The following is a 57,671-nucleotide window of genomic DNA, read 5'->3' on the forward strand; positions in this document are numbered from 1 at the left end:
CATAGTCTCTCCTTCGAGTGTTCAGACAAAGGGCCAGAGCAATAGGGTCAAGATAAACCCCAGGGAGCCCAGCAGTGTGGTCAGTACGGTCCAGGTCCGCAGGCCGTCGCCCACGTTCAGTCCAGCCAGTTTAGTGAAGATCCAGTAGCCCGCATCGTTGATGTGAGACATGGCGAGCCCGCCGCCGCCCATGGCCAGGCAGAGAAGTGCCATCTGGTTGGCAGAGAGATCCAGCGTTGCGATGAGCGGGCCGAGAATACCTGCCGTGGTGACGAGGGCGACGGTAGTCGAGCCCTGAACGGCGCGCAGCAGCAGCGTCAGGATAAAGCCTAGCGCGAGGACCGGAAGGCCGGTAGAGCGAAGCATTTCCGAAACAATGGCACCGATGCCGGTGTCGACCAGAACCTTGCCGAATACACCCCCCGCGCCTGCAATCAGGATCACCATTGCAACACCCGGCAGGGCAGAGCCGATGACTTCTGAAATCTGACTGGCCGACCAGCCGCGGCGAGCCCCCAGCACATAGGCGCATAGCAGTGTATCCAGCAGCAAGGCCACGAAGGGCGCTCCGAGAACGGTGAGTACATCATGTAGCAGTGAGCCGGCCGGAACGAGCGAGTTTGCCAGCGTACCCATGAGAATCAGAACGATAGGCAGCAGAATCAATGCCGCAATCAAGCCAAACCCTGGAGCAGGCGCAGCAGGCAGCGTAGCCGCAATGCCGCTAGGCGTTTCGTCGACTTTGACGGCCGCCGCGCCAAGCGTAGGAAGACCAGGTGCCATATCACGACCGGCTGCCCATTGCTCCAAGTGTGCATCAGTGACCTGTGGACCATAAACGTCCAGTCGAACATCATCGGTTATCGGATAGTGACGTCGTGTCATTCTGGCCGAGACCAGGTAGCCTACCAGGCATAGCACCGCTGTAATCGGGAGCCCAAACAGCAGGATACGGCCCAGATCAGCACCCAGCTGACCCGCTGCGGCTACGGCGCCCGGGTGGGGCGGAAGAAAGGCATGTACCGTGAGCATGGCGGCGCACATAGGGAGGGCCAATGCCAGTAATGGTTTGCTGGAGGCGCGCGCCACGCCATAGGCCAGCGGCATGAGGATGATGACGCCCACCTCGAAAAAGACCGGTATTCCAACCAGAAACCCTGCCACTGTCAGGGCAAGCGGTGTGCGACGATTGCCGAAGCGGCGAATGAGGGTTTGCGCCAGGGATTCCGCACCGCCAGACAGTTCGATGATTCGCCCGATCATGGCACCCAGAGCAATGATGATAGCGATATGTCCGAGCGTCTTGCCCATTCCGCCTTCAATCGTCGCAACCAGCTTGGAGGGCTCTACACCGGCAGCCAAGGCGACCAAAATACTGACCAGCATGAGCGCCACAAACGGCTGGAGTTTGTAGCGGAGAACGAGAAACAGCAACAAGGCGATGCCCGCACCGGCAATCGCAACCAGCAGGGTAGGAGTCATGGATGAACCTCCCATAGAGAAGAGGTGACAAGGTTCAGATAGGGCATGGCGGTTTCCTTTTGTTGTTCTTGGATAAGCCGCGTCCGTGGCGGCTCATATGAGCCACCCGACAGAGAAGGTGTGTATGGGTATTCAGCTACCAGACGGCGCTGAATACCTCTCGCAGTTCCTGCAACACTTCATCGCTGAGTGATGCTGGGCGCGGCTGGGTTAGTAGCCATAGGCGGGCGGTTTCTTCCAGTTCTTCAAGGGCGTAACTGGCTTGACTCACCGAGCGTTCCCAGATCACCGGTCCCAATCGCTCGAGCATGACGCCTCGTACACGATTGGCCAGCTCAGCCACTCGTTCGGCTACCCTGGGCGAGCCGGGTCGTTCATAACCGATCAAGGGAATGCGGCCGACCTTCATCACCTGATAAGGCGTAATCGGCGGAAGAATCTCGTCCTGACTAAAGACGCCTGCCAATGTAAGCGCAACCAGATGGGTCGAGTGGGTATGTACAACTGCCTGCATGGCAGGGTTACGATCGTAGACCTGCCTATGCAAAGCCAGTGTTTTAGAGGGCTTGTCGCCTGACACCCATTCTCCCGCAAGATCAACCTTGGCAATGGCAGCAGGCTCGAGTCGTCCCAGACAGGCATCGGTAGGTGTGATTAGCCAGCCATCCTCCAGACGGGCGCTGATATTGCCTGCGCTCCCTACGGTGTAGCCACGGGCATAGAGGCTTCTTCCCACATCGCAGATTTCCTCTCGCAACCGGCGCTCTTTACTCATTGCGTACCTCCGGCCAGGCGATCCAGGGCTTTGGCGAAGAAATCGGGTGATCCAAAGTTGCCGGACTTAAGGGCAAGAAGCATCGGTTCTGTATCAATACTGGCGGTGGCAGGCACGCCTGGATCGATCTGCGGGCCGATTTGCAATGCGCGGATATTGAGCGCCTTTACTACCGCGCCCGATGTTTCACCACCTGCCACGACAAAACGGCGTACGCCTTGCTCATGTAAACCCGCTGCGATACTGCCCAGTGCATGCTCGACCAATTGCCCCGCACGCTCGACACCTAATTCGGCCTGAACGGCTTTGACGTCTATGGGTGAAGAGGTAGCGTAGATGAGTACAGGTTCGTCGGATGCCAGTGCAAATGCCAGCGCCTCTTCCACGACAGGCTCGCCGCGCGCCAGGGCCAGTGGGTCAATCCGCAGGGATGGGCGATTGGCCTCCCGCCATACCGCAACCTGGCCATTGGTAGCTTGCGATGCGCTACCAGCCAAGACAATTCCACGCCCTGATACTGCAGGTAAGGCATCCGCCTGCCTGTTTTGCAGCTGGCCGGCACGGCGGAAATTATCGGGCAACCCTTGAGCAACTCCTGAACCGCCGGTGATCAGCGGCAGTTCTTTGCAGGATTCGCCCAGGGTCAGCAGGTCTGCATTAGAGAGCGCATCGGCAATGGCAATGCGGATGCCCTCGGCACGTAGCCGGGCGATCTCTGACTGGACTGCCTGGGGCCCTTGCGCGATATGGTCATAGCGCAGCAAACCAACGGGTAATTCAGTTTGGGTCTGTAGCATACGAACCAGGTTGGCATCGGTCATGGGGGTTAGTGGGTGATGTTGCATGCCCGATTCGCTGAGCAGGGCATCCTGGACGAAAAGGTGTCCGCGGAAAACCGTCCTGCCGGTTTCAGGAAAAGCCGGGCAGGCCAAGGTGAAATCGGTGCCTAACGCCGCCATGAGGGCTTCGGTTACTTGCCCGATGTTACCCGCCGGGGTTGAGTCGAAGGTCGAGCAGTACTTGAAGAAGAACTGCTCGCAGCCTTGCTCACGGAGCCAGTGCAAGGCTGTCAGGGATTCCGCTACCGCTTCCGCGGCAGGTGTGGTGCGAGATTTCAATGCCAACACAATCGCGTCGGCATTTGCTGTTGGTAAGGTATCGTCGGCGGGTATGCCAATCGTCTGTATCGTTCGCATACCGCCGCGAACGAGCATATTGGCCAGGTCCGTGGCGCCTGTGAAATCATCGGCAATACAGCCAAGCAGCGGGCGATGGGTTGATGCGTTCATCGGCGTCACCCCTTGGCCTTAGGCAATTCGATGCCCGGGAAAATCTTGATCACGGCAGAGTCGTCTTCTCGACCGTGACCGGCGGTGGAGGCCTGCATGAACATCTGGTGAGCCGTGGCCGAAAGGGGCAACGGAAACTTGCTGGTACGGGCAGTATCGAGTACTAGGCCCAGGTCTTTCACAAAGATGTCCACCGCAGACAGGGGCGTATAGTCCGCATTCAGAATGTGCGGCATGCGGTTCTCGAACATCCACGAGTTGCCGGCACTGTGGGTGATCACGTCGTAAAGGGCATCAGGGTCGACACCTTCCCGCAGCCCCAGCGCCATGGCCTCAGCGGCAGCTGCAATATGCACACCCGCGAGCAGCTGGTTGATGATCTTAACCTTGGAGCCTTGTCCGTGAGCCTCGCCCAGGCGATACACCTTGCCGGCCATCGCTGCCAGTACCGCTTCCGCCAGGGTATAGGCCGCAGCGGGGCCGGAAGTCATCATGGTCATTTCACCCGCGGCGGCCTTGGTCGCTCCGCCGGAAATAGGCGCATCCAATAGCAGTAGCTGATGCTCCGCCAGGCGCTTCCCCAATTCAGCTGCAAAGGTGGGCGCTACGGTTGCGCAGGCAATGATGAGCCCGCCCGGACGCATTTCAGAGACTGCTCCGCTCTCGCCGAAGAGTACCGTTTCGGTCTGCTCAGCATTTACGACCACTGTTATGACAATCTCGCAGGACTTGGCCAGCGCAGCAGGCGTTACACAGGCCACGCCGCCTTCGGTTGCAAATTGCTCCAGGACAGCAGCACGTACGTCACAGGCGTATACGTTAAAGCCGGCGCGCAACAGCGAGCGGGCGATACCCAATCCCATGGCGCCCAGGCCAATCACACCAACGTTTTTATTCATTGTTATCTCCTGTCGAAGGGTTGCAGGCTATTCCACGCCAGCCTGACGCAAGCGGCGGGCTGCGTTGTAGATGTGCGCGCGGGCCGCGTTTCCGGCTGCAAGTGGATCGCGCAGGCGAATGGCAGCCACAATGGCTTGATGTTCTTCATGAACCTGCCGGGAAAAGTCCTCACGCCGCGCTTCATTGGTGCGGGTGATACGTGTGGCGGCCTCCAAATACTGGCTGACGAACTCAAGCGTTTTGAGGAAATAGGGATTGCCCGTAGCCAGGGCGATTGCACGGTGGAACGCTACGTCGGCCTTTACCCCGTCACGTCCTTCGGCCACTTCTTCATCAATGGCTGCGAGGGCATCATCAATGGCAACGAGATCGTCTTCGGTGCGATTCAACGCCGCCTCGGAGGCAATCTCCGCCTCAATGGCTCGGCGCAAGGCCAGTAAATGGAAAACGCTGCCAGGAAGATGCGCTTCTTCATAGTCGATGCGCAGCGGGCGAATCGTGGCGTTCTCCGTGACGAAGACACCACGACCCTGTTGGGACTGCAAAACGCCTTCGTTCTTGAGGCGTGACAGGGCTTCACGCACGACTGTTCGGCTCACACCGAAGGCTTCCGAAAGTAGAGCCTCGCTGGGAAGCTTGCTGCCTGGGGTAAAAACTCCTGTGCTGATCTTGTGCAGGAGTTGTTGCGCCACGTTGTCGCTCAGCGCATGGGAAGAGACCTTCTCGAACATGATCATCTACTTGTTGTCGTGTTGTATGCTTGTCATACAAGTCGGGCGTTCATCATCCATTAAGTGAATCGCTTTGTGTAGTGCCTTTTCTGCACTCCTACATGATTGAGATCACAATTTAGTGGCTTATAGCGGGCAGCCGCTATGCAGGCCGTTATCCAAATCCATTTCGTAACGCTTGAACCATAAAGCCCTAAATAGGGCTTTCTACACTCGGCTTCGCTCCTGAGGTCTTGCTCTGGCAACCAAGCCCTAAGTGCCAGGCTCAGCCATCGCCAAGCCCTTTAGCCCAGACCCCGCATATAGGCGAGGCTGCCAGGAACCCACATGATAAGGCCTGCCAATTGCTGGTCAGGCAGGTCGCTTAACTCGGGGTATAGCGGTTGGATACTGAAGATGCGTCTCCATCCTATCTGGAGCGCGAATGGGATGCCCGGATAGTCGGGTGCACTCGGCTAGCCCAGTGGCGCTGGGCAGCGTAGTGAAGGCAGTCGGGAAAGCCCAGGGGTTTAGTGCTCGCCTACACGTTCAAGGTCGTCGGCGATCAGGGAGATAAGTGCATTCTGCTGTCGACCGGAAAGCTGGCGGAAGCGCTGGAGTAGTTCACGTTCGTGCAGGCTCAGGGTCGGGCTGTCCATGCGCATGTCGGGATCAGCTTTAAGAAGGCCGTCCTGCACTAGACTATGCTCCAGGTACGAGATGATTTCGGAGTTCATGCTGCGGTGGTGGTTGCGAGCAACCTCTGCAATACGCTCACGCATGCCTTCAGGCAGCCGGAGGACGAATTTTTCGGCGGTACGGGTCGAGTAGGATCGAATGGCTTGTGGCATAGTCTATTCAGCTCCGTGCTGGGGTAGGGACAAACAGCTGTGCAGTGAACCGCTCCAGCCAGGTTTCGACACGGCCCGGCAGCTTGTGGCTATCGAGCCGTGAAACACTTAGATGATCGACAGCAACAACCGGCCGGCGAAGAACACCAGCACTAGCCCCATCGTGCGTTCGAACCAGTGCCCCATGCGCAGGAACAGTTGTCGCACACGAGGGCTCGAAAATAGAAAGCTGACGATCATGAACCAGGTTGCGTTCACACAGCACATCCACAAGCCATACAGCGCCTGGATTTTCATTGGGGTTTGTGCGCTCACCACGGTAGTAAAGATCGCCAGAAAAAACAGGGTTGCCTTGGGATTGGTAGCATTGGTGAGGAACCCAATACGGAATGCCTTGCCAATGGTTTGCTCATCGACAGCCACCGTGCCGCCTTGCACTTCATCCAATGCTTGGGTCGGCTTGCTTTTGAGCAGGCTGATGCCTAGATAAAGGATGTAGGCGCCCCCAACCACTTTTGCAACACTAAGCAGCCAGGGAGTAGCGTGCATCAGGGCACCGATGCCCAGCAGCGTATAGAGCACATGTACCGAAATGCCTGCTCCGATGCCCAACGCCGTAAACAGCCCGACCAGACGTCCGTAGCGAACGCTCTGGCGTACCGTGATGGCAAAATCGGGCCCTGGTGCGACCACCGCCAGAAAATGGATGATGGCAAGGCTTAAAAATTCGGTGAAGTAAGAGGACGTCAATTTCAACTCCAGAAGGTCAACGGACTGCCAGCGCCTCGGTATCCAACAAAACACGACAGGCTGAGGCGTAAATGGTCCGAACCGGGAGTGACCGCATGCATCTTTCTTGAATTGAAGAGAATGAGGTCACCCGGCTCCGGTCGGATTTCAACATCGGGTGGTCCCAGCAGGGTGGGGTCTATTCCATAGCTTGTGCCACGCAGGGCGTCGAACTGATCGGGCGTAAGTTCGGTTCGCCAGAGCTGCAGGGCGCCGCCCTCGCTTGGCATGTTCAGGTAAACGTTGCAGGCCATCTGGGCCTCAAGGCTCATGGCCTCGGTGCTCTGCGGAGCATCCTTGGCAAAGATGTCGTGATGGGCGAGGAAGCGAACGCCCGGTTTGACGACGCGGGAAAGGCCTACATACATCTTGCGTCCATACAGGGTTTGCAGCCGGGCGCCGGCAGGCCAGACTTCATCGAGCGTGCAGCGCAGCAGATCGATAGGGGACAGATACGGCTGGCAACGCCGTCGCAGTTCTTCGATGTTTTCGTAGACGCTTTCAAAATAGTCCGCCAGCCGGGGCGGCTGATTTTCAGCCTCGTAAAAGGCCATGCCGATACGGCCGATACTGGGTGCGTTAAGGTAGCTTTCGAAACCCTGTCCGAGAATTTGCTGGGCTATCTTCGACGCCAGTTCCTGAGGAATGAACTGCCTGACGTGGATCGCCATGACCTCTTCGTTAGCGAGAGCGTTGATGGACGACGTCTCGAGACGCTGCTTTTCAAGCATCATGAGCAGGTTCCTTGGGTGATAGGGTGACTTCCTGGTGTGCTCGTATGGTCGTTACACGTCGCAGACCCTGACCATCGTGTGATCACGTCATGGGGAAGTCACATCGTAATGAACGGAGAGTTTTCCTTTCTTTTCCTTGAGCAGGAGATCCTTCAGTCCGTTAAGCTCCCGCGAGGAGCGAACATGCGTGCCGCCACAGCCGTAAGGCGTAAAATCGCCAAAGCCAACCCTGCGCTGGCCTTCGTCATCGAGGGTGATGCTGACCGGCAGATCCTGCCGCACGTACTGGTCGAAATAGGATTCCAGCTGCTCCGCATCCAGAGGCCGAGCCTCCTGACCGGGCATGAATTCAATACGGCCTTCTCCTGGCCAATGGTGTGCCTTGACGGGTCGCCAGCCAAACGCCTCTCCGATATGACCGATCAGATGACCGGCCGAATGCAAGTGTGTATGTAGTCGACGTCGGTTCTCATCGACCCGAGCTTGCATGGAACCCGGTGTTACAGGCTCTCGTGTGTAGTGGACGATACGCTCGCCGTCCTGTTTGACCATGACGACCTCTGTGTCGCCCAGCCAGCCGGTATCGCTGGGTTGCCCACCGCCCTGGGGATGGAAGGGCGTGGCGGCCAACTCCACCGCATAGAGATCTTCCCAAGGGGCACAGGCGGTAACTTCAACCTCCATGACCAGAATGTCACTCGAATAATACAGACGCTGAGTCATGTCTAAAGCCCTTTGCAAAGCAGATGCCTGCCCCATTCTAGGGAAGGGGTGATATTGTGATAATCCGCCTGCATTCCAAAGGACTTTTGCGCGGTGAGCACAAATCTATCAATCATGCTAATGGGCGAGATGGTTGTTTTCGTCAAGGTCGTCGAGACCGGAAGCTTTTCCGAGGCCGCCCGTCAGCTGGGCACGACACCGTCTTCCACCAGCCGAAGCGTGGCCCGGCTTGAAAAGGCCCTGGCGACACGCCTGCTCAACCGGACAACACGCAAGCTGCGTTTGAGCGAAAGCGGGGAAGAGGTCTATCGGCGCTGTGTCGACATGGTGAACGCTGCGCGCGCCGTCATGGAGGTTAGCGGGCAGTTCAGTCAGACGCCGGAAGGCGTCATCCGCCTGAGCGTGCCGAAGGCAGTCGGGCGGTTTCTGATTCATCCGCACCTGCCCGAATTCCTGCGGCTCTACCCGCATGTGGATGTGCAGATGAATCTGAGCGACCACTATGTTGATCTTATCGATGGCGATGTGGACCTGGCTATCCGCATTACCGATCAGCCACCGCCCGGTCTGATGGGGCGAGAACTGGTGCAGATCGACCATCTACTGGCGGCGACACCCCATTATCTGGCAGAGCATGGCACGCCGGAGCATCCTCGGGAGCTGACAACGCACAGCTGCATTTACCTGGGGCAGGAGCCGGCCGATTCACGTTGGCGGTTTAGAAAAGGTAACAAGACCGTAAGCGTCAACGTTCGCGGCCGTTATGCCGCCAATCATACCGGCGCGCGATTGGACGCTGTGCTGCACCATATCGGTATCGGCAGTCTTCCCTATTTCACCGCGCGCTACGCCTTACGCAAGGGCCTGATTGTTCAAGTGCTGCCTGAGTGGTCATTCCAGACGCAATACTGCGGAGGAGCCTGGCTGCTCTATCCAGCAACCAGGCACCTGCAACCCAAGCTCAAGGTGTTTATCGACTTTCTGGTCGAACGACTGAGTCAGGAGCCAACACTCCATGACGATCCAGAGATCGGCATGGCAGTGACCCAGTACCGGGAATACGAGATGCCGGAGGCAGGCGGCGACTGGTAGCGCCGCCTGGAGGGTTCAATAGCCGATTGCGGCGCCTGCGGGACGGCGTACGTCGTTGGAGCCGTAAAGAAAGCCTTCCCGCACCCGCCCGGATACTGCCGAGTCGTTGCCGGAGTCATCTGCCGTGACGCCAGGCGCACCCGGCAGGCCCACCATGATCAGTTCGGCTGCGCCCCATGGCGTTTGCTGCACCATGGTATAGCCCATGTCCTGCAGGAGCTTGAGGCTGTCGGCTGATACGCCGCGTTGCTCGTAATACACCTCATCGGGCATCCACTGGTGGTGGATCCGCGGTGCATCGACCGCTTCCTGCGGTGGCATGCCATGGTCTATCACGTTAAGGGCGGTTTGCAGTGTAATGGAGATGATACGTGAGCCACCCGGTGAGCCCAGTACCATAAAGGTTTTGCCGTCTTTGTTGACCAACGTGGGGGTCATGGAAGAAAGCGGGCGCTTGCCTGGGGCTATGGCGTTGGCAGTACCCTGAACAAGACCATACAGGTTCTGCTCACCCACCTTCACGGTAAAATCATCCATCTCATTATTCAAAAAGAACCCGGTTCCGGGCGCAATAACGACTGATCCGAATCGGCCATTGATGGTATAGGTCGTGGAAACGGCATTTCCGTGTTCATCCATGATGGAGTAGTGCGTGGTCTCTGGCTTTTCTCGTGTTTCCATGCCTGGAATAACCTGCGCCGACGGGGTGGCCTTGTTGGGAATAATCCGGTTGCGTACCTGGGCGGCGTAATCTTTGCTGGTGAGCTGCTCGATGGGATTATCGACAAAGGCCGGATCGCCCAGAGAGGTGTTGCGGTCCATGTAGGCCTGCCGCATGGCTTCGGTCAGGGTATGGATATAATCCGCCGAGTTGAAGCCCATGCTTTTCAGGTCATAACCTTCAAGAATATTGAGGGTTTCGCACAAGGTCACACCTCCCGAGCTGGGCGGTGGGGCAGACACAAAGGTGTAGCCTCGGTAGGTACAGGTAAGCGGTGCGGTTTCGTTGATGGTGTAACGCGCAAAATCCTCTGCCGTCAGGATGCCGCCCCCTGCCTTGGCCGCCTTTTCGACAGCCTGGGGAATGCGTCCCTGGTAGAAGGCGTTCGGTCCCTCTTTGGCGATGGCAGCGAGGGTGTTGGCAAGGTCGGTCTGTATCAGACGGTCACCTGGCTGAAGTGGAGAGCCGTCCTTGCGCAGGAAAAGTCGTGCGGCTTCCGGATCATGCTTGAAGCGTTCAACGGTAGTGTCGAGGATATCGGTATCCGCCCGGGTCAATACAAAGCCTTCCCTTGCCAGCCGGATCGCTGGAGCCATGACCTGCTCTCGGGTCAGCTTGCCGTACCGCTGGTGAGCGGTGTCCAGGCCCAATACCGTACCGGGCACGCCAGCGGCCAGATAGCCATATAGGCTGGCGTCTTTACGGACCTTGCCGTTGCTATCGAGATACATATCTGCACTGGCGGCAGCAGGCGCCTTTTCGCGAAAGTCGATGAAGGTATCTTTGCCATCCGCCAAGTGGATTGTCATGAAGCCACCGCCACCGATATTGCCGCAACAGGGATTGACCACGGCCTGCGCATAACCGACGGCAACGGCAGCGTCGATGGCGTTACCCCCTTTCTTGAGAATATCCACGCCCACCTGTGAAGCCAGCTGTTGCGACGAGACGACCATTCCATGCCTGGCCTCCACGGCAGGATTGGAGGCCGCAACCGTAAGTGCAGGGGACAGAAGCATGGAGGTGGAAAGCGATACCGCTGCAGCAAATGGCAATGTCCATCGGACGAACATCAAGGTCTCCTTGTTGGGATTGTTATAAGGCGTAGCACATTGAACCGGTGGAACCGCGCGTCCACATCGCTAGGGATACTAAAGGCTGCTGGGTTGCATTGAAATGCCGGTTGTAAAAAGGCCGGACGAGGTCCGGCCTTTCATGCACAGCTATCAACGAGGCTGAAGCAGCAGCGCGACCAGTGCGCTCCAGCCGGTCTGGTGGGAAGCTCCAAGACCGCGCCCGTTCTCACCATGGAAGTACTCATGGAAAAGCACAAGGTCCGCACAGTCCGGATCATTCTGAAGCTGTGGATAGGCCATCATGCTGGGGCGGTGGCCGTTTTCATCCTTGAGGAACATGCGTGTCAAGCGCTCGCTCAGGCCGCTGGCGACCTCTTCCAGGGAGGCGAGGTAGCCGGAGCCGGTCGGATACTCCACCGAGAAGTTGTCCGAGTAATACAGATAGAACTCATGCAGCGATTCGATCAACATATAGTTGATCGGCATCCACAGCGGCCCCCGCCAATTGGAGTTACCGCCATACAACCGGGAGTCAGATTCGGCGGGTTGATAACGTGCGCTAAGCATGGAGCCGTCTTCCTGCCGCATCTCGAAGGGGGCTTCGGCATGCACCTTGGATAGCGAGCGGATGCCGAATGGCGATAGAAACTCTTTCTCGTCTAACATCCGTGCCAGGAGACTCTTGGTCCGCTGGCCACGCAGCAGCGCCAGCAGGAATCGGTTGCCCTGACCGGGCTCGGTCCAACGGGAAACCAGTCGTGCCAAATCAGGACGTTGCCGTACGAACTCCTTCAGACGATCCCGCACGCCAGGCAGGCCTTCATATTCCTTGGACTCTAATACCTGTACGGCGAACAGCGGGATGAGTCCTACGATCGAGCGCAGCCGCATGGGTTCGCAGGTACCATCGGCGCGGTGCAGCACGTCATAGAAAAACTCGTCCTGCTCATCCCAAAGCCCATCATGGCGCTCTTCACCCGCATTAATCGCGCCGGCGATATGTAGGAAGTGCTCGAAGAACTTGACGCCAATGTCCACATATACCGGATTTTCCTTGGCCAGCTCTAGCGCAATGCGCATCAGGTCGAGCGCATAAGCAGCCATCCAGGCAGTTCCGTCGGCCTGGTCCAGATGACAGCCGGGCGGCAAGACGGCGGAACGGTCGAAAATGCCAATGTTATCCAGGCCTAGAAAGCCACCCTGGAAGAGATTACGGCCTTCGGCGTCCTTGCGATTGACCCACCAGGAAAAGTTGAGCAACAGCTTATGGAAAACGCGCTCTAGAAACTCACGATCACCGTGTCCCATCAGTGCTTTTTCTTGCTGGTAAACATGCCAGCAGGCCCAGGCGTGCACAGGAGGATTGGCATCCTCAAAGTTCCATTCGTAGGCCGGCAGTTGTCCATTTGGGTGCATGAAGCGGTCTTTTACCAACAGCAGAAGTTGCTGCTTGGCAAAGCCCGGATCGATCATGGCATAGGCCACTGCCTGAAACGCAAGGTCCCATGAGGCATACCACGGGTATTCCCACTTGTCTGGCATCGATACGATGTCGAAATTGACGAGATGCCGCCACTGAGTATTGCGACCGCTCTTGCGCTCCTGAGGCGGGGCGGGACGATTAGGATCACCATTGATCCAACGGTTGACTTCAAAATAGTAGAGCTGCTTGGACCAGAGCAGGCCGGCGATGGCCTGTCGCTGCACGTTACGGGCGTCCTCGTCGACAATATTATGCTGCAGTTCGGCGTAGAAGGCGTCTGCTTCAGCGCGACGCTTGGCGAAGACCGCTTTTACATCAAGATGAGGATCAGCGGTTTCCGGTGCGAATCGCAGGTAGACAACCGAGCGGCCATTTCCCTGGATATCCAGTACGAACCGTGCAGTGACCTTGCTGCCGGAGTCTCGGCGGATCGCTTGCTCATCGCCACTCACCACATAATCATTAATGCCATCCTTGAAGGGACCAGTCGCTTCGACGCCTTCCAGTTTCGGCTTGTTAGTTTCGTTGTTGCAAAAGATCCATTCGGGCGCAACATTACCCCATGCAGTAGCGACGTAATTCTCCCAGTTGTAGTTGGTTGCCTTGACTCTCCCACCGTCCATCATGGATAGCAGCGGCCGCTGGGGGGCACCGGTCCACACCCACGTGTTGCGCGTCCACAGGTGGGGCATGACATGCAGGCGGGCGGCCTCGGTCGAGCGGTTCACCACCGTGACACGCATCAGCACATCGTCCGGTGTGTTCTTAGCGTATTCGACCGTCACATCGAAATAGCGGTTGTCGTTAAAGACACCGGTATCCAAAATCTCGTACTCCGCATCCTCAAGGCCACGGCGAGCGTTTTCCTCGACAAGATCGGCGTAGGGAAACTCGGCATGGGGATACTTGTAGAGCATGCGCATGTAGGAGTGGCTTGGAACGCCATCCAGATAGAAATACAGTTCCTTGACGTCTTCGCCATGGTTGCCTTCGGCGTTCGTCAGGCCGAACAAACGTTCCTTGATAAAAGGGTCGCGCTCATTCCAGAGCCCTAGCGCCAGACACCACTGCTGGGCTACGTCGGAGAAACCGGCTAGCCCGTCCTCACCCCAGCGATAGGCACGGCTGCGTGCATGTTCGTGTGGGAAATAGCTCCAGGCGTTGCCATCGGCACTATAGTCCTCACGCACCGTTGCCCATTGGCGTTCACTCAGGTAGGGACCCCATTTTCGCCAGTGCTCGGCATCTACGCCGGAAAGCCGCTGGCCTTCTATTGTGTTGAGGATGCCCGGTGCTGGATGTGCCGTCATCGTATCTCCCGTGATAATCAGATTGCCTAACTCCAAGCGCGAACAGGCGCCCTTGATGAGGTATAGACATCTTTTGGCTCAGGAGGATTCACATTCCACGCTTGCAGCCCTAACCGACACGTTTATACGGCTTGATATGGCCGGTCCAAACGCGTCGGCAAGCACGCTTGGTGTTGGCGTTAACCTGAAACCTATTCATGTTCGGCAACCTTTTCTTACAGTTACATAACCCCCTGATATGGCAGTACAATGGTCCATCGCTTTGCGATCACCAGTAGAGAAGAACAGGCACCTGTTTTCTTGCGGGTGCGAGGTGGCTGCTCTCGTACATACCCTTTCACGAGAGAGCTCATGATTTGCCAAGCCTTATGAGGCTTTTGGAACGCTCGCGTAGGCTTACCCGCCGAGGCGACACCCAACCGGTAAGCCCATGAGCATTCCTGTCATTCACGTGTGCGGGAATCCTTCCAGTCCGTCAGGAAAGACCTATAGAAACAAGCCTGATCGTCACACCGTATTAGTCAGAAAGGAACAGCAGTAGATGTTAAACAAACGGATTACCTTGATTGCTTGTGGCGTATTGAGTGCTACCCAGGCATTGGCAGCTGAAACCCAGACCTCCAACGGGTTCATTGAGGACAGCAGCCTCAAACTGTTCCTGCGCAACGCCTACATGAACCGTGACTATAAGCACGGTAATCAAGACAAGGCGGAGTGGGGGCAGGGCGTAACGGCCAATTTTGCATCTGGATTTACACAAGGTACCGTAGGGTTTGGCGTCGACGCATTTGCTTTGTACGGTCTGCGCCTGGACGGTGGCAAGGGCCGCTCGGGTGCTGGTGGTATCGATTTCTTCAAACAGGGCGACAGCGGTGAGGCGGCCAGCGATATCGCCAAGGGCGGCGCCTCGATCAAGGCACGTTTTTCCAACACGACCATCACCTACGGTGATCAGATGCCGGCGCTGCCGGTCTTGAACTCGGACACCTCACGCCTACTGCCGGAAAGTTATACCGGTACGCTGATTACCTCGAAGGAAATCGATGGGCTTGTCCTCAACGTAGGGCGTTTCACCGAGGAGTCCCGCAAGAGTGCCGAGGGACGTGATAGCGGTGGGCTGAAAAAGATCGATGTCATCGGTGGCAGCTACAAGTTCACAGATCAGTTCATGGCATCGCTTTATGCGTCCGATGTCAAAGACGTCCTGAAAAAGCAGTACATCAACCTGAACTACGTCCTGCCCATCGATAAGGACCAGTCTCTGACGTTTGACTTCAATGGCTATAAGACGCGGCTGGACAAGAGCTTTGCCCAGACTTATTCAGGTGATGCCGATGCCCGCGACAACAAGATCTGGAGTCTGGCGGCTACCTACTCGGTAGGGCCTCACTCCTTCACTCTGGCGCATCAGCGCAGCACGGGTGATATTGGCTATCCCTATGGCTGGTATCAGAACGCAGGCGGCATAGGTGACGGTGGCATGACGATCTTTCTTGCCAACTCCTACTGGTCGGACTTCAACGCCAAGGACGAGCGTTCCTGGCAGTTGGGCTATGGGCTGGATTTTTCCACTTATGGGGTTCCGGGCCTGAGCTATCAGCTGGCTTATGTTCGCGGTGATCATATCGATGCCGGAGATGGACGTGGCAAGGAGCGCGAGCTGTTCAATCAGGTGAAATACGTTGTCCAGAACGGTCCGGCCAAGGACCTTTCGGTACGTCTGCGTAACTCCATCCTGCGCACGTCGAACAATGTCCGCTCCTACAACGATGACGGTAACGAAGTGCGTATCTTCATCGACTACCCAATCAGTATCTTCTAAACAGGTGCTGGCTGGATAAGCCGGCCAGGCGGGTCGCTTGAGATCAGCGACCCGCCTGGTTTACCAGACGCACTACCGATGAAAGGCCTGACTTATAAGTGGCTAGCGTCTTTTGCAGTAAATGGCGTCTGAAGACCTGACACTAGGTTTCGATCATTGGCGGCGGGTCTGAGCAGTACCCAAAATGTCTAGAAGAAACATTCATGACAAGATGACGCTTTAAGGACAAACGGTCGATATTTGCATACAAAATGTCACAAAGAGGGCATAGCGTGAGGTGAACAGTCCTATAAGGTTCCCTCGTATGTCGACGATCCAGGCTCATGATGCGGCCTCCGCAGCCACGCGTCCCCGGCTGGACCAGACGTTCAGTCGCCGAAGTGTTTTCCTATTTTTCTCATTGCTTTTTGCCGGCATTCTCATCAGCTCCTACGGTATCGTTAGCGACGTCCGTGAAGCCGGATCGGTAGCCACCACCTGGTTGCCGTTCGCGCTGTTGGGCCTTGCCCTAGTCATTGCGCTTGGGTTCGAGTTCGTCAATGGGTTCCACGATACAGCCAATGCGGTTGCTACCGTAATCTATACGCATTCACTGCCTGCCCAGGTCGCTGTCGTGTGGTCCGGTTTTTGGAATTTCATGGGTGTGATGCTTTCCAGCGGCGCCGTGGCATTCGGCATCATTGCCCTGTTGCCGGTTGACCTCATCTTGCAGGTCGGTTCCAGCAATGGCTTTGCAATGATCTTTGCTTTGCTAATTGCCGCCATTGTCTGGAATTTGGGAACGTGGTGGCTTGGGTTGCCAGCGTCGTCATCCCATACCTTGATTGGTTCGATTCTGGGCGTCGGGCTGACCAATGCCTGGCTGGAAGGGCGAGACGGCAGCAGCGGGGTAGATTGGAGTCAGGCGCTGAAGGTGGGGTATGCGCTTCTTTTCTCACCCCTGGTAGGATTTATCTGTGCAGCGCTCCTGCTGCTGACATTGCGCATGCTGGTCAAGCAAAAGGCACTCTATCAGGAGCCCAAAGGCACTCAACCGCCTCCGTTCTGGATTCGGGGGATGTTGATCCTTACCTGCACCGGCGTGTCGTTTGCCCACGGCTCCAATGACGGTCAGAAGGGAATGGGGCTTATCATGCTGATCCTGGTAGGTACCTTGCCAATGGCCTATGCGCTGAACCGTGCAGTGCCCGCCACGCAAACGCCGCAGTTCGTTGCTGTAGCTCAGGTGACTCAACAAGGAATTGTAAAGGATGTACCTGGCGCTGCACCGGCCGATCCACGTGGCGTACTTCTGGAATATGTACGTACCCGCAAGTCCACGGAGGAGGTCATTCCGGCGTTGGGTGCAGTGACCGGGTTGATCGCCGATGAGGTGAAAAGTTACGGCACGCTGGCCAACGTACCTGCCCAGGCCATGATGAACGTGCGTAACGACATGTACCTGACTTCAGAAAGCATCAGCCTGCTCAAGAAACAAAAGCTCGATACCTTTTCCGACGACACGCGCAACAATCTCAATGAATTCAAGCGCCAGATCGATGAGGCGACACGGTTCATTCCGCTTTGGGTAAAGGTGGCGGTAGCCATTGCGCTGGGTATGGGCACCCTGGTTGGGTGGCGACGGATCGTCATTACCGTGGGCGAGCGCATTGGTAAAACGCACCTGACCTATGCTCAAGGCGCCAGTGCCGAGCTGGTCGCCATGGCTACCATTGGCGCAGCCGACCTGTATGGCCTGCCTGTCTCCACCACGCATGTCTTGTCCTCGGGTGTAGCGGGAACCATGGCAGCCAATGGCAGTGGCCTGCAGATGTCTACGGTACGCAACCTGGCCCTGGCCTGGGTATTTACCTTACCCGCCGCGATGATGCTTTCAGGGTTGCTGTACTGGCTCTTCCATGCCGTGTTCTGATAATAAGCTGCCTGTGCGGTACTCCTGTGCCTCGCCAAGCAGCCAGTCGCGAAAGGACTGTAATGCTTGAGATGTGGTCGTACGCTCGGGGTTAGCAAGATAATACGCACGGTCACTGCGGTAGCTAGAGGTATTCAAGATGATAAGCCGCTCCTGCTCCAGCTCGTTCTGGATAAGGAACGGCGGAATCAGCGCAACCCCCATTTCATGGATGGCGGCCTGAGCCAGCATGGAAAACAGCTCGTAACGCGGACCATGCAGATCATGGGGGAATGACAGGCCCTGCGCATCAAACCATTGTCGCCAGGCATAAGGCCGTGTGGTCTGTTGCAGTAGCGGAAGCGCCGCAACAGCCTGAGCGGTAATGCCGTCCTTGCGATCGACCAGTGCCGGACTGCACACCGGCACCGGGTATTCGTGCATGAGAAAATAGGTTTGTGTGCCTGACCATTCACCGTCTCCACAGTAAAGCGCGGCATCGAAATCAGTATCGGCAAAGAGAAAAGGGCGGGTACGGTTGGTCAGATTGACCGTCACGTCTGGATGCAGCGCTTGAAATCGCTTAAGGCGTGGCAGGAGCCATTGTGTACCAAAGGTGGGTACTACTGCGAGTTCGAGCCGGCCTGAGCCGTGCTTACCCATAACAGCCAGCGCGTCCCGCTCGGCTGCATCCAGGTGCTGGGCTACCTGCCGGCTATAGGATAATCCCGCTTCAGTGAGTAGAACACCCCGGCGAGTACGGCGAAACAGCTCAATGCCCAGAAAGCTCTCCAAACCTGCAATCTGCCGGCATACCGCACTTTGTGTCAGAGCCAGCTCATCTGCGGCCCGGGTAAAACTCTGGTGTCTGGCAGCAGCCTCAAAGGCAATCAGCGCAGCCGTACTAGGTATTTTTCTTCTCACATGTACCTCTTGCTCACAGACAAATGCCTACAGCAGCGGTAATCATCATGGCGCGAAGTGAGTTTTACGCACAACCCTGTGCACATAGCTCGGTTGCAGCACAGTTGGGCGTCTTCTAGGCTTGCTTCACAACAAGATCACCGGAGTGACCTGCAATGACAGCCAATGCACCGTTCAATTGGGAGGATCCTCTCCTGCTTGAGCAGCAGCTCAGCGATGAAGAGCGGATGGTACGCAACAGCGCCGCGCAATTTGCACAGACCCAACTGGCGCCTCGTGTCCTGGAGGCGTTCCGGCATGAGCAGACCGACCCGTCGATTTTCCGCAAAATGGGGGAGGCAGGCTTGCTTGGAGCCACAATCCCGAGTGAATACGGAGGCAGTGGACTTAATTATGTGTGTTACGGCTTGATCGCCCGTGAGGTGGAGCGGATTGACTCGGGATACCGCTCCATGATGAGTGTCCAGTCGTCTCTGGTCATGGTGCCTATCTATGAATTTGGTACTCAGGCACAACGCCAGAAATACCTGCCAAGGTTGGCTTCAGGCGAATGGATTGGTTGCTTTGGGCTGACAGAGCCGGATCATGGCTCCGACCCAGGATCAATGGCCAGCCGCGCAAAAAAGGTAGAGGGCGGCTATCGCCTCACCGGTAGCAAGACCTGGATTACCAACAGTCCGATTGCCGATGTGTTTGTTGTATGGGCCAAGGATGAGGCCGGTGATATCCGCGGATTCATTCTGGAAAAAGGCTGGAAAGGTCTCACCGCACCTGCCATTCACGGCAAGGTGGGACTGCGTGCCTCAGTAACGGGTGAAATCGTAATGGATAACGTCTTTGTCCCTGAGGAAAACCGATTTCCAGAAATACGCGGCCTGAAAGGTCCCTTTACCTGCCTCAATTCCGCCCGGTACGGGATCAGCTGGGGTGCATTGGGTGCGGCCGAGTTCTGCTGGCACACCGCTCGACAATACACCCTTGATCGCAAGCAGTTTGGTCGACCTCTTGCTGCAAATCAGCTCATTCAAAAGAAGCTGGCCGACATGCAGACCGATATCACGTTGGCCCTGCAAGGCTGCCTGCGTCTGGGACGAATGAAAGACGAGGGAACGGCCGCCGTGGAGATCACTTCAATTATGAAGCGCAACAGCTGTGGCAAGGCACTGGACATTGCCCGTATGGCCCGGGACATGCTTGGAGGCAACGGTATCTCTGACGAATTTGGCATTGCGCGGCATCTGGTTAATCTTGAGGTGGTCAATACCTACGAAGGAACCCATGACGTGCACGCGCTTATCCTTGGACGGGCACAAACCGGTATCCAGGCCTTCTTTTGATCACTCTCAGGGAGGCTGGCTCATGGCTGGAGCACTTGCAGGCTTACGAGTCCTGGACCTGTCACGGGTTCTTGCCGGGCCTTGGGCAGGACAAATCCTGGCGGACCTGGGGGCAGAAGTCATCAAAGTCGAGCGCCCCGGGCGAGGAGATGATACACGTCATTGGGGGCCGCCCTTTTTAAAAGACCCGCTAGGGGCGAGCACGGGCGAGTCAGCCTACTTTCTATCAGCCAACCGCAACAAGCAGTCGATAGCAGTGGATTTTACTCAGCCCGAAGGCCAGCAGATCCTTCGGGATTTGGCTGTTAAATCCGATGTGGTGCTAGAAAATTTCAAGGTTGGAGGCTTGTCAGCCTATGGCCTGGACTACGCCTCGCTCAGTGCTCTTAACCCGGAACTGATCTACTGCTCGATTACCGGTTTTGGTCAGAGCGGCCCTTATGCACAGCGGGCAGGCTATGACTTCTTGATACAGGGTCTTGGCGGCCTTATGAGTCTGACAGGCCATCCGGATGATGACGAGGGCGGTGGCCCGGTCAAGACAGGGGTTGCGCTGGTAGATATCCTGACGGGGCTGTATGCCACGGTTGCTGTTCTGGCTGCGCTGAACCATCGGACTCAGACCGGTGAAGGGCAGCATATCGACATGGCGCTGCTCGATGTTGAAGTGGCTTGCTTGGCCAACCAGGCCATGAATTATCTGGTCTCCGGTGAGTCGCCAACGCGCCTTGGCAATGCCCATCCCAACATCGTGCCGTATCAAGTCTTTCCAACAGCCGATGGCGATATGATCCTCACGATTGGCAATGATGCTCAGTTCCGCCGGTTCTGCGAGGTGGCAGACCGGCTGGATTGGGTGAATGATCCTCGTTTTGCCACCAACCAGGCGAGGGTCGTCTATCGTATGGAACTGGTTCCGCTGATTCGGCAGGTTACCGTTTTCAGGCGTACTGAAGAATGGATCGCCCTGCTCGAAGCGGTGGGGGTGCCCTGTGGTCCGATCAATTCAGTGGCCCAGGTTTTTGCCGATAAGCAGGTAGCGGCACGCAGTCTGGCCTTTACGATGACGCATCCGCTGGGACAAACCGTTCCGCAGGTGGCAAGCCCGATGCGTCTTTCCAGAACGCCCGTGGAGTACCGACGTCCTCCACCGCTGCTCGGTGAGCATACCGAGCAGGTGTTGCGGTATCTTCTGGGTCACGGCGATGCCAGAGTCAACGCCTGGAGGCAGGCGGGTATAGTCGGTTAGCCTTTACGCCCGAATGCCTGAACGGCCAAGGCCAACCGCTCTACCGCGTGGCCGATCTGCTCGAGCGATGGCGCAGCAAACGACAGCCGTACCGTAGAGTGGTCAGGGGCTTCGGCGTAGAAGGCGCTGCCTGGAACGTACATGACCTTATGCTCAATAGCCTGCTCAAGGACCGCCTGGGCATCCAGCCCCTCTGACCAACGCCCCCAGACAAACAGCCCGCCTGCCGGTATCTGGCATTCGAACCGTTGGCCAAGGTGTGTCTGTAGACCACTCACTAGCGCCAGGCACTTCTCATGATAGGCCGCGGTAAGCACCGGTAGATGCCGCTCCAGTAAACCCTGCTTTAAGTAGGCTTCGGCAATGGATTGCATCCAGCCGGAGGTACACAAGTCAGCGGTTTGCTTGGCGATCGTACAGCGTTTAAGTACCTCGGCAGGCCCTATCATCCAGCCAATACGAACCCCAGGCGCCACGATTTTTGAAAGGCTGGACAAATAGACTACCTGATCTCGGGTCTCCGGCTGCGTGCGAGCCAGCTCTGCCAGAGTAGGAATGGCAACGCCGGTAAAGCGCAGATCACCATACGGATCATCTTCGATAATCAGCAGGTCATGGCGCATCGCCACCTCCAGCAAGGCGCGGCGGCGTTCCAGACCAAGCGTAAGTCCGGTAGGGTTGGCAAATGTGGGGGAGAGATAGAGAAACTTCGGTCGTTGCTCCTGCGTATAGCGGGCCAGCTGCCTATCCAGTTGCGTAGGATCGATACCGTCCAGATCCGAGACGACGGTTTCTATTCTGGCCTGAGCCAACCGTAAGGCTTGAAGCGTAGCGGGGTAGGTAGGTTGTTCTACCAGAACGGCGTCACCCGGCGACAGCAGGACGCGAACCAGCAAATCAAACCCTTGTTGCGAGCCAGACGTGACGATCAGATCGTCCGCCTCACAGGGAATACCACGCTGGCAGCTCAACTGAGCAAGTGCCTCGCGTAGTCCCGGCAAGCCTTCACTGCTGGAATATTGCAGGCAACCGACTGGATTGCGAAAGGCCACTGTCATCGCCTCTGCCAGCCCTGCTTCATCAAACAGATCGGAGGCAGGGTAGCCGCCCGCCAGCGAGATCATGCCGGGTACGGAAAGATACTTGAACAACTCTCGTATGGGAGAGCCCTGTGGCGATTTGAAGACAGGGTTGAAGGTAAGCATGGGAGATTTGCCGTTAATCATAATGTGAAGACTATGCGTCAGCCGCTTCTCTCACTACAAACGAGAAAAAGTCATAGGCTGTTGAAAGAAAGGAATTCTAGTGATTTGCCGTTTCGCTTGACTTTCCTGCTGAACCGGTTAGCTTTGTCGCTCATGAACACCTTTATCACACCCATCGCTGCGTATTATTACTACCTGAACTCTTTCGGGTGGTAGGTGCTGCGCTGCATTCCGAACCGCCTGTGGCGGCTCGGTGAATGCAACCTCTCCCAGTCTCCGCAGGCCAGAAAGCCAAGGAGACGTATTCAATGAACAAGCCCCAGCAAGACCTGCTTCACCTGTTGGAAGAACGTGGTTTCGTCCATCAGATCACCGACCGTGACGGTCTTGGCCAAGCGCTTAATAACGGACCAGTGACCGCGTACCTAGGCTTTGACGCAACGGCTGATAGCCTGCACGTCGGGCATCTGCAAGGTCTCATGCTCATGCGCTGGATGCAGCGTGCAGGGCATCCGATCCTGCTTTTGATCGGTGGTGCCACGACGCGCATTGGCGATCCCAGCTTTCGGGACAGCAGCCGCCCGGTGCTGAACGACGCCCAGATCGCTCAGAATATGTCCGGTATTGCCAAGGCATTTACGACCTACCTGGAAGTGGGCGATACGGACGGGCAAGCCCGGGTAGTAGACAATGCCGAGTGGCTTGATGGGCTGGGTTACCTGAATTTCCTCAATACCGTAGGACGGCATTTCTCGATCAACCGCCTGCTCACGTTCGATGCCATCCGCAATCGCCTGGATCGTGAGCACTCTCTGTCCTTCGAGGAATTTGGCTACACGTTGCTTCAGGCTTACGATTTCGTCGAGTTGGCCCATCGGTATGGCTGCACTCTGCAGTTGGGCGGCGCTGACCAGTGGGCCAACATTATCAATGGCGTTGAGCTGTCACGTCGCCAGAATGGCCCGCAGCTCTACGGGCTTACGATGCCGCTGTTGACCACGAGTGACGGCAAGAAGATGGGCAAGTCGGCACAAGGCGCGGTATGGCTCAACGGCGATAAGCTATCTGCCTATGATTTCTGGCAATTCTGGCGCAACTGCGATGATCGGGACGTACAGCGTTTTCTGGCACTGTTTACCGAACTGCCCATGGACGAAGTACGTCGCCTAGGCGCATTGCAGGGTGCAGAGCTTAACGAGGCGAAAATCGTTCTGGCCAACGAGGCGACCCGTTTGTGCCATGGCGAAGCGGCCCAGCGTGACGCGGAGGCAGCGGCACGGGCGTTGTTCAGTGAGGGCAGCCAGAGCGACACACTCCCCAAAGTGGAAGCCAGCCGCGCCGCGCTGCAAAAGGGCTTGACCCTGACCGATCTTCTGGTGGCCAGCGGACTACAGGGTTCGCGCAGTGCCGTGCGCCGACTGGCGGACGGCGGTGGGCTGCGTCTGGACGACGTGCAGGTCCAGAATCCGGACGAGCCTCTGTCTGCCGCTTTGGAGGGCAGCCGATTGAGTCTGGGCAAGAAGCGTCATTTTCAGGTTGTGCTGGTGGACTGAAAAAGAAAAGCCCAGGTGTTCCGGGGCTTTCTCTATCTCTGGTCTTACGTCGCAAACCGCATCACAAGCCGGTTCATATCTATGGCCAGTCGAAACAGTTCCGCGCTGGCCGTAGCGGTCTGGTTGGCGCCTGCGGACGTCTGTATCGACAGGTCACGGATGCTGACCAGATTGTAGTCAACGGCCCGGGCTACTTGGGCCTGCTCTTCAGACGCCGTGGCGATCAGCAGGTTTTTCTCGTTGATATCGGTAATCGCCTGGGCAATCTGCGCCAGTGCAGCACCGGCACTGGCTCTGGCCTCATGACAGCTGAGCGGCATCGGACGCGGAAGCCGCGTTACGGGCCACGTCCTCCACGGCGGCTGCCCGAATCTGCTGCATCTTGGACAGCGATAAAAGGCCGACAAAGACCAGTAGCGCTGTCACCGTCATAAAGGTGAAAACAACGTTGATGCAAGTTTAGACGTTCTTAGAAATATGATCTGATTTCTTTACTGCTTAGAAAGGAGAGGGGGCCAATAAAACAAAATGCTTGTTTGCTACGAGCGCATCGGAATCAAATTGAGATTACTGTAGTAGAGAGGCATTACGGCACTAAGTGCACAGCTATTATCTTGTTGTTTTATTTTCTATTTAATAAAAAATAATCACATTTATTGATTTTAGAATTCGTTCTGCAGGCTGTAGGGCTTGTGTTGTGTGGGGTTCCCTATATTCCTCTGAGCGTCTCGAATAACCCCGTCTTCCTGCAATTAAAATAAGTCACTTGGTTGGATATTCTAAACTTCATTAGACAAATAGATTAACGATTAGCTTTTTCATAATAGGGTTCTGTAAGACATATTATAAGATTTGTAATCAGGCTAAGGCACGGGCAACGCCCCAATAATGATACGTTAATGGGCGTAAGCCCGTTAAATAAAACGTTTTGAATTCAATCATTTCGAATTTGGCGTCATGGATAAGTTTGCCTATTTCCCGGTTCAGGTGGCAGCCGCCCACTACTTGGGACCAGAGCGGCGTCATCCGATCTTGCCACACACGCACCGCTTCATCGGGGGCTTGCCCATGCTCGCAGAATAGGAGCTGTCCCTGCAGCTTGAGTACGCGATGCATCTCTTTGAGTGCAGCGGCCGGATCTGGAATCGTGCACAGCGAATAGGTCACCACAACCGTGTCGAAGGAGTGATTCTCAAAGGGAATCCGCTCGGCCGACAGGCCAACCAGTTCGACGTCAAGGCCTGCGTGTTGAGCACGAGACCGAGCCAGCCGGTGCATATCCAGGGAAGGGTCCAGTCCAACGATACGCTCTACCTGAGACCTGTCATAGTGCTCAAGGTTGAGCCCGGTCCCGATGCCAATTTCGAGCACCTGACCATACGCCAAGGGGATAAGAGACTGCCGCTGCAGGCGTACGGGTTTAATCCCGCAGGCAATATCGAGCAGATAAGGCAAAACACGACGCTCATACCAGGAACTCATGTTGAACAGGCCACGTGATCCGTTGAAAGACGGTACTACTGTATCCGGTCTGTAAAACAAAAGGCGGGGAGAATACCCCGCCTGGCTCAGGCGATCATTGCTGAATCATCGAGGCCATATTGGCTGTACCCAGTTGAGAAACGAACGCTTCATTACCTATGCCTGAGCGCTCAAGGCTTAGAGTGTGGTTGGTGCCTTCCTGCACCAGCGCGAAATGGTCATTTTGTGTATTCATTTGAGTCACCGTCATGACCAGCCCATCCCCGCGCTGCGCCATATCCAGGGAGCTGTCAGTCGTGTTTCGTTGACTTAAGTTCATCTCATTGTTGTTACCGGTCTGCTCGGCCGTAATCTCATGGGCACCCGCACCCCCCATTTGCACCACGGTCATGCGGTTATCGTTGCCGTTTACCGTGGCTTCCAGGCGGTTGGTCATCTTGGTGGCCAGGTAGCCAGACCACCCCCATTGCTGCACATCCAGAGTATTACGGTCACCGTTCTGGCTGGAGATGAGAGTATTGCCGTCACTTCCCTGCCGGACGTTCATAACGTTGTCGTTCTCATTCTGGAAAGCCTGCATTAGAGATCCGCTCAGCTCGCCCTCGATAGGCTCCAATCCGCTCTGCTGCACCTGAACGATATTGCCATTACCCTGCTGATTGACCTCGGCCTCCTGACGACGCCATTGCTGTTGCAGGTCGATCAGGTTGTTGTCACCGTTTTGCACAAGGTCTGCATCCATGAAGTATTGAGCATCCTCGCCCTGCACAACCCTCATGGTATTGCCATTGCCCAGGGTGCGGGCACTAAGGCTGGGCGTCCCACTCATGTTTTCCAACTGGAGGTCGTGCAGGTTGTAAGTACCCTCCTGGTAGCTCGTGACACACCCGGCGTTATTGCTGCCCTGATCGATACGCACCTCGTTCACGCTGCCTCGCTGCGTAACCGCCACGGTAGACCATCCTCGGGTGTCCTGATAAATCTCCACCAGGTGGCTTTCACCACGCTGATCGATATCAATAGTCCCGCGGGTCCTTTCCCCTGGTAGATCGATACCGCATTGAGTTCGCCCGTTTGCAGCACCGTTTGACGAGTGTCGGTGCCCAGCTGGATCTGAACGCTGTGGTTGCCTTGCCCGGTTTGTGTCAGCGCGGCCGTATTCTGCGCACCGCTCTGAGTCAAGTCGGCCGTATTTGACGCGGCGTAACTATGGGTGGTGCCGAGTAGTCCGATAAGCAGTGCGAGTGGTTTCAACCTGAACATGACGGATATCCCTACGATCTAGTAATGACCTGTACGCGCTTTGCTATTACAGGGCCGGTGTTATCCGGCCTTATGAGCGTAGAAGGAAATCCGAAATCGTCTTTTGCAGCATTTTGCTGTTTGTAGCGCCGGGAAATATCAGACGAACCATAAATCCTTTTCCATTTTCAGCTGAATACTGGCATCACGGGCATAGGCGATGTCACGCACGATGGCAAGCCCAAGGCCCGTACCGTGGATGCCCCGCTCAAGCCGATAGAATCAATACGTTCACATTCATCCGGTGGGATACTTGGACACTGTTTTCCCCTTCCAGAATGACCGCCTGGCCCGGCGGTTTGACTCGCACTGTGATGCAACCTTCAGGCGGGCGTTGTTGACAAGGTTGACGCAGCAGAAAGGCATTGCCTTGTGTTGAGGCAGCCTGCAGCTCACTACGTCGGGCATCTGTCGCCCCACATAGTGAGGAACCGCTTCTTCAACCAGTTCGTCAAAGCGCAGCGGGATGAGGGCGAGCATGTACAGTGAGAAGTTGAAGCTCGGGCCAGGATCAGCAGCTGATTGGTCTTGTAAATCATCCGCTCGCTTGTCTGATTGATAAGGCTCAAGGTGCGACTGCTATCAGGAGCGCCTGCATATTGTTCGCATAACCATGGACGTTGGGTAGGCAAGCCGGCAAGCGTGGTGCGCAACGGGTACACCATATCATCGAGAAAGGCGCGCTGCGCTTCTGCACCCGGGCGGATACAGAGCAGCGGGCGATTGAGCGCGGCAATAATAGCGGAAGGCTTCTCAGGCCGCTCTGTTACTCAACGATGTCAAAGTACGGTAATGGTGCGTTGCTGAACAGCAGCCATAACCTCAGCTGAACCATTACATTAAAAGTAAAATCTTAGCAAAGTCTTATAAGACATTGATTTTCATGATAAATATTTATGTTGATAGATGATAGGTATCTTCCTTCAATTTATCGTGAAGCCAAGCCGTCTACATCTTAGAAAACTCATTAAAAGTCAGAGAGTTAAAGTGATTTCTCGTTAAGATTAGTAATCAACATCAGGTTATGTTTTTAAGCTATTGATTTTTATAGGTATTATTTTGCAAGAATGGTTTTTTTTGATCGCCTCGCTTACAGCTGCATAAAGCGTTGAATCACAGGCACTCTCTGAGGGTCCATAAGTACTCTAGGTTTAATCACGAGGGTCAATCATGGGACTGTTTAGCTCGATTCTTGACAAGCTTGGCTTGGACGGCGTTAGTAACGAAGAGCAGCGAAAGGCTGATGTCGGCGTTATCGATGCCAGCAAAACGTCTACACGTATCGTTACCGATTCTGAAGAAACCAATGCGGCCCACAGCGCTCGTGCCGAGCAACTACAGGCTCCGGCATCTACCGGCGTGCAAAATTCGATGGATATTTCGGCGCGTCTCGATGCGATGGCTGCTAATCATACTGATCACCTGAACTGGCGCTCCTCCATCGTCGACCTGCTCAAGGTACTTAACCTGGACAGCAGTTATGAATCACGCAAGGAAATGGCCGCCGAGCTTGGGTGTCCTGCCGATAAGCTTGGAGATTCGGAGCAGATGAACAACTGGCTACACAAGGCCGTTATGCAAAAGCTGGCCGAGCACGACGGGACGGTTCCTCCCGAGCTTAAGGCGTAACCGGTTTTGGAAGGCAGGCATCCAACTCAAGGATGCCTGTGAGACACCTCCGACGGTCAGGTATTGCCCATCAAGGGATCGCTAATCGAATGGCGGCCAGTTTCAAGTCTGCCAGCCAGACGCCGTTCCCAGCTGCCCTGATCAGCCCGAACCGTAATGTCGTACCATCCACCACTCACGCGCGTCGATATACGCTGTTTATGTGTGGCACCCGCACCAAGCTGAAACTCGTGGGGCTTTTCAAACGTATAGGGACACCGATCAATCTGAACGGTCATAGCCTGCAGGCTTGTATTGGTGATTGTCATGACCAGATTGTGGCTTTTACCGTCACGCTGCAGCCTTACTTCTGGCTGCGGAGCCTTGAGGTTGCCACGCAGTGCTCGATGAAAGCCGTTAGGCCCCAACAACCACAGGTCGTAGGTGCCATCATCTGTAGTAGTGGGGACCCAGACATCACTCAACAGCTTCCCTGCCTCGATGGTATAACGGCGAGGGATATCCTCCAGATGCAGCCGATCGTATACATGCAGCACGAGACCTTGCTCGCCTGTGTTGCGCATGGTCAGGGTTAGCTGGCGCGTCTCCGGACTGGCTTCCGCTTCGACCTCGATCCGATACGGCAATGCTCGGGAAGGGCGAGCCAGACGTCGCTGCACAGGGACTTGTTGTTGGTCAGCAGGCGGAACAGGGACCTGTGGTAGCTGCTCCTGTTTTTCCCGCAACTGATCCGCTGCACGGCGGGAGGTAGTCTGCAAGGGCGGCAATAACTCCTGATTCGGATCAACAAAATTAAAGGCAGACGTCAAATCGCCGCATACCGCTCGCCGCCATGGACTGATATTGGGCTCTTTTACGTTGAAGCGCTTTTCCAAGAATTGCAGTACCGAAGTATGGTCGAAGACCTGCGAATTCACCCAGCCGCCTCGGCTCCACGGCGAAATGACAAACATCGGGACACGGGGCCCTGGTCCGTACACACGTCCATCGGGGGCAGGCTGGTCCTTCGAGCCAGGAGGTGCTTTGTGCTGGAACACTTCGGCATCGAAGGCAATGGTTGATTTACCTGCCAGTGTTCCATCTGCGCGTAGGGAAGGAGCGGCAGGTGGCGGCACATGGTCGAAGAAGCCATCGTTTTCGTCATAGTTGACGAGAAGTACCGTCTTGCTCCAGATCTCTGGATTTTCAGTCAGTGCATTAAGGACTTCCTGGGTATACCAGCCTCCCTGAACAGGACTGGAGGGACCGGGGTGCTCCGAATACTCTGCCGGTGCGACCAGCCAGCTCACCTGAGGCAGCTTGCCTTGTCGGATGTCGCGTCTAAAGCTCTCGAACATGGTTTCTAGGTCTTCGCTGTTCGCTGCTGGCATGGTATTGCCGTTGCCTTTGTACAGCGGGGCGACGGCCTCCAACGCTTCGCGATAGACGACGAAGTCGTTAAAGTCTGCAGAGGGCTGGGCGGGGTTGCCAACCTCGACGCTTGCGGCACGGTATTGGCGAAAGCCTGCATAAGCATTATCACCGAAGTTGTCCGGCAGGTACTGATAGACCTTCCACGAGACGCCTGCATCCTCAAGTCTCTCTGCATAGGTCGTCCAGTCATATCCCTCATCGGGCGGCCCCGGAGCATCCCACTCGTTGACAACCGCTGCGACGTTGGAGCCGGTGGGGCCGTTGGTACCGGTCCAAAGAAACAGGCGATTTGGTGCTGTTCCACCTAACAGCGAGCAATGGTAGGCGTCACACAACGTGAAGGTATTGGCCAAGGCAAACTGAAAGGGCACCTCGTTACGCTCGTAGTATCCCATCGAAGTCAGCGTCTTATAGGTTGGCCATGCACTCAAACGACCACTGTCCCAGGCCGCCTGGGTGTCTGCCCATGAATGTGGCGTGTCATGCACACGCTGGGCGTTACCTTTTCGGCTGTCGAGGTGATAAGGCAGGATAACGCGCTCTTGACCTTGCTGCTGCCAGACAGTGCGTCCGCCCGGCAATGGAATCGTCAGCCGGTCAGCAAAGCCGCGTACGCCCGGCAGCGTTCCGAAATAATGGTCGAATGATCGGTTCTCCTGCATCAGGATGACTACATGCTCGACGTCCTGAATAGTACCGGTACGGTTGTGGGCGGGAATGGCCAATGCCCGTTGGATCGAGGCGGGTAGCATGGCGATGGCCGACCCGACGGCCGCTGCCTGCAATAGATTTCTGCGGGTGAGAGAAGGCATGACTCGTTCGCTCCCTGTACGTGCTAAGGTGGTTAGCCGGAACAACTCGTTACATATTTGTACGGGTAGCAGGTAGCAGAAATATGACACTGCGAAACGATCTGGAATTTATAGGCAGGTATATGAAGCGCTTGTCTGCCAGATGAATCGGTGCGACTGGGCAGAGCCATATCGCACCCAGGCAGGGAGATCAGGATTTTTCAGTAATAATGAATTGATTGGTGCCGAGTTTATGTGCTCCCCAGGAAACGGCGTAGCCCTGGCCAAGCCTTACCGCCTCGGAGACAGCTACCGCCTCGCTGTTGTAAACGCAAGCCAAATGCCATGGAGTGTTCCGATAAACTCCCCAGCCTTTGACCCAGTCCTGGTCGTTGGGATCTCGTTGTAGCTCACGGAGTAGCCATTTGAATTCCATAACAGCCTTCCTTGTAGCAGTGGGACAAGGTGATACAACCATGACGCCCCTCAGCGCAGCGGGCGATTCCGGCTTGTGGCAAGTGTAGCCAAGATCATTGCGTTAGCTTGGTAGACTTTCCGAGAAGGCAGTATCGACTGCAACGGCAGCGATAGCACCACGATGACATTGAACATCGAAACCCGAAGATGTTCATGGAAATGAAGGGACTGGGCCGAAAGAAAGGGCCCCGTCCCTGGGGCAGCATGCTCAGCTAGGCAGGGTATCCTGTCTGCCTGCATATTTCATCGGCTGCCAAATCAATAACTTGAGCCACTTTTTAAAAAATATGGATTTTTTTGCTAACCGTTTATCCCTTTAGACAGACGGCACGCTGTAGTGGCGAATAAATAGCAAAACGCTGCCTCTAACAAACACTACTGCCTGGTTCTGCTTGCATCATGAAGTGTCTGTCTCGCCTTACCTACATTTTTGCTGACTCATTTGCTCTTAAAGGCATCATCGACCAAGAGGGTAGCCTGACGATTACCGCAGCGCCTCTTGATGGAGGAGAGCCTTATACTTGGCGTTTTTCCGCCCGGTATTTGAAAAATGGTGCGCTGTTCCAGACGCTGCTGGACGATATCGAGCATGAGCTGCTCAAACACAACAAGCAGAAGGCGCAGTTGCAAATAGACGACCTGGTAGGAACGCCCGTAGGGCAGGTGTCTCGCTAAAGGCTCATCTGATCACCTGCTACCGTTTATTTTTTTGCCGTTGCCCCCATCTTGATTCCATTACCGCTGCGTGCCGTTGCGCCGTTGGCTCTGTAATAACAGCAGAGGTGTTCAACCTCTGTCTCTTCTCGACGTCAAACGTATTATCGCCTAAAGCAGGATCTGACAGCCTATGAGCCTCGTCTATGGCATCTGCTCGGATGCACATTTGCATAATTGGTCAGCGTTTTCCCGTGTCGACAAGAATGGGCTCAATAGCCGTCTCGGTCATATTCTGGATCAGATTCAGGTGGCGGCGCATGACCTTCGCACGGCAGGAGGGCGTACGCTCTACATCACAGGTGATCTTTTTCATGTACGTGGCTCCGTTTCGCCCACGGTTCTTAATCCAACTATCGACCTGTTCGCACGGCTTACAACAGACCTGGACCTGAACATTCGTGTGTTACCAGGTAATCATGACCTTGAATCCCGTGACAGTAGCGCGCTGGGCAATGCTTGCGAGAGCTTGCGTACCATTCCTGGTATTGAAGTGATTTCAACGCCAATGTTGTTCGAGGATGAGCATGTTGTCATGGTGCCTTGGTATGACCGACTCGATGATGTCCGCCGGCATATTGACGCTTGCCTGACAAATTTGAATGCAAAAGGGGAAGCTCCCAACGCATGGACTCTGATGATTCATGCGCCAGTCAATGGTGTTCTAACCGGCTTGCCAGACCATGGCTTTAACGCAGCAGAGTTGGCCCGATACGGGTTCAAGCGCGTTTTTAGTGGGCACTACCATAACCATAAGCGCTTCAAGGGTGAGGTCTATAGCGTAGGCGCCACCACCCATCAGACTTGGAACGATATAGGGACCCGGGCAGGCTATCTCTTGGTCAGCGATATCGACGTGGTATTTCGTACCTCTTCTGCGCCCCGCTTCATGGATCTGCATATTCGCTGGGATGAGCACGAAGCCAGGGAGCAGTGCAAAGGTAATTATGTGCGGGCACGGCTGGGCGAGGCGACCGAGGAGGAGATTGCCCACCTTCGTGATCAGCTCAAGACATGGGGTGCGCTGGGAAGCCTGGTGCAGGCCATCCCCTTGCCACGCTCTGCTGTTATGCAGCGTCGCTCGCCGGTCTCCAGCGCACCGACACTACGCGAATCGATCCGCGGGTGGGTGGAGGAAAACAGCACGCATGGTGACGCGCTGGTAGCACTGTGCAACGACATACTCAGCGAAGCCGAGGCGATCGATCCATGAGGATACAGAGCCTTTCGATTACTCACTTCATGGCGATTGGACATGTCGAGTCGCTTCCCCTGAACGACAAAGGTCTGGTACTGATCCAGGGCGAGAACCTGGATGATACGAGCCAAAAGAGTAACGGCGCTGGCAAGTCGTCAATTGCCGACGCACTGTGCTGGGCCCTGTATGGCGAAACCGCTCGTCAGGAGTCTGGTGATGCGGTGATCAACCGTACCGCAGGAAAGGGTACAGAGGTCAGACTAGAGCTGCTTGACGAGACGGGCGCACGCTATCGCATCAGTCGTCATCGCAAGCATCGCCAATACAAGAATCAATTGCGCCTTGAGCATTTCATGGAGGGCGAATGGCAGGACCTGACCAAGGGCTCGGATAAGCTGACCCAGGTGCTGGTCGATAAGGTCATGGGCTGTTCGCGCGAAGTGTTCGTTAACGCGATCTATCTGGGTCAGGAGGCTATGCCCGACCTACCTGGGATGACAGACCGAAACCTCAAGCTCCTGGTAGAGGAGGCCGCAGGTATCCATCAGTTGCAACAGGCTTATGAGATCGCTCGGGCCCGACTTAATCAATGCAAGGTCGAGGTAGGAGAGCTCACCACTCAGGCCAAGGCCTTGGAAACAGCCATCACCACCTTTACCGTCAATGTCGAGGCGTCCGAGCAGGATCGCGAGGCGTGGATACGTCAGCAGAGCGCCGCCGTCCAGACTGCTACCCAGCACTACCATGCCGTTCGGGATGCGTTTGATACAAGCCTGGGAGAGTATCTTCAGGCACGCTTGAAAAGCCTGGACGAGCAGGCCGCGGCCGTTCGTCGCAGGATCACCGCGTCCGATGAGGAACGCCGGCAGGAGCGTATCCATGCCAAGGCGCTTCGGGAGGCGGAGCTTGCTTATGCCGCAATCCAACAGACCCTGGAGCGTGAACAAGCCAAGACCCAGCGGCTCGCTCACACGTTGGAGCACATTGACGATCAAGTAGGTACTACGTGTTCTCAATGCGGTCATGTCATCGAACCACAGGATCTTGATGCCTCACGAGACATGACCCGGCAATCCGTGAAAACGCAGCAGGAAAAGGTACTTGCGCTACAAGATCAAGCGAAGACAGCGAAAGGGGCGCTTGACCAGTTGGAAAACAGCCTACGCAATTATCGCCAGCAAATGACTGATGTTTCCGAGCAGAGTGCAACCCTGGAAGCGCTTGAGCAGCAAAGACGAAAAACCCAGGCTGAACAGCACGCCTGGCAGGAACAGGCCAGGCAGCTACAGGTGCTGAAGGAGCGCATCGCGCAGCTCGAATCAGCAAAGAATCCGCACGATTCAGCCATACAGCGTGCACGTGAGCAGTTGGTACAGGCAAGGGTGAGACAAGAAGCCTTGACGGCTACATTGAGCGCAGCGCAGCAACGGCTTGCACTGGCGGAAGAAGCCGCCCGGGTATTCAGCCCGTCAGGCGTTCGTGCGCATATTCTGGATAACGTGACCCCCTACCTGAATGCTCGGACGGCTCACTACTTGTCTACATTGACAGACGGAAACGTGACCGCAGTATGGTCTACCATTGCATTGACGGCTAAGGGGGAGTTACGCGAGAAGTTCTCTATCGATGTGATCAGTGCAACCGGGGGTGAGACCTTTAAAAGTCTCTCAGGAGGAGAAAAGCGTAAAGTCAGGTTAGCAACCGCCATGGCACTGCAAGATCTGGTCGCATCGCGAGCCAGTAAACCCATCAGGTTGTTTATGGCAGACGAGATTGATCAGGCCCTTGATGAGGCCGGTCTTGAGCGATTAATGTTTTTGCTGGAGGAAAAGTCCCATGACAAAGGAACGGTCTTGGTTATCAGCCATACGGATCTACGCGATTGGATTCGTAACAGCATCACTATAACCAAGGAAAACGGACAGGCTACCGTAGAAGCTGCATATACTGTCTAAGCGGTGCTGGTTCATTGGATAGCCAAAAGGGCATTTGATGCGGGCTAGTAAAAATCAGTCTGCTATTTTTGAGTGTTAGAGCTAAGCCAAGCGTCCCTGCAGGCTTGCCAATGGATAGGTGAGGGAAATCATGCCGCGTTGTCCTGACTCTTGCGTTCCTGGTACTTCTTGGCGGCTGACTCGAGACTGCTGACAATGCTGTCATAGACGTCAACGGTCATCTTGCTGGCGTCCGGGTAATCCGTTTCAAACTTCTTCTGAACGGCCGGGCTGCACTCGCTTACCGCATTTTCGATACGCTTGAGCTGACTCTTGTTAATGTAAACAGCAGGCTGGCGGTTGGCATTGGTCTGAGAAGCATCATTGGCATCGTCATCCTCTTGGGCAATGCCTGCAAAGGCTGCCAGGGAATAACGGCGATAGTACGTAATCGCGCTACCAACCCCTTGAGGGTCCATTTTCATGCAGGGGCCCAGCAGGGTATTGCTGATCCATTGACCCGACTCGTGCATCAATACCGTTTCGACACTGACCTTACCATCTTCAAAGCCCGGCATTTGGACGATCGAAAGGCCGAACTTGCTCAGAATCGGTCGGGTTGTATTCAATACTTCAGCCAGATCCGCATACTTGCTTCTGAAGTGCGGATTGATGCTTCCCTTCGTGGCGTTTTCAATCTCAGCCTGTGCGGCGGCCAGAGCCTTGGCAAGGGCGTCGATGTTTTCTGACATTTTCATACAGATATCTCCAAGGCAACATACCCCTTACCGACGGGACAGGGGTGAACGTCGAGAACTGATGAGAAGGGTTTAAAGAGGTGTTTCAGGCAGTCCATCCTATATGGGGGCAAGCGGGCTAAAACCAAGCTGAAAGCCCCGAGTTGCCTGACCTTTCGTCGGCTGAACACTGCCTTTGAAAAGCTTCTCAGTTATCAAACGCGCTACTACTTGGACCACAGCGAAAGCGGTTTATCTGCAAGCGTGCAAAGGTTTGTAATGGCTCAGAATTTATGAAGCGCAAGGGATATCCCATAGCTCAAGGCCTGCCCGGTCAGTTGGCGAAGCTCCTCGTCAGCGTCGTGTTTCGCTGCCTGAACAAGGCGATCACCCAGAGCACCTTCAAGGGATGCAGGCGTTGCCTTCAAAATCTCGAACCCCTTGGCAGTGAGGACACAATCATGAGCGGTTCCAGCCACTACATCGCCATGTTCGATCAAGCCTGCATTGCCAAGCCATTTGACCGAAGCGGTAAAGAATCGAGCCTCATCCGCACAGGGATTAAAGTCATCTATTTCATTCAGGCCCGCCGCCTCGATGTGCTTTTGCATATCAGTACAAAAGAGATTACGCGGAATAGGGAAGGCCTCGTACAACTCACCAAAAAGCCGACCGACCAGATTATCGAACCGTTCAATGTTGGTAGCCATGGGCGCTCCTGAGTTGATTTCACTCCATCATAGCTGACATCGTGATGCGCAGGAGAGCACCGTCTGGCGAAAAGCGCTGTAAATCAAGGTGTTAAATATAGTCGTGCCTTTTTCTGGCTACGCCATCCCGTACTTGGGATGAGCACAGAGTTGCGCTACGATTAGCCTTACGATTTTTATTCTTTACGTAAAGCGAGTAGCCATGAGCCGTAACGGTATAGACAAGGAGAAGGTGGCCACTGCCATTCGGCAGCTAAAGGAAGAGGGCCGGTCTGCCTCTGTACCTGAAATCCGGGCGCTGACAGGAGGCTCGTTTACAACTATTCAACGTTATAAAAAAGAAATCGAAGCTGACGAGCAAAGCCTTTCAGGACCGAGCGGGCGGATCAGAGCGGACATGCTGGCACTGATCGAACAACTCGAACGCAAGTTGCTGGAGAGGGCCCAGCTGGAAATAGACGAGGCTGAGCAGACGCTCGCGGTTCAGGCGAAGTCGATAAATGAAAAGCTCCAACTTGCCGATGAGCGTGCGAACGCCCAGCAAGAGCGTATTAAGGACCTGGAAGCCAGACTAGCGAAAGCCGAAGCACTCGCAGGAGATTACGCAAACCGATACAACGCAGCCAATAACGAGCTGGCCAGGCAGGCGGTAGACCTGACTCATAGCCAGCGTGAGTCGGCTGCCCGTGCCCAGCGTATCGAAACGCTAAGCGCTGAACTCAAGACGGCACGGGATGCGTTGGAAGGTTATCAGGAGGTGATGCAGCGCCAGCGGCTACAGGATCAGGTGCAGTCGGATTCCGCCGTCAGTGACTTGCGCAACCAGCATCAAGCGGTTCTGGCCGAGAATGCCTCTTTGCGGGAGCAGAACATCCAGCTGATTCGGGATAATGAGCGACTCCAGGCCTTGCATACCACACAGGCCCGGCATCTGGATGACCTGGCCCGTCAACTCGATCAGGAGCGCGCCACCGGCAAGGACCTGATCAGGCAGATCGCCCGCCTGGAGGCGCGACTGGAATCGCATCAGCTTTGAGATTTGCCCTCCGGGGCAAGTTGCTCATTCAACTGCTCAACCAGGCGTTCCACCGGAACCGGCCTACCCAACAGAAACCCCTGCGCCTGATCGCAGCTCAGGATACCTAGTGCATTAAGCTGCTCGGCTGTTTCGACACCTTCTGCGGTCACGGACATCGAGAGTGCCTTGCCCAGAGCAACAATGGCCTTGATAATGGCCTGATTGCTATGGCCACCCTCGCTCAAGCTCATGATGAAGCTGCGGTCAATCTTGATGCCGTCGAATGGATACTGGCTCAAGTAGCTGAGCGAGGAATAGCCTGTTCCAAAGTCATCCATGGAAAGCTTCACACCCAGCGCCTTGAGTTCATGCATCAGGGCCAAAGCGCTCTCAGCATTATCCAACATCACGCTTTCGGTAATTTCCAGCTCAAGCCGTGCGGGCTCAAGTTGCGTTTCTTCCAGTACCTGGCGGATACGCTCTACCAGATCATTGCGTTGGAACTCGATACAGGACAGATTAACCGACACGAAAATGGGGCCTTTCCATTCGAGCGCCTCGCGACATGCCTTGCGCAGAACCCAGTCGCTCAGCGGAACTACAAGCCCGCTCTGCTCCGCAACCGGTATGAATACAGCAGGACTCAGCAAACCGCGGGTAGGGTGGTTCCAGCGTACCAGTGCCTCTGCGCCAATGATTTTTCCGTTCTGGATACTAAAGCGCGGCTGGAAGACAAGTTGTAACTCATCGCGCTGCAGTGCGGCCCGCAGGTCTTCCTCGATCTGCTGGCGTTGAAGCAGCCGCTCGTTCATCGCGCTGTCGTACAACCGCCACGTATTACGGCCTGCCCCCTTGGCTTCGTAAAGTGCAATGTCGGCAAACCGAAGCAGCTCGTTCTTGATAACCCCATGGGCAGGCGCCTGCACGATACCAATGCTGGCGCTGACATGAACCTCAAGTCCGTCAATCGTGATCGGAGTAGAAAGACAGGCCAGCAGACACTCTGCCAATACAGAAGTGTTTGGCTGCATTTGCCCAGTAAGAACAAGAACGAACTCATCGCCGCCCTGCCGGGCAATGAATACGCTGCTGTCCATACATCGCTTGAATCGGTTGGCCACTTCGATAAGGACTTTGTCACCAAACTCATGCCCCTGAGTATCGTTGACGTGCTTGAAGTCATCCAGGTCCAGATAAAAAACGGTTAAAGGACTCTCTGGTGTCGGTCCGTTTCCCAAGTGCTCCTTGAGATACCGATACATGTATGTCCGGTTGGGGAGCTGCGTCAGCGGATCATACTTGGACAGATGCTCGTAAAGGGCCTGAGCTTCCATTTCGTCTGTAATGTCGCTAAGGGTCCCGCGATATCCGGATAAGACGCCCTCCGTCCAAACAGACCGAAGATAAAGATGCCCCACACGTTTATGTCCTTCGCGGTCCATGTAAAAGCATTCCAGGGCTTTTGGGGTACCTGCTGATTCCTGATCTTGTTGGGCGCTTTCCTGGAAGTCCGTTTCGCTGAAATCAATAAGCTCCTGTAGCGGCTTCCCCAGCCACTCGTGAACACTAAAGCCGGTGCTAACTGCGAACCGGTCAGAAAGATAGGTCAGCTCACGTCGGGCATTCGTCTCCCAGATCCAGTTTGAAGAAGCCTCGGCAACATCCCGAAAACGAGCCTCGCTATGCTCCAGGGCTTCATGGCTGCTGTCGATCAATGCAGCCGCGCGCAGTGATCGGCGCTTGAGTTTGATTAAAACCAGATACAGGGCAAATGCCGTAAGTACCAGCAGAGGCAGCATTACGCTTAGCAGTACACCACCAGGACGCTCTGCCTGCCAGCTGAGCAGAAAAGGAACACCGTAGTCCTCGCTTATGATAAGGCTGGCGCTATCCTTTTCTGCCGGCCCGGCTTTCAGATTGACAATGCCAGAGGCCGTACCTATCGACGCCAGCTTCTGCTGATCCAGCCGTTCAACAAAGAGCAGGATGGGAAGCTGGTCTCGCCTGGGTAAATACGCCACCTGAATGGGTTGAACCAAAGCTGCCGAAACAATCGCCGGTACGCCATCTATCTGATAAAACCCCTGAACATACGTAAGCGGAGGCTCGCTCCGGAGTCGGTCCAGCATTGCCGGCAAGTCGCCTTCGATCCACTGGAGTGTATCCTTGGGGTCGACCGTATCCTTTAAAAAGGCATAACGGGTATTTTGCGAGCCGTCGACAACCAGGACGGCGTCCAACCCATACTGCGACAGCAGCGAGCCAGCCAGCTTATCTTCTTCACGCGCCCATTTCGTATCGACGGCAGGGTAGAGATGGGTGAAATTCTCCTCCCAGCGGGCATAGTCCATGAGTGTCGCCACCGTGGATTTCTTGCGGGTATCGATAGCATTGCGCAAGGCCTGCTCACCACTGGTAACGGCCTTATTATCCAATGACCAGGCGATATAGCTCGTGACGGCGCCCGCCAGGGCGAACAGGCTCAACATCAGAACGGTAAACATCAGCACAGAGCGATGGGTGAGCTCCGTGTGGCTTTGTGAACGAAACGGCTCGTCCTTTTTCATGGCTGGCGGGGGCGGAGAAATAGGCATGGTCAGGGAGGCGATTCGATAATCTGTTATCAGGTTGTTTTATATCGGCTTCCGTCCTCGCCGCTGTAGCAAATAATCCTATTGAGGCGATGTGAGGCACAACCGGGCGGATCAACAGACCATCAGGCAACTTTTCACTCAAGAATTCCGTTTTGGTGCCGTTCCAATACGCATCACTTTGCATGTCCTTTCTGGTCCACTTATCAAGGTTATGTTTATGAGCCTGCGCTCCCTGAAAATTGCATACCGAAGCCTGTTTTGCTTTGGCGTTATCGCGGTCATCCTGACCGGGCTAGGGGTGTTCAGCCTGGCACAGATGTCTCATATCCAGGATCAGTCTCGGAAAGTGGAACTGAACTCACTGCCCAGTATTGTTGAAAGTGACAATCTGGCCCTGCAAATGGCACGCATTCGTATAGAGGCGTTGCGCCTAATCGCGTTGCCAGATGCTGAAACACTTCGGAAGACTCAGCAAAAAATTAAGGATCTAGGGCAGTTGGTTGACGCTGGCTTTAAGCGCTATGAGCCTCTGGTCAGCACGCCGGAAGAGGACGCGGCGCTACAGCAATTGCAGGCTATCTACCGTGACTACATGGCCAATACGGATCAGCTCGTAGCATTAATGGTCAGAGGCCGGATCGATGATGCCCGTAAGCAGGTCACGGGTGGTATGGCCAGCCTTGGCCTGAGCATGAACGAGCAGACCGAGAAATTGCGTACCCTGAACCAGCAGGCAGCCAAAGCCTTTGGCGAAGATGCACAAGCGGTGTATAGCAGCTCCGTATCCATTACCCTGACAGTTATCGGCTGCGCCTTGGGCCTTACGATTCTGCTGGCCTGGCGTCTGACCTTGAGTCTGTCCAAGCCTATTCGCGAAGCTGTGCAGGCCGCGGAGGCCATCGCGTCGGGTGACCTGACCCACCGGCTGGAAACAACTGGTACAGATGAGGCCGCTCAGTTGCTCAAAGCTATGGGAAAAATGCAGGGCAATCTGCGCGATACGCTTGAGCAGATCAACCGGTCGGCTGAACAACTGGCTGCTGCGACTGAAGAAATGAGCGCAGTCATGAGCGAAAGTACGCAGGGACTGCAACAGCAGAACAGTGAAATTGAGATGGCAGCCACTGCAGTCACCGAAATGAGCCAGGCCGTTGAAGAAGTAGCGGGTAACGCGACGTCGACGTCAGTCGCCTCCAAGGCAGCAGCCGAAACCGCGCGCCGAGGGCAGCGTCAGCTTAACGATACCCTCAGTGCCATTGGTGTCCTGACGGACAACGTTCTGAGCGCTTCTGAGCAGGCACGTCAGCTGGCCGAACAGACACGCAACATTAGCCAGGTGCTGGATGTCATCCGGTCAGTAGCGGAGCAGACCAACCTACTGGCGCTGAACGCTGCAATCGAGGCGGCCAGGGCAGGGGACGCCGGTCGCGGGTTTGCTGTTGTAGCAGACGAGGTGCGCTCACTGGCTCACCGGACCAGCGATTCTACCCGAGAAATCGAGGCCATGATTGGCAGCATTCAGCAGGGGACTACTCATACTGTAGACGCCTTGCTGACCAGTGCAGATCAGGCTAGGCAAACCCAGGAGCAGGCTGAGGCGGCAAGCCATGCACTAGGCACAATCAACGATGCGGTCAACGGTATCGATGAGCGCAACTTGGTCATTGCCAGCGCTGCTGAAGAGCAGGCACAGGTAGCCCGAGAAGTGGATCGTAATCTGGTTCGTATTCGTGATCTGTCTATCCAGACGTCCGCGGGTGCAGAACAGACCCATACAGCCAGCCAGGAGCTTTCTCGCCTGGCTGGAGACCTAAGCGGCATGGTTCGCCGGTTCAGAGTCTGACCGACTGGCAGGATGATGCTGATTAACAGACATCGTTCTGCCCTACGTTTCGGCTAGGTAACGCAACGGAATGTGATAAATGCGTCCTTTATGGAAGGGCGTTTGTAAGCCCTCGTTGCAGTCCATGCCCTAAGGTAGGTTCATGTCTCATCCTGATTCAACAGTTTCGAAGAAACTCAAACGCCTACCTCTGGAAACGTTGACGATGGCCTTTCTGGGACTTGTCTTCGTGTCCTTGGTAGGGTTTGATTTCTGGCAAAGCTGGCATGCGCGAAACGTTCAACTGCAGCAGTCCGAGAGCACAACGCTAAACCTGACTCACGCATTAGCCCAATACGCTGAGGACTCGTTCCAGGAAGTGGATGTAGCGCTCATGAGTCTTCAGCACTTGCTGGAGCAGGGTAATGAGATATTGTTTAAACCAGAGGTACTGCATACGCTGCTTGAGAAATATGCGGGTTCCCTAGAGCAAGTCGAAGGTTTTTTTATTTTTGATGAGCAGGGTAACCGGAGGGCGACTTCCCTAGGCGAAACGCCACGGAAAGGCAAAAGCTCAGACCGTGGTTACTTTAGATTTCACAATCAGAATACGACTGAAGATCCCTTCATTAGCCATGCCATCCATTCCCGTTCTACAGGTAACTGGATTATTCCGATATCCCGGCGTATTACCGACAAGCAAGGGCGTTTTGCAGGCGTAGTGCTGGCTACCGTCAGGATGGAGTATTTTCTCGATTTCTACAGACACATCGAGTTAGGGCCTTCAGGCGCCATCGTGCTAGCCATGCCGGACGGCACGATTCTGAGTCGATATCCCTTCAAAGACGAGTATATGGTGGGTAAACACCTGGCACAGAGCTACGTCATCACCACAGCATTGGCTCAGGCGCCTTCCGGCATCGTGACTATCAAGGCGGTAATCGATGGGGTGGAGCGGCTGTACGGCTATCAGCGGATAGACAAATATCCCGTGTTGGTAATGGTGGCGATGAGCAAGAAAGAACTCTTATCGACCTGGACCGGAGATACACAACGCTCAGCCATCATCGTCGCCAGCATCATTATTATGATGTCATTGTTCGCTTTGGTGCTGATGCGCCAGATCGGGCATGCCAATACGGTCAAGGCTGAACTGATCGAGGCGCACCGTGCGCTGGAACGGCAGGCCCTGTCTGACGGACTGACTGAATTGGCCAATCGTCGCTATTTCGATATGGCATTGCAGCAGGAACTCAAGCGGGCAGAACGCTCGGGGCAACCGCTAAGCCTGATTATGCTGGATATCGACTTTTTCAAGGGCTACAACGACTATTACGGACATCCTGCAGGCGATTATTGCCTGAAACAGGTTGCGCAGGCGTTAAAGCATAGTCTCCCACGATCGGGTGATTTTGCAGCACGATATGGTGGTGAGGAAATGGTAGCCATCTTGCCAGCCTGCGGCAGCCAAGGCGCCCGGATAGTCGCTAAGCGTATTCAGGACCAAATACGTAAGCTAAGGCTTGAGCATCACAACAGCCCATTCGGCGTGGTCACTGTCAGCGGTGGCATTCATACATATATGCCCGGCGAGGACGGCGTCCTGACTGGACAAACATTGATTGAGTGTGCAGACAGTGCTTTATATGAAGCCAAACGTAATGGGCGAAACCGGATGGTAGCGACTGAGACTAGTCATACGTGATTAGCAGAGGAGACGTGAGAGGGGTTCCCGGACATGGGCTCTATAAGCAGGTCCGGTACTACTGGTAATCTTAATACTATATTTAACATAAGATATATTATGCGAATATAGGGATAAGTCTCATAGGAGCATGATCGACACATTTCCCCAGCGTTTCATTTCCGATTAAAGCACTAATCGGAAATTCATGACCTGCAGTACAAACTATTCAGGCCTTACTCTTACGATCAATTTCCGCTTCATAAAGATGGATGACAAACGTTTTACGATGAGTCTGATGGTGTCTCGCTAATGACTCGACAGCCTTTACGCAGGCGAATCTCTTCATCAGAAGGTCTAGTCGAGACAAACCTGAACTCAAGATTGTCATAGATTTCAAGATAGCCCCACTCAAGACTCAATTCATCTTGTCCTTGTTCAGGTGGTTTTGCCCACCAAGGTTCACGACTGATCAACTTCGCCATGGTCTCTACCTGATATCTCTGTACAGTAACGGTTTTTTGATAATGTCTGCGTTACAGATTAGCTGGTTGAGCCTCGTACAACCGCAGAAATAAGGTTGGTAACGTTCCCTGTTAGTGCTCTGACCACCTTATCTCTTTCGATAAGCTTTTAGGTTTAAAGATCTCGATCAGTCATGGGCTTGAAAGTGATAACTCAGACTGGAAAAAAGAATCAACCGCCTGTTTAAGTGCCAAGGCCGGATCGAGTTCCCTATACTGTTGACTCAATGTCATCGCGGCCCTTTTGAATCGCGCCTCCCTCAAAACCGTTGCAACGGCATCTGATAAATCCTGTGTGGCGGGACGATCTGTTTTGAGGTTGATACCTGCACCTGCCCACGCTACCCGCGCTGCAACTTCTGCTTTGTCTTCCGAAGTGCCTGCAATCACAAGCGGAACGCCATGTCGCAATGCCTGTTGTACGCCACCGTACCCGCCGTTGGTAACCATGACATCGACGTACGGAAGCATTTGCTCATAAGGCAAATAGTCAGCCATGTAAGCATTTTGGGTAACAAATGGCTTGGTGTGCTCCCCTGCTTTACCGGCTGTAGCAATTACCAGCGCGTTACTAGCTGCAAGAGCATCAATCGTTGGATATACCAGGTCCTCCAGGTTACGAGCTACGGTGCCTTGAGTGACAAAAATAACAGGCCGACCCTTTGCTTTCGCTGCATCGACTTCACCCCACCAAGCTGGCAAAGAATAGGCTTGTACTTGGCTTGGCGCAGTACCTATCAGTTTTACAGAGGGAGGAAGACAGGCTCCGGCATATTCCAATCCTGGAACAGTCATCTGCAGAAACGCGTCTGGAAGTAGCGTGGTGGCATCCATAAAGGAATAAGGCATAGGCCTTGTACCGAATGTGCCCAGGGCGGCATCAAGGGCTGCTTTTGAGCCCCGCATCTCCCTGCCAAAATCACGACTTAACTGTACATAACGTTGTCTTTCGTGTTCGGTAGCAGCAGGAGGAAGTCCTTTACCAAAGGGTGCCAGATGGTCTGCACTAAGCATTAGAGGTGTTATCCCGAGTGAGATCAAGCCGGCAGGTCGTGCGCCAGAGGATCGCAGCTGGAATGGCCATCCTCCTGCAAACATATGATTGGTTATGAGCACAGCAGGCTCATCGCTTTCGCCTAGTACAGCTTGAACTGTCTTGGTCTGGTCGACCAATGGCTGGATAAATAGGACGCGGAAATCGAAGTCAAGTAGCTGAGGACCAGGCCGCAGCTTTTTACGGTCAGGAAAGGTTTGGTTGACATCCCGCGCATCATAATCCGCTGTACCTTGTAACGTAACATGCCGGATACCTTCCTGCTCAACACGTTCTTTTGACGCAGATCCCGTGATGAAAGTGATGTCATAACCCTCCTCTTTCAGGCACGGCAATAATGACAAAACGGGAAGTACATGACCTACCTGGGGCGTGGTTGCAACGATAATGCGAGGCATCAAATAACCTTAATCAACGGTGTATGAGTCAAGGTATACCGGTCATCCATGACATCCTTACTAAGGAACACTGACAGGCTTTCTCGTATGTCCTATGTTCGTGCTGATGATTGGGGCGTTGACAAGATAGCTAGGCTGAAGATGGCGCCGGGACCATCTATGAAGTTCGAGAATATCTGGTTAATGATCAAATTGGCTAAAAGCCTTTTTAGGTTTGATCGAGCAATAACATCTAAGCGAAAAGAGTTTTAGGTTGAACCTCAGATCAATCTGATTACTAAGAAAATCCTTAATAGCCGCAGAATTAATCCTTTATTTTTTCTAGAGTCAATCCTTCAGCTAGTAGCGCTGCGGTTAAGCGTGCCTAACAATCCTTAGACTGCTAAATAAGAACGGGCTAAAGACCCACCCTCTACTCTATATGCCATTGCTTTTTTAAAAAATTAGTGGATGTTCGTCTAGAACTTGGGGGTGCCAGCAGGCTTTTACTTGGTGGAGCAAAACCTTAAATCATCACAAAAACGCACCTCTCACGCTTGCTAAGTCAAGGAAAAGGCTGAATATATGCTTACCATCAAACCTCTTGCTGCTGCCATTCTGATCGTAATCAGCTTCCAGGCTTTCGCGGAGATGAATAGTGCCGAGATACAACAAGTCGGTACCAACAATACAGGTTCGCTAGAGCAGCAGGGCAGCGGAAATTACGCCTATCTTCAACAGGACAGCCAAGAGAATAGCCAGGCTGAGATCTTTCAGAACGGTACTAGCAATAGTGCATCGGTTTATCAGCTACAGGGTTCCGATAACAACGCTGACATAACTCAACAGGGCGATAGCAATAATGCTGCTATCCGTATTAGTGAAAATGGAAGTGGGAGTATATTTGGCTCAGGTGTCAGTTCCTACCAGGAAGGTAACGCGAACACGCTTGATATTACGGTGACTAGCTATGCTGCAGCTGTAACGACTTCTTCGGTTGGTGACAACAACTTAATTCGCGGTGAAGTAACCGGTGGTGTCTCTGGTGCCATGTTGAACCAGGTGGGTAATAATAACGGTATTGATGTTAACCTGGGATCATCATCGTACGCCTCAGTTAGTCAGAGAGGTAATAACAATACTGCCAGTGTTTCAGGCTCCTCGTATAGGATGGGAAATAACAGTACTGAGCTGACGCAAAACGGTGACGGCAATCACGCCTCCACATATATGGGCAGTCAGTTCGGCAAGGTCACCCTTACACAGGGCGGTCTCGGTAACCAAGCCGATATTTATTCCAGTAGGCGCTTAACCACCATTTCGGGTTCAACCGTTGGCAACAACAATACCGTGGATATCGACCAGTCAGTTGAAACCGGAAGCGCTATATTCGCTCAGTCTGGGGATGGGAACATATTAAATATCTCGCAGCAAGGCTTTGTTGACAATTTCACTGTAAACGCGACCCAGATGGGTGTTGCCAATCATGCAAACATTACCCAAGGTAGTGAGCTAAATGGTGCATCGGAAGTTTTGACCCAATCTGGTAACAATAACGCGGCTACCATTACTCAGCGCTAAGTCATCCCTCCAGCGCTCGAAAGAGCGCTGGTCTCTTGATTTAAACTCTTAAACGCTCTCCTAGCATTTAATAATTATTTAATCTGCTACGCTTTTTATGAAAAGCGATTTGCTTGGCTGTCGTCTCTTTTGAAGCGGTAGCGTAAGCGTATGACAACCACATCTCGCAAGCAGTCACCGTAAGACAAGTGACTAGATCAAATCTCAGCTACTCAAGCAGCTAATCAAAATAGGGTTCCAATACACTCTCAATCCAAGTCATGAAAGCCCGGACGCGTTGGGAAAGGTTACGCCGATGCGCGACTACGAGTGATGCCGCCAGCGGTTCGGGCCGTAGATCGGGGAGAATCTCCACTAGGTCACCGCTTTTGATGTGATGCGCAAGGGCCAAATAGCCGGCCTGGATCAGTCCAATCCCCGCCAGGCCCGCAGCATGATAGGTCTGCACGTTATTTACTTGTATCGCTCCTGGCAGTACAAGTGATGCATAGCCATCACCCTCCGGATATTCCCATCCAGCAAGTCGGGCGCCGAGTGTTGGTGTGTAGTGAATCATCTGATGACCCTGGATGAGCAGGTCGTCGAGTGTTTGCGGTATGCCGTGCTTTGCCAGATAGCCTGGGCTCGCCGCGTTCATCATTCGCAACTTGCCCAGTGAGCGGGCGATCAGCCTGTCGTCAACGATTGGCCCGAGACGGATTACGCAGTCGAACCCTTCCTGGACAAGATCGACTCGGCGATCTGTGCTGGACAGTTCAAGCTCCAACTCAGGGTTCGCATTGAGCAGTTGGGGCAGAGCTGGAATCACAACGGTCTTTGCCAGCTCAGTCGGCATATCTACGCGCAATCTCCCCCTCAGAGGTGCGCCTTTGTTCGTGAACATTGACTGCACGTCCTGAGCTTCGGCCAGTAGGTCACGTGCGCGTGCATAGAAGGCACGTCCATCTTCAGTCAGTTGCACGCTGCGTGTCGTTCTGTGCAGGAGGGTCGCGCCCACCTCTCGCTCCAGCCCACGAATCACCGTCGACACCCGTCCCTTCTGGATTCCTAGGCTTTCAGCCGCACGCGTGAAACTCATCATTTCCGCAACACGGGCAAAAATTAAAAGTGCCTGAAGGTTTGGCATTGTTCATCAAATGGATAACAGAGCGTTCAGATTAGCATGATTTATAGCGAATTTTTGACTCATTAGAGTAGTTCTCAGTTACCTATGTCTCCACTACATGCAGAGAACCCTCATGAATTCCTACTCTGTTCCTGTCCGAACTGTCATCGTTTACCACTCCGGTTATGGCCACACCGAACGCATGGCGGTGTCAGTCGCCGAAGGCGCAGGCACCGGTGCGGTATTGGTCGCAATCGACGCCAAAGGCACTATTTCCGAAGATGCCTGGCAAGCCCTCGCTGACGCAGATGCAATCGTCTTCGGCTCGCCTACCTACATGGGCGGCCCTAGCTGGCAGTTTAAGAAATTCGCGGATGCCTCCTCCAAGCCCTGGTTCGAAGGCACATGGCATAACAAGATCTTTGGCGGCTTCACCAACAGCGCGAGCATCAACGGCGACAAACTTAACATGCTTGAGTATTTCTTCCTGCTTTCTGGGCAGCACGCCGGGATATGGGTTGGCTTGGATATCAAACCGGCGAACGTCAAGGCATCGGAACGCGATGACCCAAATCGTATGGGCTCCTATATCGCGCCCATGGCGCAAACGCCTGCCGATGCGTCTCCTGAAGAGATGTCGCCAGGGGATCTGGAGACAGCACGTCTATATGGCGTACGCGTTGCAGTGATCGCCAGGCAGTTCCGATCAGGGAAACCTCGGTCCGTCTGAAATTTACCTGCACCAACGATGTGGCCTTGTGCTGTGCTGATGTTCATGCATCGAATTTCGAAGGAAGAGCCATGAAATACAACCGACTTGGCCGTACGGGCCTATATGTATCCGAGCTTTGCCTCGGCACGATGACGCTGGGAGGTAATGCTGACGCGGGTATGTGGGCTGCAATCGGCGCGGTTGACCAGAGCGAAGCCAACCGGTTGGTCGCCCGTGCTCTGGAGCAAGGAATCAACTTTATCGATACCGCCGATATTTATTCTTTCGGTCAGTCGGAGCGCATCCTTGGCCAGGCAATCAGAGACATCGGCGTGCTGCGCAGCGAAATTGTGCTGGCTACGAAGACTGGTGGTGTAATGGGGTCCAAACCCAACGACCAAGGAGCATCACGCGGTCATATCATGGATTCTGTTCAGCGAAGCCTGGAACGTCTTCAGGTCGACCATATTGACCTTTACCAGATTCACGCTAGCGACCCCGTGACCCCTATCGACGAAACACTGCGGGCGCTGGATGATCTGACGCGCCAGGGCATAGTCCGCTATGTCGGTGTTTCAAATTGGCACGCGGGCAGGATCGGCAAAGCGTTAGGGCTGAGCGCAGCACTCAATGCCACACGCTTTGAAACGCTCCAGGCCTATTACTCGATTGCAGGACGTGATGTGGAGCGCGAACTGGTACCCCTCGTTGTCGAAGAAGAGATGGGGCTGCTTGTCTGGTCGCCTCTTGCAGGTGGATTACTCTCGGGAAAGTTTGGTCCTGGAGCACCAACCGAGAAGGGGGCTCGGCGCAGTACTTTTGACTTTCCTCCTGTTGATCTGAATCAGGCCTGGCCCTGCATCATAGAAATGCGCGCCATCGGCGACGCTCGCGGTATTTCCGTCGCAAGAGTGGCGCTCGCCTGGTTGCTTGCCAAACCCTATGTCACAAGCGTCATCATCGGTGCCAAAAGGATTGACCAGCTCGAAGATAACCTGGGTGCGGTAAATATTGTTCTTACGGATGAGGAGCTGGCGCGCCTGGAGGCGGTGAGTGCTTTGCCTCCTTACTACCCCGGTTGGATGGTCAATCACCAGGATGCCAACAGGCGCCCTGTTCCCTTTACGCCGTTGAGGTCGAAGCAGCGCTTGTGAACATAACCCAATACCTGTGACGCAGGTGGCTGCAATAACCATCATGCGTTGAATTGAATGTACTTACTGAAAGAGAGACAGACATGCCAAAAGGATATCTGATCGGGCACGTGACCATTTCGGATGCGACCGCCTACGCCGACTATGCCAGAGCCGCAGGTGAGGCAATGCGACCTTTCAATCCCAGGGTAATAGCGGGGGGACAATACGAGAACCTAGAGGGTGAAGCCCACGAGCGGCATGTGATATTTGAATTCGACTCGTTCGCCGACGCCAAGCGTTTCTATGAGAGCCCTGAATACCAAGCGGCCAAAGCCCTGCGTGCGGGTGTTGCGACAGGTACGTTTGTCATTCTTGAGGGGACCACTTAACGCAGACCCAAGTCACTTAGCCAAGGCTGGCAGGCACCAAGACCTGAAGTTGTCTGATAGCAAACTGCTTCTCACAGCCTTGGCGAATACGGGCCAATGGAATTTTCGTTATTCAATCGGCGTGCCGCCAGCCAGACACCAATACCGTCATGCACCAGAACCTTCATGCGAGTGGCGTGGCGATTGGCAAACAAATAAGCACAGTGCGGCTTCGCCGCACTGAACAACACGACCACCCTGGCCGGCGCGCATGTCTATAGGTTCCATGGCAAGCCAGATGGCGTCGATGCGGATCATGGGGCGAGTTCACGGATAAAATGGGCACAGCTTTCTCCATTTGTTTAATGATAAATCAGCTTTTTTAAAAGCTCGGCACTATGTAGGCTGAGCTGCAGTAGAAATTCAGCTCAACTGCTGAGCTTAAAATACTTTCGCTATTCAGTTCAGCTAACAATAGCCTCTGGAAGTTTGGCGATGACCTTTATCTCAAATTGAAAGCCGTAGAGCCATGTAACGCCAATGCCGGTTAACGTCGGATAAGGTGCTTCTCCCCAATATTCTGGCAGCACTTTCCAGATCGTATCAAAGCGTGTTTCGGGGTCAACGATGAAAACCGTTACGTCAATGACATCTTTGAACGAGCAGCCTGCTGCAGCCAGAATCGCGTTCAGATTTTCAAAAGCAAGCCGCACTTGTGCCTCCAGTTCCGGCTCGGGCGAGCCATCTTCACGACTACCAACCTGTCCTGAAACAAACAAGAAACCGTTGGAGCGAATCGCGGGTGAATACCGATTGCGCTCATACAATGCCTGACGGCCAGTTGGAAAAACGACGTTGCGTGTGCTCATGGTTGCTCTCCTGGTGACCGGATCGACCCGTTATGTCGATGTAGAGAGACTTTAGGGAACGCTTACCTGTTGAATAAACTACCAAGCGCAGTCATCACTATTTGTAAAATCCGAATAATCTACGAGACAGTAGGAACAGCGATGGATCGTTTTGATGCAATGCAGGCGTTTGCTCGTGTTGTGGAGGCAGGCAGCTTTACCAAGGCAGCCGAAACACTTCATATGAGCAAGACCAGCGTTACCCAACTGGTGCAGCAACTGGAAGCCCGGTTACGCGTTAAGCTGCTCAACCGGACCACACGCCGTGTCAATGTGACGGCCGATGGGGCCGCTTATTATGAGCGCGTGGTCAGACTGCTTGCGGCGAAACGAGCTTATCCAGCGCCTCCTTGGCTCCCAGAGGGCGGTTACGAGTGGATGTGCCCAGCCCTTTTGCCCGTCTAGTTCTGATCCCGGCACTTCCAGCGTTTTACGAAAAGTATCCTGATATCCAACTTGATATGGGTGTCAGTGATCGTATGGTCGACCTGATTGGCGACAATGTGGATTGCGTTGTACGTGGTGGCAAGATTACCGATCAATCGTTGGTTGCTCGCCATATAGGCGATTTACGGCTTGGGGTGTACGCCGCGCCGAGCTATCTGGAGCATCGGGGAACGCCACTTCACCCTCGGGAATTAGAAGGTACTGACCACGGTATCGTAGGCTTTCTCTGGGCGCGCACTGGCAAGGTCTTTCCCTATGCCATGCGTTCCGGCAATGAGAGCGTCAATGTCACGGGTCATTATGCGCTGGCCGTGGACGATGGTAATGCCTATTTGGCAGCCGGGCTGGCAGGGCTAGGTCTCCTCTGGTTACCAGACTATATGTCCAAAGATTATTTGACTCGAGGTGAGCTGGTTCCTGTGTTTGAAGACTGGCAACTCGACCCAATGCCAATGTACGTAGCATTTCCGCCAAACCGGCATGTCAGCGCCAAACTACGTGTATTTATCCAATGGATCACTGAACTAATGACACCCGGCGAAGCAGTGTCAGACAAGAGACCGTTAGGCCCTGCCCGCTGATTGCGACCGAGCTGAAGATGCATAAAAAATCCGCTGACCCGGATAAGGTACGTCCAGGTGTTTTCGCCGTCTAGACTCTATCCCTGCCCAACCAAAACCTTAGTTTGGCCTGTGCAGCAGGCCGAAAGGTGATCTGATCGGCTATATTAGCGGAGAATGCACTGCAGCCCGCCAGGGCTGCAGTAGTTTACGGCCATGTTATAGGACGCCATCAGCTGGATGTTGTAGCCTCATTACACCTGAAGTTTACGTAGCTCACCCCCCTCCTCCCTTAGGCGATTCAAGTACGCGGCTGTACTCAGTAACTGGTAGGGGAAGTAAAGGCCCGGTGAGGTGGGCGGTTGACCATCCAGCCCGAGCAGCCTTTCAAGGACCATTGCTACGCTAAGGCCTGTTAGCGGTGCCGCGCCTTTTGGATGGATGATGGCATGACGTGTGCGCAGTGGTTCGCCATTTAGGTCCTCGCCCTCAAGCTCAATGATGATCTCGGTCGACATAGGTTTACCCTGACGTCGGGTTGAGCTAACCCCGATGCCCATATTGAACTGGATATTGGCTGCACCCGTTGCAGCCCCTAGGCCAACGACGTCAATGGATGAAAACCCGGACGCTTCGATTTCAGTACCATCAACTGCACGAAAGCTGACCTTGGCATCCTCTCCTTCCCGCCAAACATATACACCGTCACGCCGGGTCAGCGCGGCTGGCAGCATCCTGTTCAGGCGCTCAAAGTCGCTTGCAACAGTCGGGCCTCCGGTATCCTGTTCATCGACCAGCGCATTGATGCGTATGTCGTGCACCCGGCTAAACGCCTTAGCAATGCTCAGTGTGGATACCGTTGTAGCGCCCACCATCCATTCGTAACCGAGGACAATGGGTGCTGCATTAGGCATGTGCATATAGGTTGCGATTTCCGGCGCGATCTCGAAAATGCCAGATGAAATACTGAGATGAGGCGCACCGTGCTTTTGGGCGTAGCGTAGCCCGGCAATAGCATGGTCCATGTAGAAGACTACGACACCGCTGACGGTGCGATCCCCAAGGCCCAGGTCGTCGGCACCAGCGTCAATGACCACGCCTTGCGCTCCACCAATCTGTTCTGCGGCCTGCTGGGCCTTGGCAGCATCGCGGCCGCCAATCAGCAGTGGTACATCAGGATAGACGGCGCGCAGCGCTCGAGCAGTTTGATGACCAATTGCACCAGAACCGCCCATTAACAGGATAGGATTAAGTGACATTACATGATCTCCTAATTCCAAGCTTCAACCTACTACTGGTAGGTAAGCTATCACGACCATCACTTATCTGAACCTACCATTGGTAGGTTTTTTTAATTCGGGAATGATCAAGTGCAAAAAGAAACCTTGCCCTCCGCTATATGTTCCTCCACACGCCGGCTTCCAAAAGCCGAGCGGCGTAAACAACTGCTGGATACCGCATTACTGATCGTGCGGGAGGAAGGAGCAGACCGGTTGACCTTGGGGTATCTATCCGTCCGCGCAGGCGTCTCCAAACCGGTGGTCTATGATCATTTCGATACCCGCTCGAGCCTGTTGATTGAGCTCTACAGATGCATTGATATCGAGCGGGTTAACGCTTTCCGTGACGCAATGTCCTTAACCCCGCGGAGCCTTGAAGAAACTGCCCAACTCCTGGCAAGCGCCTACATTCAGTGCGCAGGAGACACAACCGACGAATTCTATGCAATAGGCGCAGCTCTGGCAGGCAGCGAAGAGAAAGCAGCAGTCTTTCAAGAGCTGTTGGATAACTGCGTGCAAATGTTCATAGCCGTGCTCAAACCTCACGCAGCTTTTTCGTCTGGCGAATTGGAGCGACGCTGTACAGGTCTTGTTGGCGCGGGAGAAGCGCTCTCAGGCGCATTAGTACGAGGGCGCTATAGCAAGGATGAGGTGATTGACGCGTTCGCCTCCTTGATCCGGAACGCTTTGTCGGGCACTGATTGAGGCAGGAACATGAATGAGGCAGAACAGTGCTTTCGCGTAGCGGATTTCTTTCACAAAATATAGGCCAGCCGGTTGGATTTTCCAGCCAACTCCTTAACTCCTGCTCCAACATTTATGGATAGCAATAGAGAATATGTCCACGGCTGGGCGATGTTCGCAGAGGTAAAGTCACTTCAAAAATTATCGTCGCGTATATTGGAACAAAGCCTGCTCCTAAGCCACTCAGTCGGGTATCCGCTCTAGGAGGCGCCCGATGATCCATATATCCAATGCATCGTTAATATCACTGCAGGTCGAGCTGGGCAAAGCTGACAAGCCTTCGGTGCATCTGGATCTTCATGTTGCAGAAAACATCGCTATGGGCGCCAAGATGCATTTCCCTGGCTCATGGTTGGATCAGCAGCGAGCATCGCTTGGACCACTCCAACGAAAAATGTTTGATGTTGCCCTGAAAGTGTTAAGTGGGGACGAAAAGCCCAGAGCTGTTCAGGCCAATGGTATGGGCCGAGAAATTCTTTTGGACCGCCCTGCCTATGGGGCTACCACCATTAGTATTGGGTTTGAAAAGCCGATGTCTGAGGTATTAGGCTTTCTCGGTATGAGTGATGGTAAGGGCAAAGCATTACTCTCTTTAGGTACAAAGCTGGCAAATGCACTGTCACCCAGCACCAAGCAAGCTAGTAACGGCAGCCTGATGGCAAAGGCGCGCAGTGCCTTACCAGGTAATATTGGTTTAAGTAGCGTAATCCGAAATATCACGGGACAGTTCGTCTCCGCAATCAATAACCCAACAGCTCAATTATCTGGTAATGCGGAAGCTCCGCCGCCGCTTCCTCCGCGTACTGGCCACCAGAACGGTAATCCTAATAGTACCTATGGACCGCCCCCTCTTCCTCAAAGGCCACGGGCAAACAGTTTTCCACGTACAGCCCGTGAGGCACAGGCTGGCTTTAGTACAGAATCCAAGCCATCTACCGGACGAACACCGAAAGAAACTCCACCGCCGCTTCCACCTCGTCCAGGTCAGGGTCCCAAGATCAACCCGGAACAAGCACCTGGGGAAGCGCCTTTCTTCGGGCATGCATCGGCCAGCAGCTTTTCGCATGCAAATTATGAAAACTACGAAATGGACCCTAATGAGGCGCAAGCGGCTGAGAACAAGGCAAGCCAGGAGGCACCCAAGCCCCATCTGAAGTCACGTTTGAGCCAAGTGGCGTTGGATGCGAAGCTCAACGGTCAGCGTCTACCGGATGAAAGCGCAAATGCGAAGTCACCCAGGCCTGAACGCTCTGAACCCAATGGCTCTGAATTCAATGGCGAGCGGCCGTCTGCTGGTAGACCACGTGCGAACAGTGCTCCACCACCTCGTCAAACGAGGGAACCCAGGGTCGACAATGATAAACCATCCATGCACTCGCAAGAGGATGAAACAACTACCAACGGCGCAGCCAACGTGGCCGAGGACACCAAAGCTAAGCCTGCGGTCAAACCGCTTTATGCACGCTTAGGATTGTCTGAAGCATCGCCAACCGAAAGGGATATTACCAGAGCTTATCGAAAGCTTGCTCTAGAAAAGCATCCGGATAAAAACAAGGATAATCCTAAGGCAACGGTCGAGTTCCAAGATATCCAGCAAGCTTATGAAATCTTGAAAAACCCAGAACAGCGGTATAAATACGACCAGGGTCTAATCAATGACCAGGGCCACCCTACACAACCTTTCGACTCTTGGGGTTAGGCGGTCATCTACATGCCAGGTTACCATCAAGAGCCTTCATTTATCTGGCTAAATGCTTCTTGATCGAAAATGATAGATCGAGCCTGCTACGCTTAAGCGATGCCGGACTATTCAAAATAGGTGTGCCCCATTAAACGACATTGCGCCCAGATAGTAACGCTGATAACTAGCCAGTCCTTCCCTACCTGCTAGGATCCGCTCCTTCTTCTGTTGTGCACTTGTGACATAGGGTTCCAGGTTACCCAGGCATCCATCTTATTCCAATCCGGCTTGTCCGTCTGCTGGGGTGAGATAAGCGAGTTGTATATCTGCAAACGTAAGGCCTACTCTTCTGAGTACCGAGATCTACAGACAGTGAACGCCTGCCGCCTTGGTAACAGCCATCCTCTTACCTTTGAGATCGGCCAAGCTTTGGAGCGGTGAGTCATCTTACACAACAATGACCTGAGCGTTAGGCGACGGAGCATTAGCTGCTAAGTAAGTCAGTTGAGCACCGGCCGCTTGGGCAAAGATTGGGACGGTATCGGCCACATAGGCTGAGACATCAACGTTTTCAACCTTCAGGAACTCGAGCAGTGGTAGGTCGCTGGTGGACCCATGCTAAGTCACTTTAACACCTTGAATATGAAAGACCTGCTCCAGTCTGCCCTGGCTCTTGAGGATTGCAAGCAGCATTGAGGATTTCTGAGAGCCGATGCAAAGGGTGTTTGCCTAACTAAGTCAACATAAGCGTTGTTATAAGAAGTTTTAGATAATTCCTCAAAGGCCATGATGGCCTAACATTTTGCAGCTCACTAATGTCCGATTCGAACGCTAATTGGTAGCTCTGTTCTCTGGGAACAGCAGGATGATTCCGAGTTATTCCATGTTAACCCTCTCTGACAAAGTCGAGTACCCGTGCGAGCATGTCATCGCAGGCGTCTAGTTGCTTCACAGTAATGAACTCGTCAGGCTTGTGCCCTTGCTCCATACTTCCAGGCCCACATATTACGGTTGGGATTCCAGCCTCATCGAATAACCCGCCCTCTGTCCCAAAAGCCACGGTGCTGAAAGCATTCGATCCGCAAAACTGTGCTATCCATTGTGCCGCCTGGCTTTGCGCGGAGGTATACAAGCCAGGATAACTCGACAGCTCGCTAAAACGGATGTCGCATTGCTTGCTTATAGCAAGCATCGCAGGCAGCAACGTGGACTCGGCATACTGCCGCAACTGTTGTGCAATCTGCCACGGATTAAGCGATGGCAATGCACGTACTTCAAAATCGAAACTGCAATCTTCCGGCACGATATTAAGTGCCTTGCCTCCAGCAATTAAACCGGTCTGTACGGTAGAAAATGGCGGATCGAAGCGGTCATCAATATGCGGTAGTGCCTGTAATGTCTCACCGAGACGGCCAAGTTCTATAATCAAGCGGGCAGCATATTCGATGGCATTGACTCCCTGCGGGGCGTAAGCTGAATGACACGCAGCGCCATGCACCTGACAGCGCATGGCAAGCTTACCTTTATGACCCAAGATAGGCCTGAGCTCAGTGGGCTCGCCGATTATGCATAGTAGCGGTTTAACCAGCTCTTGGCTCAAGGCTTCCAGCAGCGAGCGTACGCCAAGACAACCTACCTCTTCGTCATAACTAAGCGCAATGTGCACGGGAATACGCAGCTTTGCACGCGCGAAAGCAGGCACCGCCGCTAGTACGCAAGCAATGTAGCCTTTCATGTCAGCAGCGCCACGGCCGTACAACTTGCCGGACCGCT

48 protein-coding genes and 3 pseudogenes (2 of these 51 cut by a window edge) are annotated in these 57,671 nt (G+C 54.5%); 20 read left to right on the forward strand and 31 right to left on the reverse strand.

Annotated features, from left to right (window positions below; all coding sequences use genetic code 11):
- From otnI to QWJ10_RS09890, 10 genes are all read right to left on the reverse strand, one after another.
- A protein-coding gene (otnI, locus tag QWJ10_RS09845) for a 2-oxo-tetronate isomerase (RefSeq protein ID WP_289925942.1) crosses the window boundary here: on the reverse strand, nt 1-3 show its 5' portion. The gene continues 777 nt to the left of window position 1, outside the view; the window shows 3 of its 780 coding nt (coding positions 1-3); it begins with the start codon at nt 1-3; its stop codon lies beyond the left edge, outside the window.
- Between the two features lie 18 nt (nt 4-21).
- Nucleotides 22-1,482, reverse strand: coding sequence for an SLC13 family permease (locus QWJ10_RS09850; RefSeq protein WP_289925944.1), 1,461 nt, complete (start codon nt 1,480-1,482; stop codon nt 22-24).
- Nucleotides 1,483-1,618: 136 nt separating this feature from the next.
- The gene (locus QWJ10_RS09855) at nt 1,619-2,257 is read right to left on the reverse strand and encodes an aldolase (RefSeq protein ID WP_289925946.1); all 639 of its coding nucleotides are present in this window, start codon (nt 2,255-2,257) and stop codon (nt 1,619-1,621) included.
- Entirely contained in the window at nt 2,254-3,546 is a 1,293-nt protein-coding gene (gene otnK, locus QWJ10_RS09860; protein WP_289925948.1) for a 3-oxo-tetronate kinase, read from the reverse strand. The genes QWJ10_RS09855 and otnK overlap by 4 nt, the downstream gene beginning before the upstream one ends.
- A 5-nt stretch (nt 3,547-3,551) precedes the next feature.
- On the reverse strand, nt 3,552-4,445 hold the full coding sequence (ltnD, locus tag QWJ10_RS09865; RefSeq protein ID WP_289925950.1) for an L-threonate dehydrogenase: 894 nt from the start codon (nt 4,443-4,445) through the stop codon (nt 3,552-3,554).
- 27 nt (nt 4,446-4,472) lie between these two features.
- Complete coding sequence (locus QWJ10_RS09870; RefSeq protein WP_197871845.1) at nt 4,473-5,177, reverse strand: FadR/GntR family transcriptional regulator; 705 nt, start codon at nt 5,175-5,177, stop codon at nt 4,473-4,475.
- 509 nt (nt 5,178-5,686) lie between these two features.
- On the reverse strand, nt 5,687-6,007 hold the full coding sequence (locus QWJ10_RS09875; RefSeq protein WP_289925952.1) for an Arc family DNA-binding protein: 321 nt from the start codon (nt 6,005-6,007) through the stop codon (nt 5,687-5,689).
- 108 nt (nt 6,008-6,115) lie between these two features.
- Nucleotides 6,116-6,757 (reverse strand): LysE family transporter, encoded by a 642-nt coding sequence (locus tag QWJ10_RS09880; RefSeq protein ID WP_289925954.1) that lies wholly within the window; start codon nt 6,755-6,757, stop codon nt 6,116-6,118.
- A 2-nt stretch (nt 6,758-6,759) separates the two neighbouring features.
- Nucleotides 6,760-7,530, reverse strand: coding sequence for a 2OG-Fe(II) oxygenase (locus QWJ10_RS09885; RefSeq protein ID WP_010798504.1), 771 nt, complete (start codon nt 7,528-7,530; stop codon nt 6,760-6,762).
- Between the two features lie 87 nt (nt 7,531-7,617).
- Entirely contained in the window at nt 7,618-8,253 is a 636-nt protein-coding gene (locus QWJ10_RS09890; protein ID WP_289925961.1) for an alanyl-tRNA editing protein, read from the reverse strand.
- A gap of 93 nt (nt 8,254-8,346) precedes the next feature.
- Here QWJ10_RS09890 and QWJ10_RS09895 point away from each other — a divergent pair, with 93 nt between their 5' ends.
- Nucleotides 8,347-9,345, forward strand: a complete 999-nt coding sequence (locus QWJ10_RS09895; RefSeq protein ID WP_218567895.1) for a LysR family transcriptional regulator — start codon at nt 8,347-8,349, stop codon at nt 9,343-9,345.
- Between the two features lie 15 nt (nt 9,346-9,360).
- On the opposite strand, the gene ggt is transcribed toward QWJ10_RS09895, so the two are convergent.
- A complete protein-coding gene (gene ggt / locus QWJ10_RS09900; RefSeq protein WP_289925967.1) occupies nt 9,361-11,139 on the reverse strand; it encodes a gamma-glutamyltransferase in 1,779 nt (592 codons plus the stop codon).
- A gap of 153 nt (nt 11,140-11,292) precedes the next feature.
- Entirely contained in the window at nt 11,293-13,935 is a 2,643-nt protein-coding gene (locus tag QWJ10_RS09905; protein ID WP_289925968.1) for a glucosidase, read from the reverse strand.
- Nucleotides 13,936-14,476: 541 nt separating this feature from the next.
- Between QWJ10_RS09905 and QWJ10_RS09910 the strand changes: the two genes are divergently transcribed.
- Nucleotides 14,477-15,757, forward strand: a complete 1,281-nt coding sequence (locus tag QWJ10_RS09910) for an OprD family porin (RefSeq protein WP_019367091.1) — start codon at nt 14,477-14,479, stop codon at nt 15,755-15,757.
- A 304-nt stretch (nt 15,758-16,061) separates the two neighbouring features.
- The gene (locus tag QWJ10_RS09915) at nt 16,062-17,669 is read left to right on the forward strand and encodes an inorganic phosphate transporter (protein ID WP_289925972.1); all 1,608 of its coding nucleotides are present in this window, start codon (nt 16,062-16,064) and stop codon (nt 17,667-17,669) included.
- Here QWJ10_RS09915 and QWJ10_RS09920 read toward each other — a convergent pair.
- Nucleotides 17,631-18,572, reverse strand: a complete 942-nt coding sequence (locus QWJ10_RS09920; protein ID WP_289925973.1) for a LysR substrate-binding domain-containing protein — start codon at nt 18,570-18,572, stop codon at nt 17,631-17,633. The two genes, QWJ10_RS09915 and QWJ10_RS09920, sit on opposite strands and share 39 nt — an antisense overlap.
- A 155-nt stretch (nt 18,573-18,727) precedes the next feature.
- On the opposite strand from QWJ10_RS09920, the gene QWJ10_RS09925 reads away from it, so the two are divergent.
- Both QWJ10_RS09925 and QWJ10_RS09930 read left to right on the forward strand, forming a co-directional pair.
- On the forward strand, nt 18,728-19,909 hold the full coding sequence (locus tag QWJ10_RS09925; protein ID WP_289925974.1) for an acyl-CoA dehydrogenase: 1,182 nt from the start codon (nt 18,728-18,730) through the stop codon (nt 19,907-19,909).
- Nucleotides 19,910-19,931: 22 nt separating this feature from the next.
- A complete protein-coding gene (locus tag QWJ10_RS09930; protein WP_125889338.1) occupies nt 19,932-21,158 on the forward strand; it encodes a CaiB/BaiF CoA-transferase family protein in 1,227 nt (408 codons plus the stop codon).
- Here the strand turns inward: QWJ10_RS09930 and QWJ10_RS09935 are convergent.
- Entirely contained in the window at nt 21,155-22,363 is a 1,209-nt protein-coding gene (locus QWJ10_RS09935) for a PLP-dependent aminotransferase family protein (protein ID WP_289925977.1), read from the reverse strand. The two genes, QWJ10_RS09930 and QWJ10_RS09935, sit on opposite strands and share 4 nt — an antisense overlap.
- 308 nt (nt 22,364-22,671) lie before the next feature.
- On the opposite strand from QWJ10_RS09935, the gene tyrS reads away from it, so the two are divergent.
- Nucleotides 22,672-23,916, forward strand: coding sequence for a tyrosine--tRNA ligase (gene tyrS / locus QWJ10_RS09940; protein WP_289925979.1), 1,245 nt, complete (start codon nt 22,672-22,674; stop codon nt 23,914-23,916).
- 44 nt (nt 23,917-23,960) lie between these two features.
- On the opposite strand, the pseudogene QWJ10_RS09945 reads toward tyrS, so the two are convergent.
- The 4 genes and pseudogenes from QWJ10_RS09945 to QWJ10_RS09960 form a co-directional block, all read right to left on the reverse strand.
- Nucleotides 23,961-24,203: pseudogene (locus QWJ10_RS09945) on the reverse strand (methyl-accepting chemotaxis protein); the annotation flags it as partial.
- 571 nt (nt 24,204-24,774) lie between these two features.
- Nucleotides 24,775-25,398: a class I SAM-dependent methyltransferase gene (locus QWJ10_RS09950; protein WP_289925981.1), complete on the reverse strand. Its 624-nt coding sequence runs from the start codon at nt 25,396-25,398 to the stop codon at nt 24,775-24,777.
- Between the two features lie 94 nt (nt 25,399-25,492).
- Entirely contained in the window at nt 25,493-26,350 is an 858-nt protein-coding gene (locus QWJ10_RS09955) for a hypothetical protein (protein ID WP_289925982.1), read from the reverse strand.
- Nucleotides 26,323-26,661 (reverse strand): curlin repeat-containing protein, encoded by a 339-nt coding sequence (locus QWJ10_RS09960; protein WP_289925984.1) that lies wholly within the window; start codon nt 26,659-26,661, stop codon nt 26,323-26,325. Before QWJ10_RS09960 ends, QWJ10_RS09955 begins: the two co-directional genes overlap by 28 nt.
- Before the next feature lie 1,209 nt (nt 26,662-27,870).
- On the opposite strand from QWJ10_RS09960, the gene QWJ10_RS09965 reads away from it, so the two are divergent.
- A complete protein-coding gene (locus QWJ10_RS09965; protein ID WP_289925986.1) occupies nt 27,871-28,329 on the forward strand; it encodes a DUF3597 domain-containing protein in 459 nt (152 codons plus the stop codon).
- A gap of 56 nt (nt 28,330-28,385) precedes the next feature.
- On the opposite strand, the gene QWJ10_RS09970 is transcribed toward QWJ10_RS09965, so the two are convergent.
- Nucleotides 28,386-30,554, reverse strand: coding sequence for a phosphocholine-specific phospholipase C (locus QWJ10_RS09970; protein ID WP_289925988.1), 2,169 nt, complete (start codon nt 30,552-30,554; stop codon nt 28,386-28,388).
- A gap of 190 nt (nt 30,555-30,744) precedes the next feature.
- A complete protein-coding gene (locus QWJ10_RS09975) occupies nt 30,745-30,969 on the reverse strand; it encodes a hypothetical protein (RefSeq protein ID WP_010798486.1) in 225 nt (74 codons plus the stop codon).
- Between the two features lie 440 nt (nt 30,970-31,409).
- Between QWJ10_RS09975 and QWJ10_RS09980 the strand changes: the two genes are divergently transcribed.
- From QWJ10_RS09980 to QWJ10_RS09990, 3 genes are all read left to right on the forward strand, one after another.
- Nucleotides 31,410-31,685, forward strand: coding sequence for a hypothetical protein (locus tag QWJ10_RS09980; protein ID WP_010798485.1), 276 nt, complete (start codon nt 31,410-31,412; stop codon nt 31,683-31,685).
- 172 nt (nt 31,686-31,857) lie between these two features.
- Nucleotides 31,858-32,937, forward strand: a complete 1,080-nt coding sequence (locus QWJ10_RS09985) for a metallophosphoesterase (protein WP_289925993.1) — start codon at nt 31,858-31,860, stop codon at nt 32,935-32,937.
- Complete coding sequence (locus tag QWJ10_RS09990) at nt 32,934-34,877, forward strand: AAA family ATPase (RefSeq protein ID WP_289925995.1); 1,944 nt, start codon at nt 32,934-32,936, stop codon at nt 34,875-34,877. The genes QWJ10_RS09985 and QWJ10_RS09990 overlap by 4 nt, the downstream gene beginning before the upstream one ends.
- Nucleotides 34,878-35,005: 128 nt before the next feature.
- Here the strand turns inward: QWJ10_RS09990 and QWJ10_RS09995 are convergent, their stop codons facing one another.
- Both QWJ10_RS09995 and QWJ10_RS10000 read right to left on the reverse strand, forming a co-directional pair.
- A complete protein-coding gene (locus QWJ10_RS09995; protein ID WP_010798482.1) occupies nt 35,006-35,614 on the reverse strand; it encodes an ERF family protein in 609 nt (202 codons plus the stop codon).
- Nucleotides 35,615-35,877: 263 nt separating this feature from the next.
- Complete coding sequence (locus QWJ10_RS10000; RefSeq protein WP_289925999.1) at nt 35,878-36,303, reverse strand: hypothetical protein; 426 nt, start codon at nt 36,301-36,303, stop codon at nt 35,878-35,880.
- Between the two features lie 202 nt (nt 36,304-36,505).
- Between QWJ10_RS10000 and QWJ10_RS10005 the strand changes: the two genes are divergently transcribed.
- Nucleotides 36,506-37,339, forward strand: a complete 834-nt coding sequence (locus QWJ10_RS10005) for a DNA-binding protein (protein ID WP_019367108.1) — start codon at nt 36,506-36,508, stop codon at nt 37,337-37,339.
- On the opposite strand, the gene QWJ10_RS10010 is transcribed toward QWJ10_RS10005, so the two are convergent.
- Nucleotides 37,330-39,915 carry an EAL domain-containing protein gene (locus QWJ10_RS10010; RefSeq protein WP_289926001.1) on the reverse strand — a complete coding sequence of 862 codons (2,586 nt, stop codon included), beginning with the start codon at nt 39,913-39,915 and terminating at the stop codon, nt 37,330-37,332. The two genes, QWJ10_RS10005 and QWJ10_RS10010, sit on opposite strands and share 10 nt — an antisense overlap.
- A gap of 217 nt (nt 39,916-40,132) precedes the next feature.
- Here QWJ10_RS10010 and QWJ10_RS10015 point away from each other — a divergent pair, with 217 nt between their 5' ends.
- Nucleotides 40,133-41,758, forward strand: a complete 1,626-nt coding sequence (locus tag QWJ10_RS10015; RefSeq protein WP_289926003.1) for a methyl-accepting chemotaxis protein — start codon at nt 40,133-40,135, stop codon at nt 41,756-41,758.
- 142 nt (nt 41,759-41,900) lie between these two features.
- On the forward strand, nt 41,901-43,442 hold the full coding sequence (locus QWJ10_RS10020) for a sensor domain-containing diguanylate cyclase (protein WP_289926005.1): 1,542 nt from the start codon (nt 41,901-41,903) through the stop codon (nt 43,440-43,442).
- A 263-nt stretch (nt 43,443-43,705) separates the two neighbouring features.
- Here QWJ10_RS10020 and QWJ10_RS10025 read toward each other — a convergent pair whose 3' ends face one another.
- Both QWJ10_RS10025 and QWJ10_RS10030 read right to left on the reverse strand, forming a co-directional pair.
- On the reverse strand, nt 43,706-43,906 hold the full coding sequence (locus QWJ10_RS10025) for a hypothetical protein (protein WP_083848902.1): 201 nt from the start codon (nt 43,904-43,906) through the stop codon (nt 43,706-43,708).
- A 171-nt stretch (nt 43,907-44,077) separates the two neighbouring features.
- The gene (locus QWJ10_RS10030) at nt 44,078-45,397 is read right to left on the reverse strand and encodes a nucleotide disphospho-sugar-binding domain-containing protein (RefSeq protein ID WP_122044169.1); all 1,320 of its coding nucleotides are present in this window, start codon (nt 45,395-45,397) and stop codon (nt 44,078-44,080) included.
- Between the two features lie 564 nt (nt 45,398-45,961).
- Between QWJ10_RS10030 and QWJ10_RS10035 the strand changes: the two genes are divergently transcribed.
- Entirely contained in the window at nt 45,962-46,957 is a 996-nt protein-coding gene (locus tag QWJ10_RS10035) for a hypothetical protein (RefSeq protein WP_289926009.1), read from the forward strand.
- A gap of 220 nt (nt 46,958-47,177) precedes the next feature.
- Here QWJ10_RS10035 and QWJ10_RS10040 read toward each other — a convergent pair whose 3' ends face one another.
- On the reverse strand, nt 47,178-48,083 hold the full coding sequence (locus QWJ10_RS10040) for a LysR family transcriptional regulator (RefSeq protein ID WP_289926011.1): 906 nt from the start codon (nt 48,081-48,083) through the stop codon (nt 47,178-47,180).
- A 112-nt stretch (nt 48,084-48,195) separates the two neighbouring features.
- Here QWJ10_RS10040 and QWJ10_RS10045 point away from each other — a divergent pair, with 112 nt between their 5' ends.
- The 3 genes from QWJ10_RS10045 to QWJ10_RS10055 all read left to right on the forward strand — a co-directional run bounded on the left by QWJ10_RS10045 (nt 48,196) and on the right by QWJ10_RS10055 (nt 50,299).
- On the forward strand, nt 48,196-48,792 hold the full coding sequence (locus QWJ10_RS10045; RefSeq protein ID WP_289926013.1) for a flavodoxin family protein: 597 nt from the start codon (nt 48,196-48,198) through the stop codon (nt 48,790-48,792).
- Nucleotides 48,793-48,863: 71 nt separating this feature from the next.
- Entirely contained in the window at nt 48,864-49,928 is a 1,065-nt protein-coding gene (locus QWJ10_RS10050) for an aldo/keto reductase (protein WP_197871782.1), read from the forward strand.
- Nucleotides 49,929-50,011: 83 nt separating this feature from the next.
- Nucleotides 50,012-50,299, forward strand: a complete 288-nt coding sequence (locus tag QWJ10_RS10055) for a DUF1330 domain-containing protein (protein WP_125890126.1) — start codon at nt 50,012-50,014, stop codon at nt 50,297-50,299.
- Between the two features lie 71 nt (nt 50,300-50,370).
- Here QWJ10_RS10055 and tnpB read toward each other — a convergent pair whose 3' ends face one another.
- Entirely contained in the window at nt 50,371-50,535 is a 165-nt protein-coding gene (tnpB, locus tag QWJ10_RS10060) for an IS66 family insertion sequence element accessory protein TnpB (protein WP_313549234.1), read from the reverse strand.
- Nucleotides 50,536-50,742: 207 nt separating this feature from the next.
- The gene (locus QWJ10_RS10065; RefSeq protein WP_197871778.1) at nt 50,743-51,147 is read right to left on the reverse strand and encodes a RidA family protein; all 405 of its coding nucleotides are present in this window, start codon (nt 51,145-51,147) and stop codon (nt 50,743-50,745) included.
- Nucleotides 51,148-51,288: 141 nt separating this feature from the next.
- Here QWJ10_RS10065 and QWJ10_RS10070 point away from each other — a divergent pair.
- Nucleotides 51,289-52,214, forward strand: a pseudogene (locus QWJ10_RS10070) (LysR family transcriptional regulator).
- 233 nt (nt 52,215-52,447) lie between these two features.
- On the opposite strand, the gene QWJ10_RS10075 reads toward QWJ10_RS10070, so the two are convergent.
- On the reverse strand, nt 52,448-53,452 hold the full coding sequence (locus tag QWJ10_RS10075) for an NAD(P)-dependent oxidoreductase (RefSeq protein ID WP_289926020.1): 1,005 nt from the start codon (nt 53,450-53,452) through the stop codon (nt 52,448-52,450).
- Between the two features lie 111 nt (nt 53,453-53,563).
- Between QWJ10_RS10075 and QWJ10_RS10080 the strand changes: the two genes are divergently transcribed.
- Entirely contained in the window at nt 53,564-54,178 is a 615-nt protein-coding gene (locus QWJ10_RS10080; RefSeq protein WP_289926023.1) for a TetR/AcrR family transcriptional regulator, read from the forward strand.
- Between the two features lie 253 nt (nt 54,179-54,431).
- Entirely contained in the window at nt 54,432-55,916 is a 1,485-nt protein-coding gene (locus QWJ10_RS10085) for a DnaJ domain-containing protein (protein ID WP_289926025.1), read from the forward strand.
- A 147-nt stretch (nt 55,917-56,063) separates the two neighbouring features.
- Here QWJ10_RS10085 and QWJ10_RS10090 read toward each other — a convergent pair.
- Both QWJ10_RS10090 and argE read right to left on the reverse strand, forming a co-directional pair.
- Nucleotides 56,064-56,591 (reverse strand): annotated as a pseudogene (locus QWJ10_RS10090) (ABC transporter substrate-binding protein); the annotation flags it as partial.
- A 193-nt stretch (nt 56,592-56,784) separates the two neighbouring features.
- Nucleotides 56,785-57,671: the 3' portion of an acetylornithine deacetylase gene (argE, locus tag QWJ10_RS10095; RefSeq protein ID WP_289926027.1), read on the reverse strand. It continues 268 nt past the right edge of the window; the window shows 887 of its 1,155 coding nt (coding positions 269-1,155); its start codon lies off the right edge, out of view; the stop codon is at nt 56,785-56,787.

The sequence above is a fragment of the Pseudomonas sp. WAC2 genome (assembly GCF_030403525.1).
In the GTDB taxonomy this organism is placed as follows: Bacteria; Pseudomonadota; Gammaproteobacteria; order Pseudomonadales; family Pseudomonadaceae; genus Chryseomonas; species Chryseomonas luteola.

Coding starts and splice junctions, on each gene's coding strand:
- QWJ10_RS09850 (WP_289925944.1), bottom strand. CDS start 1,482: ATGACTCCTACCCTGCTGGTTGCGATTGCCGGTGCGGGCATCGCCTTG.
- QWJ10_RS09855 (WP_289925946.1), bottom strand. CDS start 2,257: ATGAGTAAAGAGCGCCGGTTGCGAGAGGAAATCTGCGATGTGGGAAGA.
- otnK (WP_289925948.1), bottom strand. CDS start 3,546: ATGAACGCATCAACCCATCGCCCGCTGCTTGGCTGTATTGCCGATGAT.
- ltnD (WP_289925950.1), bottom strand. CDS start 4,445: ATGAATAAAAACGTTGGTGTGATTGGCCTGGGCGCCATGGGATTGGGT.
- QWJ10_RS09870 (WP_197871845.1), bottom strand. CDS start 5,177: ATGTTCGAGAAGGTCTCTTCCCATGCGCTGAGCGACAACGTGGCGCAA.
- QWJ10_RS09875 (WP_289925952.1), bottom strand. CDS start 6,007: ATGCCACAAGCCATTCGATCCTACTCGACCCGTACCGCCGAAAAATTC.
- QWJ10_RS09885 (WP_010798504.1), bottom strand. CDS start 7,530: ATGATGCTTGAAAAGCAGCGTCTCGAGACGTCGTCCATCAACGCTCTC.
- QWJ10_RS09890 (WP_289925961.1), bottom strand. CDS start 8,253: ATGACTCAGCGTCTGTATTATTCGAGTGACATTCTGGTCATGGAGGTT.
- ggt (WP_289925967.1), bottom strand. CDS start 11,139: ATGTTCGTCCGATGGACATTGCCATTTGCTGCAGCGGTATCGCTTTCC.
- QWJ10_RS09905 (WP_289925968.1), bottom strand. CDS start 13,935: ATGACGGCACATCCAGCACCGGGCATCCTCAACACAATAGAAGGCCAG.
- QWJ10_RS09910 (WP_019367091.1), top strand. CDS start 14,477: ATGTTAAACAAACGGATTACCTTGATTGCTTGTGGCGTATTGAGTGCT.
- QWJ10_RS09915 (WP_289925972.1), top strand. CDS start 16,062: ATGTCGACGATCCAGGCTCATGATGCGGCCTCCGCAGCCACGCGTCCC.
- QWJ10_RS09925 (WP_289925974.1), top strand. CDS start 18,728: ATGACAGCCAATGCACCGTTCAATTGGGAGGATCCTCTCCTGCTTGAG.
- QWJ10_RS09930 (WP_125889338.1), top strand. CDS start 19,932: ATGGCTGGAGCACTTGCAGGCTTACGAGTCCTGGACCTGTCACGGGTT.
- QWJ10_RS09935 (WP_289925977.1), bottom strand. CDS start 22,363: ATGCTTACCTTCAACCCTGTCTTCAAATCGCCACAGGGCTCTCCCATA.
- tyrS (WP_289925979.1), top strand. CDS start 22,672: ATGAACAAGCCCCAGCAAGACCTGCTTCACCTGTTGGAAGAACGTGGT.
- QWJ10_RS09950 (WP_289925981.1), bottom strand. CDS start 25,398: ATGAGTTCCTGGTATGAGCGTCGTGTTTTGCCTTATCTGCTCGATATT.
- QWJ10_RS09960 (WP_289925984.1), bottom strand. CDS start 26,661: ATGTTCAGGTTGAAACCACTCGCACTGCTTATCGGACTACTCGGCACC.
- QWJ10_RS09965 (WP_289925986.1), top strand. CDS start 27,871: ATGGGACTGTTTAGCTCGATTCTTGACAAGCTTGGCTTGGACGGCGTT.
- QWJ10_RS09970 (WP_289925988.1), bottom strand. CDS start 30,554: ATGCCTTCTCTCACCCGCAGAAATCTATTGCAGGCAGCGGCCGTCGGG.
- QWJ10_RS09975 (WP_010798486.1), bottom strand. CDS start 30,969: ATGGAATTCAAATGGCTACTCCGTGAGCTACAACGAGATCCCAACGAC.
- QWJ10_RS09980 (WP_010798485.1), top strand. CDS start 31,410: ATGAAGTGTCTGTCTCGCCTTACCTACATTTTTGCTGACTCATTTGCT.
- QWJ10_RS09985 (WP_289925993.1), top strand. CDS start 31,858: ATGAGCCTCGTCTATGGCATCTGCTCGGATGCACATTTGCATAATTGG.
- QWJ10_RS09990 (WP_289925995.1), top strand. CDS start 32,934: ATGAGGATACAGAGCCTTTCGATTACTCACTTCATGGCGATTGGACAT.
- QWJ10_RS09995 (WP_010798482.1), bottom strand. CDS start 35,614: ATGAAAATGTCAGAAAACATCGACGCCCTTGCCAAGGCTCTGGCCGCC.
- QWJ10_RS10000 (WP_289925999.1), bottom strand. CDS start 36,303: ATGGCTACCAACATTGAACGGTTCGATAATCTGGTCGGTCGGCTTTTT.
- QWJ10_RS10005 (WP_019367108.1), top strand. CDS start 36,506: ATGAGCCGTAACGGTATAGACAAGGAGAAGGTGGCCACTGCCATTCGG.
- QWJ10_RS10010 (WP_289926001.1), bottom strand. CDS start 39,915: ATGCCTATTTCTCCGCCCCCGCCAGCCATGAAAAAGGACGAGCCGTTT.
- QWJ10_RS10015 (WP_289926003.1), top strand. CDS start 40,133: ATGAGCCTGCGCTCCCTGAAAATTGCATACCGAAGCCTGTTTTGCTTT.
- QWJ10_RS10020 (WP_289926005.1), top strand. CDS start 41,901: ATGTCTCATCCTGATTCAACAGTTTCGAAGAAACTCAAACGCCTACCT.
- QWJ10_RS10025 (WP_083848902.1), bottom strand. CDS start 43,906: ATGGCGAAGTTGATCAGTCGTGAACCTTGGTGGGCAAAACCACCTGAA.
- QWJ10_RS10030 (WP_122044169.1), bottom strand. CDS start 45,397: ATGCCTCGCATTATCGTTGCAACCACGCCCCAGGTAGGTCATGTACTT.
- QWJ10_RS10035 (WP_289926009.1), top strand. CDS start 45,962: ATGCTTACCATCAAACCTCTTGCTGCTGCCATTCTGATCGTAATCAGC.
- QWJ10_RS10040 (WP_289926011.1), bottom strand. CDS start 48,083: ATGCCAAACCTTCAGGCACTTTTAATTTTTGCCCGTGTTGCGGAAATG.
- QWJ10_RS10045 (WP_289926013.1), top strand. CDS start 48,196: ATGAATTCCTACTCTGTTCCTGTCCGAACTGTCATCGTTTACCACTCC.
- QWJ10_RS10050 (WP_197871782.1), top strand. CDS start 48,864: ATGAAATACAACCGACTTGGCCGTACGGGCCTATATGTATCCGAGCTT.
- QWJ10_RS10055 (WP_125890126.1), top strand. CDS start 50,012: ATGCCAAAAGGATATCTGATCGGGCACGTGACCATTTCGGATGCGACC.
- QWJ10_RS10065 (WP_197871778.1), bottom strand. CDS start 51,147: ATGAGCACACGCAACGTCGTTTTTCCAACTGGCCGTCAGGCATTGTAT.
- QWJ10_RS10075 (WP_289926020.1), bottom strand. CDS start 53,452: ATGTCACTTAATCCTATCCTGTTAATGGGCGGTTCTGGTGCAATTGGT.
- QWJ10_RS10085 (WP_289926025.1), top strand. CDS start 54,432: ATGATCCATATATCCAATGCATCGTTAATATCACTGCAGGTCGAGCTG.